The 57,671-nt window shown below is 70.2% G+C and carries 43 protein-coding genes and 2 pseudogenes (1 of these 45 running past the window's edge); 26 read left to right on the forward strand and 19 right to left on the reverse strand.

Annotation, left to right across the window (positions count from 1 at the left end; translation table 11 throughout):
* Positions 1 to 327: 327 nt before the first annotated feature.
* A complete protein-coding gene (locus tag ASF25_RS14760; RefSeq protein ID WP_156369015.1) occupies positions 328 to 1,347 on the reverse strand; it encodes an IS110 family transposase in 1,020 nt (339 codons plus the stop codon).
* Positions 1,348 to 1,545: 198 nt separating this feature from the next.
* On the opposite strand from ASF25_RS14760, the pseudogene ASF25_RS22075 reads away from it, so the two are divergent.
* A pseudogene (locus ASF25_RS22075) lies at positions 1,546 to 2,392 on the forward strand (IS3 family transposase); the annotation flags it as partial.
* Between the two features lie 236 nt (positions 2,393 to 2,628).
* Here the strand turns inward: ASF25_RS22075 and ASF25_RS14770 are convergent.
* The gene (locus tag ASF25_RS14770) at positions 2,629 to 3,015 is read right to left on the reverse strand and encodes a helix-turn-helix domain-containing protein (RefSeq protein WP_056305507.1); all 387 of its coding nucleotides are present in this window, start codon (positions 3,013 to 3,015) and stop codon (positions 2,629 to 2,631) included.
* A 105-nt stretch (positions 3,016 to 3,120) separates the two neighbouring features.
* On the opposite strand from ASF25_RS14770, the gene ASF25_RS14775 reads away from it, so the two are divergent.
* From ASF25_RS14775 to ASF25_RS14785, 4 genes and pseudogenes are all read left to right on the forward strand, one after another.
* Positions 3,121 to 3,867 (forward strand): NAD(P)-binding domain-containing protein, encoded by a 747-nt coding sequence (locus ASF25_RS14775; RefSeq protein WP_056305509.1) that lies wholly within the window; start codon positions 3,121 to 3,123, stop codon positions 3,865 to 3,867.
* Between the two features lie 36 nt (positions 3,868 to 3,903).
* A complete protein-coding gene (locus ASF25_RS14780; RefSeq protein WP_056305511.1) occupies positions 3,904 to 4,896 on the forward strand; it encodes a zinc-dependent alcohol dehydrogenase family protein in 993 nt (330 codons plus the stop codon).
* A gap of 53 nt (positions 4,897 to 4,949) precedes the next feature.
* Positions 4,950 to 5,096 (forward strand): annotated as a pseudogene (locus ASF25_RS23685) (IS5/IS1182 family transposase); the annotation flags it as partial.
* 422 nt (positions 5,097 to 5,518) lie between these two features.
* On the forward strand, positions 5,519 to 6,133 hold the full coding sequence (locus tag ASF25_RS14785) for an LpxA family transferase (RefSeq protein WP_056305512.1): 615 nt from the start codon (positions 5,519 to 5,521) through the stop codon (positions 6,131 to 6,133).
* Positions 6,134 to 6,192: 59 nt separating this feature from the next.
* Here ASF25_RS14785 and ASF25_RS14790 read toward each other — a convergent pair whose 3' ends face one another.
* From ASF25_RS14790 to ASF25_RS14800, 3 genes are all read right to left on the reverse strand, one after another.
* Positions 6,193 to 6,516, reverse strand: a complete 324-nt coding sequence (locus ASF25_RS14790; RefSeq protein WP_056176506.1) for a YnfA family protein — start codon at positions 6,514 to 6,516, stop codon at positions 6,193 to 6,195.
* 201 nt (positions 6,517 to 6,717) lie between these two features.
* On the reverse strand, positions 6,718 to 7,521 hold the full coding sequence (locus tag ASF25_RS14795; RefSeq protein WP_348271335.1) for an SDR family oxidoreductase: 804 nt from the start codon (positions 7,519 to 7,521) through the stop codon (positions 6,718 to 6,720).
* On the reverse strand, positions 7,518 to 8,753 hold the full coding sequence (locus ASF25_RS14800) for an MFS transporter (protein WP_056305514.1): 1,236 nt from the start codon (positions 8,751 to 8,753) through the stop codon (positions 7,518 to 7,520). The genes ASF25_RS14795 and ASF25_RS14800 overlap by 4 nt, the downstream gene beginning before the upstream one ends.
* 127 nt (positions 8,754 to 8,880) lie before the next feature.
* Here ASF25_RS14800 and ASF25_RS14805 point away from each other — a divergent pair, with 127 nt between their 5' ends.
* The 8 genes from ASF25_RS14805 (at position 8,881) to addA (ending at position 24,137) form a co-directional block, all read left to right on the forward strand.
* Entirely contained in the window at positions 8,881 to 9,780 is a 900-nt protein-coding gene (locus ASF25_RS14805; protein WP_056305516.1) for a LysR substrate-binding domain-containing protein, read from the forward strand.
* 447 nt (positions 9,781 to 10,227) lie between these two features.
* Positions 10,228 to 11,628: an adenosylhomocysteinase gene (ahcY, locus tag ASF25_RS14810; protein ID WP_056176521.1), complete on the forward strand. Its 1,401-nt coding sequence runs from the start codon at positions 10,228 to 10,230 to the stop codon at positions 11,626 to 11,628.
* Between the two features lie 322 nt (positions 11,629 to 11,950).
* A complete protein-coding gene (locus tag ASF25_RS14815; RefSeq protein WP_056305518.1) occupies positions 11,951 to 14,446 on the forward strand; it encodes a PAS domain-containing sensor histidine kinase in 2,496 nt (831 codons plus the stop codon).
* Between the two features lie 189 nt (positions 14,447 to 14,635).
* A complete protein-coding gene (gene tsaE / locus ASF25_RS14820; protein WP_056176965.1) occupies positions 14,636 to 16,165 on the forward strand; it encodes a tRNA (adenosine(37)-N6)-threonylcarbamoyltransferase complex ATPase subunit type 1 TsaE in 1,530 nt (509 codons plus the stop codon).
* A 4-nt stretch (positions 16,166 to 16,169) separates the two neighbouring features.
* Entirely contained in the window at positions 16,170 to 16,595 is a 426-nt protein-coding gene (locus ASF25_RS14825; RefSeq protein ID WP_056305520.1) for a VOC family protein, read from the forward strand.
* 68 nt (positions 16,596 to 16,663) lie between these two features.
* Positions 16,664 to 17,401: a nucleotidyltransferase family protein gene (locus ASF25_RS14830; RefSeq protein ID WP_056267992.1), complete on the forward strand. Its 738-nt coding sequence runs from the start codon at positions 16,664 to 16,666 to the stop codon at positions 17,399 to 17,401.
* 119 nt (positions 17,402 to 17,520) lie between these two features.
* Positions 17,521 to 20,688, forward strand: coding sequence for a double-strand break repair protein AddB (gene addB, locus ASF25_RS14835; RefSeq protein ID WP_244473038.1), 3,168 nt, complete (start codon positions 17,521 to 17,523; stop codon positions 20,686 to 20,688).
* Complete coding sequence (gene addA / locus ASF25_RS14840; RefSeq protein WP_056305522.1) at positions 20,688 to 24,137, forward strand: double-strand break repair helicase AddA; 3,450 nt, start codon at positions 20,688 to 20,690, stop codon at positions 24,135 to 24,137. Before addB ends, addA begins: the two co-directional genes overlap by 1 nt.
* Before the next feature lie 63 nt (positions 24,138 to 24,200).
* Here addA and ASF25_RS14845 read toward each other — a convergent pair whose 3' ends face one another.
* Positions 24,201 to 24,602, reverse strand: coding sequence for a hypothetical protein (locus tag ASF25_RS14845; RefSeq protein ID WP_056176534.1), 402 nt, complete (start codon positions 24,600 to 24,602; stop codon positions 24,201 to 24,203).
* 274 nt (positions 24,603 to 24,876) lie between these two features.
* On the opposite strand from ASF25_RS14845, the gene argJ reads away from it, so the two are divergent.
* The 4 genes from argJ to ASF25_RS14865 all read left to right on the forward strand — a co-directional run bounded on the left by argJ (position 24,877) and on the right by ASF25_RS14865 (position 28,884).
* The gene (gene argJ, locus ASF25_RS14850; RefSeq protein ID WP_056176541.1) at positions 24,877 to 26,127 is read left to right on the forward strand and encodes a bifunctional glutamate N-acetyltransferase/amino-acid acetyltransferase ArgJ; all 1,251 of its coding nucleotides are present in this window, start codon (positions 24,877 to 24,879) and stop codon (positions 26,125 to 26,127) included.
* Positions 26,124 to 26,861 carry an SIMPL domain-containing protein gene (locus tag ASF25_RS14855; RefSeq protein WP_244473039.1) on the forward strand — a complete coding sequence of 246 codons (738 nt, stop codon included), beginning with the start codon at positions 26,124 to 26,126 and terminating at the stop codon, positions 26,859 to 26,861. Before argJ ends, ASF25_RS14855 begins: the two co-directional genes overlap by 4 nt.
* On the forward strand, positions 26,858 to 27,286 hold the full coding sequence (locus ASF25_RS14860) for a (deoxy)nucleoside triphosphate pyrophosphohydrolase (RefSeq protein ID WP_056176544.1): 429 nt from the start codon (positions 26,858 to 26,860) through the stop codon (positions 27,284 to 27,286). Before ASF25_RS14855 ends, ASF25_RS14860 begins: the two co-directional genes overlap by 4 nt.
* A 92-nt stretch (positions 27,287 to 27,378) precedes the next feature.
* Positions 27,379 to 28,884 (forward strand): DUF6880 family protein, encoded by a 1,506-nt coding sequence (locus tag ASF25_RS14865; protein ID WP_056305524.1) that lies wholly within the window; start codon positions 27,379 to 27,381, stop codon positions 28,882 to 28,884.
* 131 nt (positions 28,885 to 29,015) lie between these two features.
* Here the strand turns inward: ASF25_RS14865 and ASF25_RS14870 are convergent, their stop codons facing one another.
* Complete coding sequence (locus ASF25_RS14870; protein WP_056305527.1) at positions 29,016 to 29,378, reverse strand: DUF427 domain-containing protein; 363 nt, start codon at positions 29,376 to 29,378, stop codon at positions 29,016 to 29,018.
* The gene (locus ASF25_RS14875) at positions 29,375 to 30,268 is read right to left on the reverse strand and encodes a methyltransferase domain-containing protein (RefSeq protein WP_056305529.1); all 894 of its coding nucleotides are present in this window, start codon (positions 30,266 to 30,268) and stop codon (positions 29,375 to 29,377) included. The genes ASF25_RS14870 and ASF25_RS14875 overlap by 4 nt, the downstream gene beginning before the upstream one ends.
* Positions 30,269 to 30,403: 135 nt before the next feature.
* Between ASF25_RS14875 and ASF25_RS14880 the strand changes: the two genes are divergently transcribed.
* The gene (locus ASF25_RS14880; protein ID WP_056176563.1) at positions 30,404 to 30,622 is read left to right on the forward strand and encodes a hypothetical protein; all 219 of its coding nucleotides are present in this window, start codon (positions 30,404 to 30,406) and stop codon (positions 30,620 to 30,622) included.
* Positions 30,623 to 30,686: 64 nt separating this feature from the next.
* Positions 30,687 to 31,451: a ComF family protein gene (locus ASF25_RS14885; protein ID WP_056305531.1), complete on the forward strand. Its 765-nt coding sequence runs from the start codon at positions 30,687 to 30,689 to the stop codon at positions 31,449 to 31,451.
* Positions 31,452 to 31,506: 55 nt separating this feature from the next.
* Here the strand turns inward: ASF25_RS14885 and ASF25_RS14890 are convergent, their stop codons facing one another.
* The 4 genes from ASF25_RS14890 to ASF25_RS14905 all read right to left on the reverse strand — a co-directional run bounded on the left by ASF25_RS14890 (position 31,507) and on the right by ASF25_RS14905 (position 41,217).
* A complete protein-coding gene (locus ASF25_RS14890) occupies positions 31,507 to 32,763 on the reverse strand; it encodes an MFS transporter (protein WP_056268009.1) in 1,257 nt (418 codons plus the stop codon).
* Between the two features lie 245 nt (positions 32,764 to 33,008).
* Complete coding sequence (locus tag ASF25_RS14895; RefSeq protein WP_056305533.1) at positions 33,009 to 36,755, reverse strand: AAA family ATPase; 3,747 nt, start codon at positions 36,753 to 36,755, stop codon at positions 33,009 to 33,011.
* Between the two features lie 113 nt (positions 36,756 to 36,868).
* A complete protein-coding gene (locus ASF25_RS14900) occupies positions 36,869 to 39,760 on the reverse strand; it encodes a PAS domain S-box protein (RefSeq protein ID WP_056305536.1) in 2,892 nt (963 codons plus the stop codon).
* Positions 39,761 to 39,951: 191 nt separating this feature from the next.
* Positions 39,952 to 41,217 carry an exonuclease SbcCD subunit D gene (locus ASF25_RS14905; protein ID WP_056176576.1) on the reverse strand — a complete coding sequence of 422 codons (1,266 nt, stop codon included), beginning with the start codon at positions 41,215 to 41,217 and terminating at the stop codon, positions 39,952 to 39,954.
* A gap of 793 nt (positions 41,218 to 42,010) precedes the next feature.
* On the opposite strand from ASF25_RS14905, the gene ASF25_RS14915 reads away from it, so the two are divergent.
* Positions 42,011 to 42,928 carry a L,D-transpeptidase gene (locus ASF25_RS14915; protein ID WP_056305538.1) on the forward strand — a complete coding sequence of 306 codons (918 nt, stop codon included), beginning with the start codon at positions 42,011 to 42,013 and terminating at the stop codon, positions 42,926 to 42,928.
* 20 nt (positions 42,929 to 42,948) lie between these two features.
* Here the strand turns inward: ASF25_RS14915 and ASF25_RS14920 are convergent, their stop codons facing one another.
* Positions 42,949 to 43,959, reverse strand: a complete 1,011-nt coding sequence (locus tag ASF25_RS14920; RefSeq protein WP_056305540.1) for an alpha/beta fold hydrolase — start codon at positions 43,957 to 43,959, stop codon at positions 42,949 to 42,951.
* Positions 43,960 to 44,065: 106 nt separating this feature from the next.
* Here ASF25_RS14920 and ASF25_RS14925 point away from each other — a divergent pair, with 106 nt between their 5' ends.
* The gene (locus tag ASF25_RS14925; protein WP_056305542.1) at positions 44,066 to 45,472 is read left to right on the forward strand and encodes an MFS transporter; all 1,407 of its coding nucleotides are present in this window, start codon (positions 44,066 to 44,068) and stop codon (positions 45,470 to 45,472) included.
* Between the two features lie 144 nt (positions 45,473 to 45,616).
* On the forward strand, positions 45,617 to 46,414 hold the full coding sequence (locus ASF25_RS14930; RefSeq protein ID WP_056305543.1) for an SDR family NAD(P)-dependent oxidoreductase: 798 nt from the start codon (positions 45,617 to 45,619) through the stop codon (positions 46,412 to 46,414).
* Between the two features lie 13 nt (positions 46,415 to 46,427).
* On the opposite strand, the gene ASF25_RS14935 is transcribed toward ASF25_RS14930, so the two are convergent.
* The 6 genes from ASF25_RS14935 to ASF25_RS14960 form a co-directional block, all read right to left on the reverse strand.
* A complete protein-coding gene (locus ASF25_RS14935) occupies positions 46,428 to 47,093 on the reverse strand; it encodes a TenA family protein (RefSeq protein ID WP_056305545.1) in 666 nt (221 codons plus the stop codon).
* A complete protein-coding gene (locus ASF25_RS14940; RefSeq protein ID WP_056305547.1) occupies positions 47,090 to 47,974 on the reverse strand; it encodes an aldose 1-epimerase family protein in 885 nt (294 codons plus the stop codon). Before ASF25_RS14940 ends, ASF25_RS14935 begins: the two co-directional genes overlap by 4 nt.
* A gap of 20 nt (positions 47,975 to 47,994) precedes the next feature.
* Complete coding sequence (gene asnB / locus ASF25_RS14945; protein WP_056305549.1) at positions 47,995 to 49,926, reverse strand: asparagine synthase (glutamine-hydrolyzing); 1,932 nt, start codon at positions 49,924 to 49,926, stop codon at positions 47,995 to 47,997.
* 21 nt (positions 49,927 to 49,947) lie between these two features.
* Positions 49,948 to 51,276, reverse strand: a complete 1,329-nt coding sequence (locus ASF25_RS14950) for a UDP-glucose/GDP-mannose dehydrogenase family protein (protein ID WP_056176613.1) — start codon at positions 51,274 to 51,276, stop codon at positions 49,948 to 49,950.
* The gene (locus ASF25_RS14955; RefSeq protein WP_056305551.1) at positions 51,273 to 54,206 is read right to left on the reverse strand and encodes a glycosyltransferase; all 2,934 of its coding nucleotides are present in this window, start codon (positions 54,204 to 54,206) and stop codon (positions 51,273 to 51,275) included. The genes ASF25_RS14950 and ASF25_RS14955 overlap by 4 nt, the downstream gene beginning before the upstream one ends.
* A gap of 82 nt (positions 54,207 to 54,288) precedes the next feature.
* On the reverse strand, positions 54,289 to 55,353 hold the full coding sequence (locus ASF25_RS14960) for an HD domain-containing phosphohydrolase (RefSeq protein WP_056268037.1): 1,065 nt from the start codon (positions 55,351 to 55,353) through the stop codon (positions 54,289 to 54,291).
* A 265-nt stretch (positions 55,354 to 55,618) separates the two neighbouring features.
* Between ASF25_RS14960 and ASF25_RS14965 the strand changes: the two genes are divergently transcribed.
* From ASF25_RS14965 to mepA, 4 genes are all read left to right on the forward strand, one after another.
* The gene (locus ASF25_RS14965; RefSeq protein ID WP_056305553.1) at positions 55,619 to 56,122 is read left to right on the forward strand and encodes a TIGR00645 family protein; all 504 of its coding nucleotides are present in this window, start codon (positions 55,619 to 55,621) and stop codon (positions 56,120 to 56,122) included.
* A gap of 40 nt (positions 56,123 to 56,162) precedes the next feature.
* Entirely contained in the window at positions 56,163 to 56,498 is a 336-nt protein-coding gene (locus tag ASF25_RS14970; protein ID WP_056305555.1) for a DUF2293 domain-containing protein, read from the forward strand.
* 188 nt (positions 56,499 to 56,686) lie between these two features.
* Positions 56,687 to 57,226, forward strand: coding sequence for a hypothetical protein (locus ASF25_RS14975; RefSeq protein ID WP_056305556.1), 540 nt, complete (start codon positions 56,687 to 56,689; stop codon positions 57,224 to 57,226).
* 180 nt (positions 57,227 to 57,406) lie between these two features.
* Positions 57,407 to 57,671 carry the 5' portion of a penicillin-insensitive murein endopeptidase gene (gene mepA / locus ASF25_RS14980; protein WP_156369016.1) on the forward strand. The gene runs 644 nt beyond the window's last position, so only the first 265 of its 909 coding nucleotides appear in the window; the start codon lies at positions 57,407 to 57,409; the stop codon falls past the right edge of the window.

Below are 57,671 nucleotides of genomic sequence, written 5' to 3' on the forward strand. Positions count from 1 at the left end.
GCGCGGTCGTCTTCGAACTCGACCGGACGCGCATGGAGCGCGACGTCCTAAAAAAACGTATGGCCCGCCCCGTCTGCAAGGTCGCCGATGAAGTTGCCTGTGACCGGTCTGCACAAACGTATCCGGCATGTCGGCACGGGGGCCGCCGCCAAGATGGAGAGCCGCACGTCCCGGGCCTCATAAGCGAATCGGCCTCGGGGGCCGCTTTTTTTGCCAGGCTTCCGGAACGCCGCTCGACCGTCAGGCCATCTTCACTGTCCTCCCGCAGACCTCGTGGACCCGCGCCGAGCGATCGCGCTCCGCCTCAGGTCAACCTCTTTTGATGCCCTATGCGAGGGCCGGCTCCGGCCGCCGCTCGAAGCTCACTCCTTTGCGCAGCGTCGCCCAGGCAATCCGCGCGAGCTTGGCGGCGAGCGCGACGACCACGACGTTATAGTGCGTCCGCGCCAGCAGACCGCGCAGCCATCGTCCGGTCGCATCCTCGACCTTGGACAGTGTGGCCAGCGCTGCGCGCGCCCCGTGGATGAAGAGCCCACGCAGATAGGCGTTGCCCCGCTTGCTGATCCCGAGCAGCTTCGGCTTGCCGCCGGTCGTATGCTGTCGGGGCACGAGGCCAAGCCAAGCCGGCAGGTCCCGGGCAGACGCGAAGGCGCTGCCATCGTCGACGGCTGCGCGCAAGGCCGTGGCCGTCATCGGCCCGACGCCCGGGATCGACACCAGGCGACGTGCTGCCTCGTCGGCGCGGGCATGCGCAACAAACTCCCGGTCGAGAGCTTCAATACGGCCGTCGAGGTTCGCCCATTCCTCGCGGATATCGACGACGAGTGACCGGATGCGCGCGCCAATCTGCGCCTCGGGATCCGTCACGAGAATGCCGACCGCCGTCTCGAACTTGCGGCGGCCCTGCGGGAAGACGAGACCCCGCTCCAGCAGGATCGCGCGGAGCTGGTTCATGAGCATGGTACGCATGCTGACCAGCCGAGACCGGACCCGGTGCAGGCTCTGCATATCGAGTTGGTCCTGCGCCTTGAGGGGCACAAAGCGCATCGTCGGACGCGTCGCGGCCTCGGCGATCGCCTCGGCATCGCGGTCGTCGTTCTTCTGAGCCTTGACGTAGGGGCGGACATACTCGGGCGACATCAGTCGGATGGTATGTCCCTGCGCGGCCAGCAGCCGCCCAAGGTGATGGGCGCCGCAGCAGGCCTCCATCGCGACGACACAAGCCGGAAGCTTGGCCGTCAGGCCGACGATCGTCTCACGCCGTGCGCGACGACGCAGAACCACCGCTCCAGCTGGGTCGAAGCCAACCAGGCTACAGCTGTTTTTGCCGAGATCGATACCCAGCACGGCGACCGAACTCTTTGCCATTCTCGATCCCTCCATTCCTCCAAAGCAGCAGCATGCCACCAACGGTTCGGTAAGGGGCGGGCCATCCCATAAGCGATCGGCATCTTCGCGGAGATGCCCAAGTGACGTTCGCCATTCCTCCAAAGCAGCAGCATGCCACCAACGGTTCGGTAAGGGGCGGGCCATCCCATAAGCGATCGGCATCTTCGCGGAGATGCCCAAGTGACGTTTGCCTTCATCGAGCAGCATGCGAGCACCTGGCCGGTGCGTCTCATGTGCCGCGTGCTCGAAGTCTCCCCCAGCGGCGACTACGGCTGGCGATTACGCCCCGAGAGCGCCCGGTCGGCGTCGAACCGTCAGCTCTTGGCCGACGTCCAGCGTATCCATGCCGGGCATCTCAGGCGCTACGGCGCGCCTCGCGTGCATGCCGCGCTGCGTGCGGAGGGCCGAACAGCCAGTCGCGGACGCGTGGAGCGCCTCATGCGCCGCCAAGGCATCCGGGCCCTGGCTAGGCGTCGGTTCCGGCCCTGCACGACCGACAGCCGTCACGATCTGCCGGTCGCACCCGACCTCCTGAAGCAGCTCTTCTCGGCTGCCCTGCCCAACACGGTCTGGCTGGCGGACTGGCCGCCATACTCGATCCCGCCACCCGCAAGAGCGTTGGTCGGTCCATGCGCGATCATATGCGGACCGAGCTGATTTCGGCCGCCTTGATGATGGCCACCCAACGGCAGCGACCGGAGCCGGCCTCATCTGTCACTCGGATCGCGGCAGCCAATACGCGGCAGAAGCCTACCGAAACCAGCTCGCCGACACGCGGGCGACACCCTCCATGAGCCGAACGGGCTGCTGTTGCGACAACGCCCCGATGGAGAGCTTCTTCCACACCCTCAAGGTCGAACTCGTCCACCAGCGCCGATGGGCGACCCGGGACGAGGCCCGACGCGACCTGTTCGCCTACATCGAAGGATACGACAATCGGCAGCGCATCCACTCGGCCCTCGGTTACAGCACACCCGAGCAGGCCGAGCGGAACGCGAGCTAAACCCACGTCCGTCGAAACGGGGGAGGATCAATTGCGAGCGCTTTGCCATCGGCAGGATCATAAGGCTTCGCCGCTGCTGATCGGTTGAGCTCACCGGAAGCTTACGACCGGACTTGGTCGCCTAGATTGCCATGGGTGTTCCCGAAAGCTGCCCTCGGGCAACTTCGGCTTGGGGGTGGGAGCCGGACCCTGGCCCTTCGCCCGGAACCGGACGTTCCGCCTCCAACCCGAATGCATCAGCCGGCGACGTCTGCGGACGCGAGGCCCATCGCCTCCCGGCGGGCGAAAGCCCAGTCGATCAGCGCCTCGATGGATGGCCCGAGCGCAACCCCCATTGCGCTGAGAGCATACTCGACCTTCGGCGGCACCTGAGGGTAGACCGTCCGGGTGACGATGCCGTCCTTCTCCAACTCCTTGAGCTGCTGGATCAGCATCTTCTGGTTCACGCCCTCGATCCGCTTCTCCAGCTCCGAGAACCGTAGCGGCACCTTTGCGGCAAAGAGCTGGACGATGATGACGATCTTCCACTTGCCCTCCAGCACCCGCAGGGTCTCGCTGGTCGCCGCCGCCCATACGAGCTGCTGCTTCGGGTCCTCGCAAAACCAATCGCGCCCCCCATTCATACTAACCTCTAGGTGAGCTACCCACCTTTTGGTAGGTTCTTGCTGATCCCTCTACCTACCCATAGTTCCCGCTGCATCGCAACCGACGCGTTCAGGGAACAGGGCATGAAGATCGGCATCATCGGTATCGGACATATCGGCAAGTCCCTGGTCACGAAGCTCAGCGCGGCCGGGCACGTTGTGAAGGTGGCCAACTCACGCGGTCCCGAGACCATCGGGGCCGACATACTTTCGTCGGGCGCCCGCGCCGTCACGGCACAGGATGCCGTCGCGGATGTCGACGTCGTCATCCTCTCCATCCCGCCGACCGGTATCCGGAAGATCACCCCTCTGATCCGGGCGATACCCGACAAGACCGTCGTCATCGACACCTCGAACTACTACCCGATGCGCGACGGGGCCATCGACGCCATAGAGGCGGGCCAGGTCGAGAGCCTGTGGGTCTCCGAGCAACTCGGACGGCCCATCGTCAAGGCCTGGAACGCCATCGGTTCGGGCTCGCTGGCCGAGAAGGGTTCACCCTCCGGAACGCCGGGACGCATCGCCATCCCGGTCGCGGCCGACCGCGAGGAAGACCGCCGCGTCGGCCTGCGTCTCGTTGAGGAGACCGGCTTCGACGCCTTCGACGCGGGGTCCCTGGCGGAGTCTTGGCGCCAGCAACCCGGGGCGCCGGGCTACTGCACGGATCTGACGCGTGACGAGATGCCGGGCGCACTCGCGGCAGCCGAAAGGGCCCGCCTGCCCAAGCGGCGCGACCTCGTGGTGGCGGTGGTCCAGGAGCGCGTCGGCGACGGCCGGACCAATCCGGACGCCGAGTTCGGCGTTCGCGTCGCGCGTGCGATCTGCCTCTGACATCTGACCGGTGCACGCAAGATAAGGAAACGACCCATGACCCGCGTTGTACGCTTTCACGAATACGGTTCCGCAGATGTGCTGCGCATCGAGGACATCGAGGTTCCCGGGCCTGCCGCCGATGAGGTGCAGATTGCGGTTCGCGCAATCGGCCTCAACCGTGCGGAGGTGATGTTCCGCAAGGGCGCCTACCTGCAGGAAGCGAACTTCCCCTCGCAGCTCGGCTACGAAGCCGCCGGTACGGTCAAGGCGACGGGCCGCGATGTGTCCGGGTTCGCCGAGGGCGATGCCGTCAGCGTCATCCCGACCCTCGATATGTCGCGTTGGCCCACCTACGGCGAGGTCATCAACATTCCCGCGCGTTCCGTCGTGAAGCATCCGGCCGCCCTGTCGTTCGAGCAGGCCGCCGCGTCCTGGATGCAGTACGTCACCGCCTGGGGCGCGCTCATCGATCAGGCGAAACTCACCGCCGGCGATGTCGTCATCGTATCCGCGGCGTCGAGCAGCGTCGGCATCGCGGCGTTCCAGATCGCCCGCAGCGTCGGGGCGACGGTGATCGCGACCACCCGCACGAACGCCAAGGCGCAGGCGCTGCTCGATGCCGGCGCGCACCATGTGATCGCCACGGACGGGGGCGACCTGGCGGCGCGCGTGAAGGACATCACCGGGGGCAAGGGGGCCCGCGTGGTGTTCGATCCGATCGGTGGCCCTGCCATCGCGCAGTTTGCCGAAGTCATGGCCGTGGGCGGCATTCTCCTGGAGTACGGTGCCCTGAGCCCGGACGAGGGTCCGTTCCCGCAGTTCTCCGTGCTCGGCAAGAGCCTGACCCTGAAGGGATACCTCTACACCGAGATCGTCGGCGACGACGCGGCGCTTGCCCGTGCGAAGGCCTTCATCCTGGAGGGACTGGAAAGCGGCAAGCTCGATCCGCTGGTGTCGCGGACCTTCCCGTTCGACCGGATCCGGGAGGCGACCCAATTCCTCGAATCCAACGAGCAGATCGGCAAGATCGTCCTCACGCTCGATTGATGGCGCGGATGCCGGGTTCCCCGGAGTTCGGCATCGCATCCCTCGCCAGCGTTCGGCTGTCCCACCGCTGCACCCCGGTGGAGAATGGCCTGACGCTGCATCGGTACTGGACGAATGCACGCGCTGCCTGCCCGAAGAAGGCGTCCTGCACGACGGGCAAGGAGCGGCGGGTGACGCGGTGGGAGCATGAAGACGTGCTATGGCGCTTCAGGTCCTGGCCTAAAATTTGACGCGCGGTCTCAACATTCTGGGAAGCCGCAAACTCTCGGCGGACGATCCCCCACCTGAGCGCGGGCTTCGATCGTCCGCCGAATAGGCCGGGAAGCCGTCCAGGGGAGCTCGAACCAAAACTGGCCGTTTCCCGACCGTAGGAACCCGTTCGACGCGATGAACACCCCCTGCTCGCCAGACCGGGACGTCACCCAACCGCAAAAGCCCTCACCTCCGGAATTTGACACGGCCTTGGACCCAACCCGGACGTTCAACAATGCCGTCGCATCGCCCGGAGCCTGCCATCCGAACTCGTGGCGAACGATTGACCGAGGCTGGCACGCCGTAGACGGTACGGCACTCTCCGAGTTGTAAGGACCACGGAGCTGTAAGGAAAACGCGTGCGTGCCGAATGAACATTGTTGATGCGCATATCGCATCCTGGCGTAGTTCGCCCCTTGGCGAGCGGGCGACGGGAGAGGCGTGGGATATCGTGGCCACCGCGGCAGGTTTGGTCACAGGAATTCTGGCGACACTCGACGCGGATTACGAGATCGAGGGCGACATCGCCGTTCATCGCACGACCACGGTCGAGACCGGTGCCGTGATGAAGGGCCCCCTGATCGTCGGGCCAAATTGCCTTGTTGCAGCGGCATGCTTGATCAGGGGCGGATGCTGGATCGACAGCGACTGCATCGTGGGGCCCGGAGCTGAACTCAAGACGACCCTCATGTTCCGAGGGTCGAAGCTCGCTCATTTCAACTTCGTTGGGGACAGCATTCTCGGCAGTGATATCAATCTCGAAGCCGGCTCGATTATCGCGAATTACCGGAACGATTTGGCCGATCCTCGCCTCCGGATCAACTATAGCGGCAAGACGATAGGATCGGACACGCTGAAGTTCGGCGCGCTCGTCGGAGATGGGTGCCGCATCGGCGCGAACGCGGTTGTCGCCCCTGGTGCCATCCTTGCTCCCAGGACGGTCGTACCCCGCCTCGGATTGATCGATCAGCGCACACGCTCATGAGCGTCCCGAAAGCCAGCCGACGACGATCCAACCTCGGCGGACTCTGGCGTACGGAACGCTCATCCCCTTGGGCCGAAGAGGATCACGGCCATGCCTGCGACGCAGATAGCCCCGCCGCTCAAGTCCCAGCGGTCGGGCTGATGCCCCTCGGCAAGCCAGAGCCACACGATCGAGGCTGCGATGTAGACGCCGCCGTAGGCGGCGTAAGTGCGCCCGGCCGCCTCGCTATCGACCAGTGTCAGCAAGTAGGCGAACAGCCCGAGCGAGACCATTCCCGGCGCGATCCACCACACCGACTTGTCGAGGCGCAGCCAAGCCCAGAAGGCGAAGCACCCGGCGATTTCAGCGAGCGCTGCGCCCGCGTAAGCGAAGAACGTGACCATACCGCCTTCTCACAGATCGTCCCGGTACGCGGTAGGTCCGCTTTTCACCCGACCCGGTCGCAGAGTGGACGGACGGGTCCCGACCCGACCCAGTCGTTCGGGTTATCTGACCCGACGCCCGGGAGCGGACGCTGAGCGAGACACCGCCTGTCCGCCATGGATCGCGGCGCTCCACAAGCGGTCGCGCTTACTTGCCGCCCGTCACGTCGAGGAAGGTACCGGTGACGAACGAGGCCTCTGGGCCAGCCAGAGGATCGCTCGCGCGACCTCCTCGGGCTCGCCACCCCCTCCCATTGGAATGCTGTCCTTCACGCGATCCACGCGCCCGGCTTCGCCGCCGCTCGCGTGCATCTTGGTGTAGATGTGGCCGGGCCGCACGCAGTTCCTCCGAATGCCATCGCGCACGACCTCCTTTGCGAAGACGATCGCCATGGTCTCGACTGCGCCCTTTGAGGACGCGTAGTCCACGGACTCGCTGGGACTGCCGAGGCGAGCGGAGGCCGAGGAGACATTGACCACCGCGCCCCCACGCCCGCCATGGCGATGCGACATGCGCTTCACGGCTTGCTGCGCGCAGAGGATCGGGCCGATTGCATTCACCGAGAAGACGCGCCGCAGGCGCTCATGGTCCAGGTCTTCGAAGCGAGATGGTCGTGCGATCATGGCGGAATTGTCGACGAGGACATCGAGCCCACCGAACCGGCGGTCGACGCGGTCGAACATCCGCGAGACCTCGGCGGGATCGGCGCTGTCGGCTCGTACGGCGATCGCGCCTCGACCCTCCATCTCGATCGCAGCGCTCAGGTCCTGAGCCGCCGCGTCGTTCGACAGGTAGCTGAAGGCGACGTCGTAGCCGCGCCGTGCCGCAAGACGCACGGTCGCGGTCCCGATGCCACGGCGGCCGCCGGTGATCGGCATCACGGGTGCAGTTCGTGCGGCGTCAGGTGCGTCAGAGGCATCCGAGCGGTCGCCATCGGTGGCATCGGGGTTTTGAACGGAGTTCATGGTTTCCGCGCGAGGTGCGGCGACAGAACGAGCATGATCGGGACGACGGCGAAGGCCGTGGCCGCGGCCGCGACGGCGGCCCAGCGCGGTCCGACCGCATCGCCCAGCGGGCCGTAGAGCAGGGGCGTCGCGACCGCGCTGCCGCCGAGCGTCCAGGTGTAGAAGACCGCGAAGGCGCGCTCGACGCGACCGTGCGGCGCGAGTTCCGGCACGGTGCCGTAGAGCACGGAGGACGTTCCGTTCAGCATCAGGCCGAGGAGGGGCAGCACCGCGAGGGTTGGGGCGAGCGGGAGCGCGACGACCAGCAGGATCGCCACCGCCGTGCCCGCCTCGGAGAGGATCACGCAGCGCGTCACCCCGAAGCGCTCCCCGAGCCGGCCGAAGATCGCCTTGCCCAGCGCACCGCCGACGGCCGCGAGGCCAAACGCGACGCCCACCGTCGCCAGGACCGCCCCCTTCTCCTGCAGCAGGAACGGCAGGTAGAGGAGAAAAGCCGGGCGGGCGGCATTGTCGAGCATGCCGACGGCGACGAGGAGCCCGAAGCCGGTCCGGTCCGTCGAGCCGGCGCCGGGCACGGCCGCGTGCGGGCGCGCCGGCGCTTCCCCGCGCGGGACGGGCTCGCGGGGCAGCAGGGTGGCGACCCCGAATGCGACGACGACCCCGAGGCCGGCGGCGAGCCAGAGCACGAGGCGCCAGTCGAGGTGGGTGAGGAGAAGCCCGGCGAGTGCGGGCAGCGCCGCCTTTCCGAGATCGCCGGCGAAGTTGTAGGTGCCGAGTGGCCCCCTCGCCCCCGTCCCATAGGTCCGGGCGATCACCGCCGAGGCGAGGGGATGCTGGGTGCTGCTGCCCGCGCCGGAGAGCGCCAGGGCGACGCAAAGGCCGGTGACACCGCCCGAGGCGCCGGCCAGCGCGTAGCCGCCCGCACCCAGCAACGTGCCAAGAACCAGAACCGCGCGCGCCCCGAGCGTCCGAGCCAGAGCCGTGGCGGGCATCTGCAGGCCGGCCAGCGCGCCGACATAGAGCGAGCGCACCAGCGCAAGGGCGACGTAGCCGAGGCCGAACTCCACCTGCCAGACCGGCAGCAGCACGTAGATCAGGTCCGTGTAGCCGTCGTGCAGGGCGTGGTTGACGCCGATCGTCGCGAGGGTGCGCGTCCGCCGGGGCGCGCGGGTGTCGCCCGCCCCATCCGTCGCGCCCGTGGCCCGCCCGTCCGGTTCCGCCGTGGTCGTCATCGCTCATCCTTCCACGGCCGCCCGCCGCCGCCGACGTAACGGCTACACCCGTGAGGATCCGGCGATGAGGACCGTTCGACTCACGCGACCCGTGCGCTAAGCTCACGGATGCGAGCCCGGAGGTCCGATGCGCCGTCTTCCACCCCTCCATGCGCTGCGCGTCTTCGAGGTCGCCGCCCGGGCCGGCAGCCACGCCGCCGCGGCGGCCGAACTCGGGCTGACCCACGGGGCCGTCAGCCGTCAGGTCGCCGTGCTCGAGGCATGGTTCGGCCAGCGTCTGTTCGTGCGGGTCGGGCGCAGAAGCGTCCCGACGCCCGCGGCCCGGGCCTTCGCGGAAGCGGTCAGCCTCACCTTCGACAGGCTCGACGCGGCGGCCGAGATCTGCGGCCGGCCCCTCGCGCCGCGGACCCTGCGGGTGAACACGCCCACGACCTTCGCCATGCGTTGGCTGATCCCGCGCCTGGACGGCTTCCACGTGGCGCGGCCGGAGGCGGAGGTGGTCGTCACGACGACCACGACCCTGCACAACGCCCTGCGCGGCGGCTTCGACCTCGCGGTCCGGCGCGAGCCGCGCCTCGGAACGGGAGCGCACCATCCCTGGGGCGCCTACCGTGCGGTCCCCTTCCTGCGGGAGGCCAACACCCTGGTGGCGAGCCCCACCCTGCTCGCGGCCCGCCCCCTGCGCACACCGCACGACCTCGAAGGCGCCACGCTGCTGACGAGCGAGACGCGTCCGGGTGACTGGAGCGACTGGCTCGCCGCCGCCGGCCTCTCCCCCGATACGGGCAGCCGCCGGACGTTCGACCATTATTTCGTCGCCCTGCAGGCGACGGCGGACGGGCTCGGCTACGGCCTCGGGCCCCTGCCCGTCCTGTCCGGCGACCTGGCGACCGGACGGCTCGTCGCCCCGTTCCCGGAGATCGTCGTCCCGCGCCCCGGCTACGTGGCCCTCGTCCCGAACGACGCGGACAAGACGTCGACCCTCACGGCATTCGTGGACTGGCTCGTCGCCACGGGCGCGCAATGAGATCGGACAACCATCGGGCCGAGCCGGAGACGGCTTCATCTCCTTGCAAAAAGGGCATCTGCGTTCGGCACACTAACCGATCGGTGCGTGAAGTAGCCCCCTCGCGTTCCCTGAGCGAACGCCCGTTCCTGCGACACAGCCTCTCGAGAGCGGACCGACAAGAATCCGCCCGAATTGGTCGTGGAGCGGACGGACAGGCCCGTCCCGAAGCTGGCGTCGGCGTCCCTGAAAGACGGCACAGACCGATCGCCGGGTGGAGCGGTGCTGGCCCGCGCCGGATCGGCGGGCGCAGCCCGGGCGGAAGGGGATGCGGCGCGCCGACCACGCGCGGCCCCGACACCGCCACCTTGGAATGCCTCGCATAAAGACATCTTTATGTCTTGATTGCCTCGCATCCCGTCCCCTGCTATAGCCCCCGCCAACACGCAGCAGAGAGACGGAACCCCCATGGCCCAGGATTACATCGTCAAGGACATCGCGCTGGCCGAGTACGGTCGCAAGGAGATCTCCATCGCCGAGACCGAGATGCCCGGCCTCATGGCGACGCGCGAGGAGTACGGCGCGAGCCAGCCCCTGAAGGGCGCCAAGATCGCCGGCTCGCTCCATATGACGATCCAGACGGCCGTGCTCATCGAGACCCTGGCGGCGCTCGGCGCCGACATCCGCTGGGTCTCGTGCAACATCTACTCGACCCAGGACCACGCCGCCGCCGCCATCGCGGCCGCCGGCATCCCGGTCTTCGCCATCAAGGGCGAGACCCTGGAGGAGTACTGGGACTACACGTCGAAGCTGTTCGACTGGCACGGCGGCGGCATGCCGAACATGATCCTCGACGACGGCGGCGACGCCACCATGTTCGTGCACCTCGGCCTGCGCGCCGAGAACGGCGACACCGCCTTCCTCGACAAGCCCGAATCGGAAGAGGAAGAGATCTTCTTCGCCCTGCTGAAGAAGAAGCTCGCCGAGAAGCCCAAGGGCTGGTTCGCCGGCCTCGCCGATTCGATCAAGGGCGTCTCGGAAGAGACCACCACGGGCGTGCACCGCCTCTACAACCTCGCCAAGGAGGGCAAGCTGCTCTTCCCGGCCATCAACGTGAACGACGCCGTCACCAAGTCGAAGTTCGACAATCTCTACGGCTGCCGCGAGTCGCTGGTGGACGGCATCCGCCGCGGCACCGACGTGATGATGGCCGGCAAGGTCGCCATGGTCGCGGGCTTCGGCGACGTCGGCAAGGGCTCGGCCTCGTCGCTCCGTCACGCCGGCTGTCGCGTGCTGGTGTCGGAGGTCGATCCGATCTGCGCCCTCCAGGCCGCCATGGAAGGCTACGAGGTCGTCACCATGGAAGACGCCGCGCCCCGCGCCGACATCTTCGTGACGGCGACGGGCAACAAGGACATCATCACCCTCGACCACATGCGGGCGATGAAGGACCGGGCCATCGTCTGCAACATCGGCCACTTCGACAACGAGATCCAGGTCGCGGGTCTCAAGAACCTCAAGTGGTCCAACATCAAGCCGCAGGTGGACGAGATCACCTTCGCGGACGGCCACCGCATCATCCTCCTGTCGGAGGGCCGCCTGGTGAACCTCGGCAACGCCACCGGCCACCCGTCCTTCGTGATGTCGGCCTCGTTCACCAACCAGACGCTCGCCCAGATCGAGCTCTGGACCAACCCGGGCAAGTACGACAAGCAGGTCTACACCCTGCCGAAAGCCCTCGACGAGAAGGTGGCGCTCCTCCACCTCGAGAAGATCGGCGTGAAGCTCTCGAAGCTCAGCCCCGAGCAGGCCGCCTATATCGGCGTCGCCGAGACCGGCCCGTTCAAGCCCGACCACTACCGCTACTGAGTCGGACGGCGCCCCCGTGCGGGGGCGCCCCCATCCCTCGCGGTTTCGTGAAAAAGCCCGGCTTTCCGCCGGGCTTTTTTCATGCCCGCCCCTCCGCGCCCGGCCGCCCGAGCTTGACCGTACTGTGACTTTTCTGCGGCCTCGGCGGCCCGCGTGCCCGAAACCGGATAAGTCCGGCTTAACCCTCTTCCGGGAGGATTCCGCCTCGCGCTAGTGTGGGGTCGATTCCTCAGGTGGGGTGATCCGCCGACGCCCTTCGGGGCCGGCGGGGAAGCGGTCGCGATGCGCGGCGCGTCAGGGATTCTTGGGGGCGGACCGGATCATGAGGGTCGATCGAACGGCGCGCGCCGTGGTGTGCGCCGGTGCTGTCGTCGTCGCAACCGCCGGTGGAACGGCGCAGGCCGCCGGTCCCGGAACGGACCCGTCCGCCTGGACGAGCGGCCTCGGACCGCATACCCACAACGCCGCCGGCCTCGCGATCCTCATCGGGCTGACGGTGTTCTCCACCATCCTCGCCCTGCTCCACATGCGCGAGCGCGCCCGCTGGAGCGCCCGGGAGGCCGAGCTCACCCACGAACTCACCCACCTGCGCGGCGCCCACGATCGCGCCGAAATGCTGCTGAATTCCGAGCGCCAGGTCATCGTCACCTGGACCGGGCGCGGCCCCGGACTCGTCGAGGGCGACACCGGCCTCGCCCTCGACGGACGGCGCGTCGCGGCCGACGATCCGGCGTACCTGCTCCAGTTCGGCACCTGGCTCCAGCCCTCCGACGCCCGCGACCTCGCCGCCGCCATCGAGGGCCTGCGCGCCCGCGGCACCGGCTTTCGCCTCAGCCTGCGCACCCAGGACGGCCGCTTCGTCGAGGCGCAGGGTCAGGCGCTCGCCGGCCGCGCCCTCCTGCGGTTGCGCGAGACCACGGAAGAACGCCGTGAACTCATAGACTTGCGCCTCACCCTCGAGGAGGCGCGGCGCGGCCTCTCGGCGCTGGGCGGCCTCCTCGACGCGATTCCCCAGCCCCTGTGGCGGCGCAACCGCGACGGGGCGCTGGCCTGGGTCAACACCGCCTACGTGGCGGCCGTGGAAGCGGACAGCCGCGAGGCGGCGCTCGGCCTCGAACTCCTCGACCGGCAGGCCCGCGACCTCATCGCCCGCGACGACGGAGCCCGGACCCCCACCGGCGCCCGCCCCGCCCTGCGCCTCTCCGCCGTGGTCGCCGGCGGCCTGCGCATCCTCGACGTGACCGAGAGCGCGGTGGAGGCCGGGCGCGTCGGCATCGCCGTCGACGTGTCCGAACTGGAGAGCGTGCGCGCCGACCTCCAGCGCCAGATGGACGCCAACGTCCGCACCCTCGACCAGCTGCCCACGGCGGTGGCGATGTTCGACGCCCGCCAGCGCCTGATCTTCCACAACGCCGCCTACCGCCAGCTCTGGGACCTCGACCAGGCCTTCCTCGAGGCCCGGCCCCTCGACGGCGAGATCCTCGACCGCCTGCGCGCGTCGCGAAAACTGCCCGAGCAGGCCGATTTCAAGTCGTGGAAGGCCGACGTGCTCGCCGCCTACCGCGCCGTGGAGGCCAGCGAGGCGTGGTGGTACCTGCCCGACGGCCGGTCCCTGCGCGTCGTCGCCGATCCCAATCCGCAGGGCGGCCTGACCTACCTGTTCGACGACGTCTCGGAGAACATGAAGCTCGAATCGCGCTACAACGCGCTCATGCGGGTCCAGGCCGAGACCCTCGACACCCTGAAGGAGCCCGTGGCGGTGTTCGGCGCCGACGGCCGCCTCACCTTCGCCAACCGCGCCTTCGCCACCCTGTGGCGCCTCGACGCCGCGACCCTGTCCGAGCGCCCCCGCGTCGATGCGGTGATCGAGGCCTGCCGCGCCCTCTCGCCCGACGAGGAGCCCTGGCTCGACATCCGCGGTGCCATCACGGGCCTGGAGAGCCGCTCCGGCCTGACCTGTCGCCTGGAAGTGGTGGACGGCACCGTCCTCGATTGCGCCGCCCAGCCCCTGCCCGAGGGCGCCACCCTGCTCACCCTCATCGACGTCACCGCGAGCGTGAACGTCGAGCGGGCGTTGACCGACAAGAACGACGCCCTGGAGCGCACCTCGCAACTGCGCGACACCTTCGTGAACCACGTCTCCTACGAGCTGCGCTCCCCGCTCACCAACATCATCGGCTTCACCCAGCTTCTCGGCGACGAGACGGTGGGCGCCCTCAACGAGCGCCAGCGCGAGTATTCCGGCCACATCATGCGCTCCTCGGGCGCGCTCCTGGTGATGATCAACGACATCCTCGATCTCGCCTCCATCGATGCCGGCTCCCTGGAGCTGTCGCGCGAGGTGGTCGATGTCCGCGCCACCGTCGAGGCGGCCGTGCGCGGTCTCGAGGATCGCCTCGCCGAGGCCGCCATCGTCCTCGACCTCGACGTACCCGAGGACATCGGCAGCTTCGTCGCCGACGGCAAGCGCGTGCGCCAGATCCTGTTCAACCTGCTGTCCAACGCGGTCGGTTTCTCCGCGCCGGGCCAGCCCGTCCGCGTCGAGGTCCGCCGCAGCGCCACAGAGCTGACCCTGGCCGTCGTCGATCACGGTCCGGGGATCCCCGAGGAGGTCGCCGCCCGGGTGTTCGACCGGTTCGAGAGCAACACCCTGGGGACGCGTCACCGCGGCGTCGGCCTCGGACTGTCCATCGTGCGCTCGTTCGTGGAGCTGCACGGCGGACGCGTCGCCCTCGAATCCGCCACGGGCGTCGGCACCCGCGTCACCTGTACCTTCCCGATCGCCACCGGCACGACCCGCCGGGCGGCCGCCGAGTAGCGGGCACATCCGATTCGTAAGCCTTCCACGGGACCCTTCGGCCGTCCCGGGGTTTTGGTTAAGGATGCGCGTCTATGATGTTGGACGTCGTGCGGCCCCGCGACGGATCGCGGCCACGGTAGGAGTTGGGTGTTGAACGAGGACGGTGCGGACACGCTTCAGCGTGAGGCGAGATCGGCCTGGGAGATCATGCTTCCCGACGAGGGCGCCACCGAGGATCTCGGCCGCTTCCTGGCCGAACTGCTGGAGCCCGGCGACCTCGTCGCCCTGTCCGGGGGGCTCGGGGGCGGCAAGACCACCCTGGCACGCGCCCTCATTCGCGAGCTCGCCGGTACGCCCGACCTCGACGTGCCGAGCCCGACCTTCACCCTGATCCAGCCCTACGAGGCTGCGGGCGGACGCCAGATCGTCCATGCCGACCTCTACCGCCTGCGCAGCCCCGACGAACTCGTCGAACTCGGTTTCGACGAGATGACCGAGACGGCCATCACCCTGGTGGAATGGCCCGAGCGTCTGGGCCACCGTGAGGGACCGATCCTCACCGTGGATCTCTCCCTGCGGGCCGAGTTCGGCGACGGCGCGCGCTTTGCCCGGATCGACGGCTCAGGCGGCATGGCCGCCCGGCTGAAGCGGGCGCGGGCCCTGCGCATCCTGCTCGTGCGCAGCGGCTGGGACGAGGCCGTGCGCACCCCGATGCAGGGAGATGCCTCGTCGCGCGCCTACGAGCGGCTGATGAAGCCCGACGGGAGCCGCGCGGTGCTGATGGTGTCGCCGCCTCGCAGCGACGGCCCCCCCGTGCGCAACGGCAAACCCTACAGCGCCATCGTCAAGCTCGCCGAGAGCGTCCACGCATTCGTGGGCGTCGATCGCGGATTGCGGGCCCTCGGTTTTTCGGCCCCGCGCATCTACGGCGAGGATCTCGCTGAGGGCCTCCTCATCATCGAGGATCTCGGCTCCGAGCCGGTCACGGATGCGAGCGGCCCACGCCCCGAGCGCTACGCCGAAGCCGTCCGGCTCCTTGCCAAACTCCATGCCACGGAACTGCCCGGCGTGCTGCCGGTGGCGGACGGGATCGACCACGTCCTGCCGCCCTACGACCTCGAAGCCCTGGTGTTCGAGACCGAATTGCTGCCCGACTGGTACTGCCCGGCGATCCGGGGCGCGGACCTGCCCGGCCCGGCCCGCTCGGAATTCGTCGCGCTCTGGGCGGAGGTCCTGGGCAGCGTCATCCCTGAGCGGCCGACCTGGACCCTGCGTGATTATCACTCCCCGAATCTGATCTGGCTGCCCCAGCGTGAAGGTCTGGAGCGCATCGGCCTCATCGATTTCCAGGATGCCGTGCTCGGTCACCCGGCCTACGATCTCGCCTCCCTGCTCCAGGACGCTCGGGTCGACGCCACCGCCGAGTTCGAACTGCGCCTGCTCGGCCTCTACGTCCGCGAGCGCCGCAATCGCGAGCCGGACTTCGATATGCAGGGCTTCGCCCGCGCCTACGCGGTGCTGGCGGCGCAGCGCGCCACCAAGATCCTCGGCATCTTCGCCCGCCTCGACCGCCGCGACGGCAAGCCGGGCTATCTCGCCCACCTGCCGCGGATCGAAGGCTACCTTACCCGCAACCTCGCCCACCCGGCCCTGACCCGCTTGCGCCTCTGGCACATCGAGCACCTGCCCGATCTCGTACCGAAGGCCGCACCGGAGCCGGCGCCCGAGGAGGCCTGAGCCGATGGATCCGCGTCTCACCCTCGTCACCCTCGGCGTCGCGGATCTCGCCCGCGCGGTGAACTTCTACGAAGCGTTGGGCTGGACGCGCTCGGCCTACGCGTCGGAGGGCGTCGCCTTCTTCCAGCTCGGCGGCCTCGTCCTGTCCCTCTACCCCCGCGCGGCCCTGGCCGAGGATGCCGGCGTACCGCCGGACGGCAGCGGCTTTCGTGGCTTTGCGCTCGCCCACAACACCGCGAGTCGGGACGACGTCGACGCGGTGCTGGCGCATGCCGTGCGTGCCGGCGCCAGGTTGGTGAAGCCGGCTCAGGACACGTTCTGGGGCGGCTATTCGGGCTATTTCGCCGATCCCGACGGGGCGCTCTGGGAGGTGGCCTGGAACCCCGGCCTGCTTCCCCTGGCCGACGGCACGGTCCGACTGCCACCTTGACCCGGGGGACCGGATCGTCCTCATCGATTCCTCCCGCGCCCAGACGCGCCATGCGAGACCCCGCTGGAATGTCCGAAACGCCTCCCATCACCCGCGCCTTCGTCCTGGCCGCAGGCCTCGGCAAGCGCATGCGCCCGATCACCGCGACGGTGCCCAAACCCCTCGTCGAAGTGGCCGGGCGCGCCCTCCTCGACCATGCCCTCGACCGCGCGGCGGAAGGCGGGATCACCCAGGCCGTGGTCAACGTCCACTACCTCGCCGACCTCATCGAGGGGCATGTCGGCAAGCGCCGGACCGCGCCCGAGATCGTCGTCTCCGACGAGCGCGACCGGTTGCTGGAAACAGGCGGCGGCGTGAAGAAGGCCCTGCCGCTGCTCGGCGGCGATCCGTTCGTGGTCTTCAACGCGGATTCATTCTGGCTCGAAGGGCCTGACTCGAACCTCGGCCGCCTCGTCGCCGCGTGGTCGCCGCAGACCATGGACATCCTTCTCCTCGTCGCCCCCACGGCCACCAGCCTCGGCTACGAAGGGGCGGGCGATTTCGCCATGGGCTCGGGCGGTCGCCTCGAGCGGCGGGCCGAGCGCGAGGTTGCGCCCTTCATCTACGCCGGCGTCGCGATCCTGAAGCCAGGCTTGTTCGCGGACACGCCCGACGGTGCCTTCTCCCTCAACCTCCTGTTCGATCGCGCCATCGCGGCTGGCCGCCTGTACGGTCTGCGCCTCGATGGCCAATGGCTCCATGTCGGCACACCCGAGGCCATCGTCGCGGCCGAAGCCCGGGTGAAGGCCAGCGCGCCGGTGCCGTAGCGGGCTTCACGCCGCCGCATTGCAAGGGCCGGCCCCGGGTCTATGGTGACCGACGGTTTGCTGAGCGTTCCAACCGCTTGGAACGCGGAGCGAACGAGCCCGCGGCGTGAAGATCGACGGTGAATGACCTGACCCCCGTGCACGACGACGAATCGGCCGCGCCGTCCCACGTCTTCACGATTCCGCCCGGTGCGCCGTTCCTGCCGACGCTTGCCGACGCCCTGCTGTCGGGGCGGCTGGTGGGCGATCTCGGCGACGACCCCTTCGCGCTCGCCGCCGTGACTCTCTACCTGCCGACGCGCCGGGCGACGAAGGCACTCTCGGCGCTTCTGGCCCAGCGCCTGGGGCAGGCCGCCCTCCTGCCCCGGTTGATCCCGCTCGGAGAGGCCGACGAGGCCGAACTCGATCTCGCCACAACGCCGCTCCTCGAGAATGGACCGGATGTGCTCGCGCCCGCCATGCCGGCCCTGGAGCGCAGGCTGATCCTCGCCCGCCTCGTTCAGCAATGGGCGGAGGCCGTGGATCGCACCCTCCTGCCCATGGACGACGACGTGCCCTTCCTGGTGCCGTCCTCGCCCTCCGACGCCGTGGCGCTCGCCGCCGACCTCGAACGGTTGATGGATGCGCTCACCGTCGAGGGGCTGCCCTGGGAGGAGATCGCCGGCGCCGTCGAGGTCGAGTACTCGCGCTATTTCGGCCTGACCCTGAATTTCGTGAAGATCGCCGCCGAGCACTGGCCGAAGATCCTGGCCGATCGGCACATGAGCGACCCGGTGGCGCGTTCGCGCAGGCTCGTCGTCGCCGAGGCCGATCGCCTGCGCCGCGACCGCCCGTCCGACCCGGTGATCATCGCCGGGTCCACCGGCTCGGTCCCGGCGACCACCCGGCTCATCGCGGCGGTGGCCGGCCTGCCTCGAGGCGCCGTGGTGCTGCCGGGCCTCGACACCGACCTCGACGCGGCCGGGTGGGACGCCATCGAGACCGGCGCGGGGTTCTCGAAGACCATCGCCCACGGCCATCCGCAAGCGATCCTGCATCGGCTCCTCGGTCCCACCGGCCTCGACATGCCCCGCACTGCGGTCGTGGTCCTGGGCGAGCCCGGCACGGCGGCGCGCGCCCGCGCGACGCTCCTCTCGCAGGCCCTGCGCCCGGCCGAGACCACGGAGGCGTGGGCCGACCTCGACGCGGACGCACGCGTGGCGCTGGGCGAGGCCGGCATGGCGGGCCTCGTCGTGATCGAGACCAACGACGAGCGCGAGGAGGCCCTGAGCATCGCCATCGCCCTGCGGGAAACCCTCGAGGCGCCCGGCGCCACCGCCGCCCTCGTCACGCCCGATCGGAACCTCGCCGTCCGGGTCGCGGCCGAGCTCGCCCGCTGGGGTATCGTCGCCGAGGATTCCGCCGGCGAAGCCCTGTCGTGCAGCCGGGCCGGGCGCCTCGCGCGCCTCGCCGCCGAGTGCGCCGCCGATCTATGCCCGCGCCGGATCATCACCCTCCTGGCCCATCCCTTCGTCCGGCTCGGCCTGCCCCGGGGCGACGTGGTGCGGGCCGCCGCCGCGTTGGAAATCGGTGCCCTGCGCGGCCCCGCCCCCGCGCCGGGCTTCGCCGGCCTGCACCGCGCGGTCGCCGATCAGCGGAGCGCCACCGGACGCCGCCCCCGGGCCAAGCGCCGCCTCGTCGATCAGGACTGGGACCTGGCGTCGGACATCCTCACCCGCCTGGAGGCCGCCTTCGCGGGCTTCCTACCGACCGACCACGACGGCGTCGGCAACCTCGTCGCCTACGCCGCCTGTCACCGTGCCACCGTCGAGGCACTGTTGGCCCAGCCGCCCGACGGGGCGCCCGAGCCCCTCGATGATGCGTCCCTCGACGTCCTGGACACCTTGTTCGACGATCTTGGAATGGCGGAGCCCGGCGACATGCCGGGCCACTTCACCGATTATCCGGCGTTCTTCACCGCACTGGCCGGCGAGCGGCCGGTGGCCTGCGGCGACGGACGTCCACACCCGCGCCTGCGCATCCTCGGCCTCCTGGAGGCCCGCCTCATGAGCGTCGACCGCATCGTGCTCGGTGGCCTCGACGAGGGTGTGTGGCCGATGAAGACGGTCACCGATGCCTTCCTCAACCGGCCCATGCGCGAGCGTGTCGGCCTCAATCCGCCCGAGCGCCGCATCGGCCAGAGCGCCCACGACTTCGTCCAGGCTTTGGGCCATCGCGACGCCGTCATCACCCGGGCGGCCAAACGCGAAGGCGCGCCGACGGTGCCGTCGCGCTTCCTCCAGCGCCTGGCAGCCTTCGTCGGGGACGCGGGCTGGGAACGGGCGGTTGCGGGCGGCAGGCGGTTCACGGCCTACGCCGCCCACCTCGACCGCGGCGGCGGTCCCGTACCGCGCCTCGGACAGCCCAAGCCACGGCCGGACCCGGCCCTCTTCCCCCGGACCCTCAGCGTCACCGAGATCGAGACCCTGGTACGCGACCCCTACGTCATCTTCGCGCGCCACGTCCTCGGCCTCGACCCCCTGGAACCCGTGGCGGCGCAGCCCGGTGCGAGCGAGCGCGGTACCCTGGTCCACGAGATCTTGGGAAAGTTCGCGCAGGCCTATCCGGAGGCCTTGCCCGAGCCCGACATCGCCCGCGATCGGCTCGGAGCGATCGCCAGGGATGAGTTCGCGACGATCTCCAAGACCTATCCGGCGCTCTATGCCGAATGGTGGCCACGCTACGAGCGGCTCTCGACGCGGTTCCTCGAATGGGAGACCGCGCGCCGGGGCGGCCTCACCCGGGTGCACGGCGAGGTCTCGGGCAAGTGGCTGATTCCGCTGGGCAACGAGACCTTCACCCTGCGCGCCCGCGCCGACCGGATCGAACTTGGCCGCGACGGCACCGCCTGCATCGTCGACTACAAGACCGGCCAGCCGCCGAGCAACAAGGAGGTCTTCGCCGGATTCTCGCCCCAGCTCACCCTGGAGGCGGCCATGCTCATGCACGGCGCCTTCGACGGGCTGCCCCGGACGCCCGTCACGCCGGACCTCCTCTACGTGTACGCGTCCGGCGGGCGCAAACCGTTCGAGCCGCTCCCCGTGAAGCCCCCGAAGGGCGAGGACCGCGAGGTCGCCGCCATCGTGGCCGAGCACGAGGGCCGCCTGCGCGGTCTCCTCGCCCGCTTCCTCACCGGCGAGGCGGCCTACACCTCGCGCCCCTACCCGAAATTCGCCAAGTCCTACGGCGATTACGACCATCTCGCTCGGGTGCTCGAATGGTCGCTCGGTGGGGAAGAGGAAGCCTGATGACGGCGCATTCGCAAAGATCCTTCGTCGTCGACGATCTCACCCAGGCGTCGCAGCGCCGTGCCGCCGATCCGCGGGCGTCGGCCTGGGTCTCGGCCAATGCGGGGGCGGGCAAGACCAAGGTGCTCACCGACCGGGTGGTGCGCCTGCTGCTCGACGGCGCTCCTCCGGCGCGCATCCTGTGCCTCACATTCACCAAGGCGGCGGCCGCCAACATGTCGATCCGGGTGTTCCGGGTGCTCGGCCGCTGGGTCACCCTCGATGCGGCCACCCTGACCCGTGAACTGACGGCGCTCACCGGCGCGCCGCCCTCGCGCGAGACGCTGCAGGTGGCACGCCGCCTGTTCGCCCGCGCCGTGGAGACGCCGGGCGGCCTCAAGATCGAAACCCTGCACGCCCTGTGCGAGCGCCTGCTGCACATGTTCCCGTTCGAGGCCAACGTACCGGCCCGCTTCGAGGTCTTGGACGACGATCACGCGGATGCGGCCTTCGCGGCGGCGGTGGATGCGGTCTACGCCGCGGCGATCTCGGCGCGCGCGGACCACGCCCTTTCGGCCGCATGGGCCATCGTCAGCGCCGAGGCGACGGGCGACACCCTCCGCCGCACCCTCCGTACCGCCATGCGTGCACGCGGCGTGCTCGCCGAACGCGGTGGGCTCGAACGGTCGTTCGCGGCGCTCGCCGGTGCCCTCGACCTGAAGGCGGGCGAGACCGTGGTGGATGTCGAAGCCCGCATTCTCGCGGGCGGCCTCGGCGATCTGACGGACTTCGCCGCCCGCCTGCGCACTGGCAAGTCCACGGACGAGGGACTGGCCGACAAGCTCCGCGAAGCCGAGGCGGCGGAGGGATCCGAGCGGCTCGGTGCGTACCGCGCCGTATTCTTCACCAAGGACGGCAGTCCGAAGGCCGACCGGAGCCTGGGCACCAAGGCGGTGCCGGAGGAGGTTCGACAGGCCCTCATCGAGGAGCGCGACCGAATCGCCCCCCTCGACGATGCCCTGCGCAGCGCGCGCGCGCTGGAGCGCACGCGCGCGCTGTTCACCCTGGCGGTCGAGATCCACCGCCGGGTCGAGGCCGAGAAGGCGCGCCTCGGGGCCCTCGATTTCGACGACCTGATCCACAAGACCCTCGACCTCCTGGCCCGGGTCGATTCCGCCTGGGTGCTGTACAAGCTCGATCGCGGTGTCGATCACGTCCTCGTCGACGAGGCCCAGGACACCAATCCGCTTCAGTGGGAGATCCTGCGCCGGATCACCGCCGAGTTCGCCGCCGGCGAAGGCGCCCGCGACGTGGTGCGGACGCGTTTCGCCGTGGGCGATCCCAAACAGTCGATCTACAGCTTCCAGGGCGCCGAGCCCCGTGAGTTCGAGACCACCCGCAAGGAATGGATCAAGGCGGCGGCGGCGGCCGACCTACCCTTCGAGGACGTGCATCTCACCCTGTCGTTCCGCTCGACGCGCGGCGTCCTCGGAGCCGTCGACGCCACCTTCAAGATCCCCGAGCATTATGACGGGCTGTCCTTCGAGGACGCGGCCGTGGGCACCGTCCACTCGACGGCACGGGCCACCGCGCCCGGCGCCCTGGAACTCTGGCCGGTCGCCGAACCACAGCCCGAGGTCGAGCCCGATGCCTGGGCCGCGCCCGTCGATGCGCCCGAAGCCAGCGCTCCGGCGGTGGTCACCGCGCGTCGCGTTGCGCGGGCGGCCGCGACATGGACCACCGCGGGCGACGAGACCGGGCGGGTTTGGCGTCCCGGCGACATCCTCATCCTCGTGCGCAAGCGCTCCGTCGCCTTCGAGGAGGTGATCCGCGCCATGAAGGCGCTGGGCGTGCCCGTGGCCGGCCAGGATCGCCTCGACATCGCCGCCCACATCGCCGTCAACGACCTCGTGGCGGTGGGCCGCGCCGGACTGCTGCCCGCCGACGACCTGACGCTGGCGGGCGCCCTCAAGACACCTCTGGTCGGCTTCGACGACGACGATCTCGTGCGGATCGCCGCGCGGCGCGCCGAATCCGAGACCCTGGAGGACGCGCTGGCCCGCCATGCCGCCGCGGGCGACCCCGCGGCGATTCGGGGGCAGGACGCCTTGCGCCTGTGGATTCGCCTGGCCGGCTGCGAAGGCCCGTTCGGCTTCTACGCCGCCATCCTCGGTGCCCATGGGGGGCGCCGCGCCCTGGTCTCGCGGCTGGGCGGCGAGGCGGGCGACGCCATCGATGTGTTCCTTACGACCGCCGCCCAGGCGGAGCAGGCCGGCGAGGCGGCGTCGCTCGGCGGGTTCCTCGCCCGCTACGCCACGGTGCCGGGGCGGGGAGAGGCCGGACACACCGTGAAGCGCGACCTCGAATCGGGACGCGACGAGGTCCGGGTGATGACCGTTCACGGCGCCAAGGGCCTTGAAGCACCCTTGGTGGTGATCATCGACGGCAGCGAGCCGCTGGGCCGCAACGATCCCCCGCTTCTCACCCTCGGGGGGGGCCTGCCGCCGGTGTGGTCGAGCGCCAAGACCTACGACAGCGAACCCATCGGCGCGGCCCGGGCAGGCCTCCAGGCCCGGGCCCGCGAAGAGCATCATCGCCTTCTCTACGTCGCCATGACCCGGGCGGCGGACCGCCTCGTCGTCGCGCCCTATCGCGGCCATGATGCCGGGACCGAGACCCCCTGGTGCGAGATGATCCGGCGGGGCGTCGAGGCGGATATCGGACCAGGCACCACACTGGAACGGCCTTACGGCCCCGTCACCGTCTGGCACGAAGGCAGCACCGCTGTATCCCCGGCGGCGGTCGCGATCGTAGGGCCCCAGGCCGAGTCCGTACCCTCCTGGCTCGAAACCCCCGTCCCCGACGAGGCCGAGGCTCCTCCCCCCGTGAGCCCGTCCGGAGCCCTTGCGGCAGCCGATCCGAGGCGTGAGCCCGGACGGCGTCTCGGCGATGCGCAAGCGCGGCGCCGGGGCGTACTCATCCACTCGCTGATCGAGCATCTGCCGCGTCTCGATCCACGCAAACGCCGGGCCGCCGCGACCCGGTTCGTACATGCGCGTGCGCCGACCCTCGACGATGCGACGCGCAAAGCGATCGTCACCGCCACGATGCGGCTCTTCGATCATCCCGATCTGGAACCGCTCTTCGGCCACGGTGCGCGGGCGGAGGTGACCCTGTCCGGGCGCGTCGTGGTGCACGGGGTCGAGCGCCCGGTCTTCGGCCGGGTCGACCGCCTCGCCATTGGTCCCGATGCGGTGGTGGTGGCCGATTTCAAGACCGGTCGTGCCCCGGCCGAGGATGCACCCTTGCCGGAGGCCGAAACACGCCAGATCGCCCTCTATGCCGCGCTTCTCGCCCAGATCTTTCCGGGGCGGCGCATTGTGCCGATGCTGGTCTGGACTTCGGGACCGACCCTGCGTCACCTGTCCGCGGATGAACAGGCCATGGCCCTCGGCAAGATCGCGGCTTGAAGACGAGGCCGCTTGGACGCGACCGTCGATCGTCACGAGATCGTGGAGGTGGGGCCGACCGACTCAGGTCCGGGCCGCCAGGGCCTCGCGCACGGTGATGGCGACCGCATCGGTGCGTTCGGCAGCGACCACGTAGAGATCATCCGTATCGAGACCGGTCGTTTCCACATCAACATGCGGGGCATCGCTGGCGAAGACGATGCGCAGGTCGGGGCGCAGGGCGCGCGCCTCCAGGGCGAGCTGCACGCAGCCGAGTTCACCCGTGAGGCTGAGATCCGTGACGAGGACATCCACCGGCAGGCCGAGTGCCAGAACGGTCATGGCGTCCACACCGCAATCCACCGTCGTGGTTGCGTAGCCGGCACGGCGGATCTGAGCAGCAACGTCATCGCGCCAATGCTTCTGGCGCCCCGCTATCAGGACTTGGACGCCGTAGGCGCCACCGGACGAGGCGGCCTGTTCCATGGTCGAGACTCCCCATGCGCGCCTGGCCATACCGTGATCGACACCTCGAATGGGTTGCATTGCAACATGCTAAGCCACGCCGGGTCGGCGACACAAGCCCAACTCGCGCTTTCCAGCTGGTCACCGATGAGGCAATCCGCCAGCCGGTCGACTCGTTCCCCGAGGCACGCCCGTTGACGGCGAGAGCCCCGTCGGGGCAACACCGCCCGGCCGCTCGATTCGACGCCCGGGATCACCCGCGCTCGAAGCGGCCGACAGCCGGAGACCGACCCCGATGGCATCCGCCAAGACCGTTCCCGTCTCGCCGCTGGCGCCCAAGCATCAGCCGGATCTCCCGGCCATCGCGGGCGTCGGTCTCGCCACGGCGCAGGCCGGCATCCGCTATTCCGGACGCACGGACGTGCTCTACGTCGCTCTTTCCGAGGGGACTGAGGCCGCCGGCGTGTTCACCCGCTCGCGCTGCCCCTCCGCTCCCGTGGATTGGTGCCGGCACGCCCTGGACAGCCGGGGCGCACGCGCCCTCGTGGTGAATTCGGGCAACGCCAACGCCTTCACGGGCGCACGGGGCCGCGAGGCCGTGGAGCTGACCGCCGCCATCGCGGCGCGGGCGGCGGCGTGTGCGCCGGAGGCGGTGTTCATCGCCTCGACGGGCGTCATCGGCGAGCCCCTCGACGCCACGAAGTTCGAGGGCGTGCTCGCCGATTGCGCCACCCGCACGGAGGGCGGTGCCGCCGCCTGGAGCGCGGCGGCCCAGGCGATCATGACCACCGATACGTTCCCGAAGCTCGCCACGCGCCAGGCCAGCATCGACGGCACGACGGTGACCCTCAACGGCATCGCCAAGGGCGCCGGCATGATCGCCCCCGACATGGCGACGATGCTGAGCTTCGCCTTCACCGACGCCGCCCTGCCGCAAGTGGTGCTGCAGGCGCTGCTCACCGCTGGAACCGTGAAAAGCTTCAACTGCGTGACGGTGGACGGCGACACCTCCACCTCCGACACCCTGATGCTGTTCGCGACGGGTGCTGCGGGCAACGCTGCGATCACCGACGCGGCCGACCCGCGCCTCGCCGACTTCCGGGACAAGCTCGACGATCTCCTGGTGGAACTGGCCCAGCTCGTGGCCAAGGACGGCGAGGGCGCGCGCAAGTTCGTCACCGTGCGGGTGGAAGGCGCCACCAGCGACGCCTCGGCCCATCGCATCGCCCTATCCATCGCCAACTCGCCCCTGGTGAAGACGGCGGTGGCCGGCGAGGACGCCAATTGGGGCCGGGTCGTGATGGCGGTGGGCAAGGCCGGCGAGCCCGCCGACCGCGATCGCCTCGCCATCTGGTTCGGCGATGTCCGGGTCGCCCGCGAGGGCGCCCGCGACCCGGATTACAGCGAGGATGCAGCGAGCGCCGTGATGCGCGAATCCGACATCGAGATCCGGGTCGAACTCGGCCTCGGCGACGGTACGGCCCGTGTGTGGACCTGCGATCTGACGCAGGGCTACATCGCCATCAACGGAGATTACCGCTCGTGAGCGCCCGCGTCGGCACCTTGGCGCTCGCCGCCCTCGCCGTTGCCTGGATCGCCCCTGCGGGCGCCGAGGAGGCGCCCACCCTGAAGGACGGTCGCATCCATGTCGTCGGGCGGGCCAGGGCCGAGACCGCCCCGGACTTCGCCTCCGTGGAGATCGGCGTCGAGGCCAAGGGCGCGACGCCAGCCGTCGCCCTCGATGCAGCGAGTTCCGCCGCCAAGGGGCTCATCGCGCTCGCCGAAACCTTCAAGGTGCCGGAGGCCGATATCGGCACCACGGCGGTGACCCTCCAGCCCGTGACCCGGAGCGTGCCCCAGCCCGACGGCAGCGTCAGCGAGCGGGCCGACGGCTACCGCGCCGCCAACACCATCCGCCTGCGGCTCGCCGACATGGGCCGCCTCGGCGATCTCATGCGCCGCGCCCTCGAGATCGGGGCCAACCGGATCGAGGGCGTCAGCTTTGGCCTGCGCGATCCCGACGCCGCCGAGGCGGCCGTGCGGGTCGCCGCCATGAAGGACGCGACCATGCAGGCGACGCGTCTGGCCGAAGCCGCCGGTGTCACCCTCGGGCGCGTCGTCGCCATCCGCTCGCCGGCCGAGGCCGGTTCGTCCCCCTATGCCCCGATGCCCGCCCCGATGGCGGTGCGCTCCAAAGGCCGGGGCGCCCCCGTGCCCCTCGTCGTCGGCACCATCGAGACGGCGGCCGACGTGTCGGCCACCTTCGCCATCGCGCCATGAGCGCCCCCGCACCCACGCCGTTGCGCATCCTCCTCGTCGTCGCCGTGGCCCTCGTCGATACGGACGGCCGGGTGCTCCTGGCCCAGCGCCCGCCGGGCAAGCAGCTCGCCGGCCTGTGGGAGTTCCCCGGCGGCAAAGTCGATCCCGGCGAACGTCCGGAGGAGACCCTGATCCGCGAACTGCACGAGGAACTCGGCATCGCCGTGAAGGAGGCCTGCCTCGCGCCGCTCACCTTCGCCAGCCACGCCTATCCCGACTTCCACCTCCTCATGCCCCTCTACGTCTGCCGGCGCTGGGACGGGATCCCGCGCTCCATGGAGGGGCAGGCCCTGAAATGGGTGCGCCCGCGCGACCTGAAGGACCAGCCGATGCCGCCCGCCGACGCGCCGCTGATCCCGTTCCTCGTCGATCTCCTGGGCCCCTGAAAGGGACCCCGGGACCCTGAAGGGTCCCGGGGCCTTGATGTCACAGGCATCCCGCGACATCGTGCGGGCCTGACCGGGAGGGCGATGCGAGTATGGCGCGCAAGGCGGCGACGAAGCAGGCGGCGCCGGAGTCGGCCGTAAAGCCGGCGGCCAAACCCAAGCGCGCCGCGCGAAAGACCGCGCCCAGTCCCGAGACCCTGACCGAGCTCGGCCTGGACCGGCTGATCCGCTTGGTCCTCGACGAGACCGGGCGCAACCCGGCCTTCAAGAAGCTGGTCACGGCGGCCGTGGCCGCGCTCCAGGGACCCGAAGCGGTGGCGGCCCTCATCGACCGGCGCCTCACCGCCCTGGAGCGGGCCGCCGGCTATATCGACTGGCAGAAGCGCCGCGCCTTCGCGGCCGACCTCGACGCCACGCTGACCACCATGGTGACCGAACTCGCCCCCCTCGACGCGCGGGCCGGCCTCGACCGGCTGCTGCGCTTCCTCGCCGCCGCGCCCGGCGTGCTGGAGCGGGTCGACGATTCGAACGGGCAGGTCCACGGCGTCTTCGACCGCGCAGCCGAGGCGGCGGCCGCCCTGGGCAAGAGCCTCGATCCCGCCGAAGCGGCGGCCTTCGCCCTGCGCCTCGTGCCGATGCTGGAGGCGGACGGCTACGGCCTTGTCGAGGATCTGCTCCATGGCCTGATCCCGGGGCTGCCCGAGACCGCCTGCGCCCGGCTCGACGCGGGTCTGGCCGAAGCCGTGCCGCCGCGCCCGGCCAAGGCGAAAGGCGCCCAGGCCTGGGGACAGCAGGTGGCGCGCGGCCGGACCTTACGCCTGCGCCAGATGCTGGCCGACCGGCGCAGCGACGTCGATGCCTTCGTCGCTCTGGAACGCGAAGTCGCGCCCGAGCGCCCTGATCGGACGGAGATCGCCGAACGCCTCCTCGGGGCCGGGCGCCTCGACGAGGCCCTCGACTGGGTGCGCCGCCCACAGAAGCGCGGTCTCGTCGTCGTCACCCGCGAGCAGATCGTCACCGGCCAATTCGACCCGGAAGCGCCCGACCGCGCCCGGATCGAACTCGAAATCCGCATCCTCGACGCCCTCGGGCGGGGCGCGGAGGCGCAAGGCCTGCGCTGGGGGCAGTTCGAGCGCAGTTTGGATGCCGGGATGCTCAGGGCGCACCTCGCCAAGCTGCCGGATTTCGAGGACGAGGAGGCCCTGGAGCGCGCCTTCGCCCACGCCGCCGCCCATCCCGACCCCTACCGCGCCCTGCACTTCTTCACCCATTGGCCCAAACCCGACCGGGCTGCGCGCCTCGTGGCCGCGCACACCTGGGACGGGGGCCGCTACGAAATCCTGGTGCCGGCGGCCGAGGCCCTGGAGGCCAGCGAGCCCCTGGCCGCCGCTCGGCTCTACCGCCTCCTCGTCGGCGATATCCTGGAGCGCGGGCGCTCGGCCGCCTACGGGCACGGCGCGCGCCACCTCGCGACCCTGGACGCCCTCGACGCCCGCCTCGACCCCGGCGCCCTGGTGCCGGACCACGCGGCGTATCGCGCCGCCCTGCGCAAGACCCATGGCCGCAAGGCCGCGTTCTGGTCGCAGGTGCACGAGTGATGGTGCGCGAGTGATCCTGCGGCCGCTTGATCGAAGCGGCCGCAGGATCACGAAGCCCGCGCGGCGCTTGAGCGAAGCCCGAATCCGCAATCCCGAAGGGATCACCCGGATTTGCTCGGAGCCGCCGGCCCTTACGGCACGACTTCGATGGCATCGACCCGGTCGGGATAGAAGGCGAGGTGATCGCGGATTGCCGCGACCGCCGGATACGGGGCCTCGTAGCTCCACACGGCGTCGGGCCGTTCGGTGCCATCGACGGACAGGCCGAAATAGCTGGCGTCGCCCTTGTACGGGCAATGGCTCCGGCGAGAACTCGGCACGAAATGGCTCCAGATCGCGTCGCCGCGCGGGATGTACAGCACAGGCGGATAGGAGGCCTCGGTCAGGACCAGGGCGGCCCCGGTCTCGGCCACGGTCACGCCGGCGACCCGCACGCGGACCCGTCCGGCATGGGGCGCGAGGGTGATGGGATGCTCGGGGCTCGGCTGCTTCATGATGGACTTCCCATGGGATCGTGTTCCGTGGTGCCGAGCGCCTCGGCCAGCCGGGTGCGCGCACTGCCGGGCTTGAGCGGCACCTGCTGGCTCGCATGCGGTGCCCAGCCGGAGAGCCACAGGATCTCGAAGGTGGCGCGCACGCGCCCGTCCGGATCCGAGAAGCGCTCGGCGTAGAGTGCCGCCGCCCGCATCAGGGTGGCCCGACGCAGGGGGGTACGACGGCGCTCGGTGAGCACGTTGGTCAGCCCCATGGCACGCAGGTCCCGCATGAGGGCGAAGGGATCACTGTAGCGCACCGTGAGCGTCTCGACGTCGGTCACCGGCAGGGCGAAGCCCGCCCGTTGCAGGAGGCTGCCCATCTCGCGCACCTCGGCGAAGGGCGCGACCCGGGGGCTGACCCCACCTTCGATCTCGCTCTCCGCTTGCCCGAAGGCTTGGCGCAGTTCCGTGAGGCTGCGCCCACCGAGGAGGCAGCCGACGAACAGCCCGTCCGGCTTCAAGGTCCGGCGCAACTGCGCCAGGGCGCCCGGCAAGTCGTTGACGTGCTGGAAGGCGAGCAGCGACACGGCGAGATCGAACGAGCCCGGCGCGAACGGCAAAGCCTCGGGATCACCCATCGAGAGCCCGACGCCCGGCACCGTCTCCGGACCGGGTGCGAGACGCAGAACCGTTTGACATCGTCCGCCCGTCCGCAAGCGCAGGGCGGCGTCCGGTGTCGGGGATCCGAGATCGAGAGCCCGGTCGAACCGGCGCAGCACCGCGCCCAGGCGGTCGTCCAAGTCGTCGATGGTTCGGGCAAGGAGGAAATCGGCGTAGCCGGCCCGTCGCGCGCGGGCGAGGCGCGTCCGGGCGAGGGCGGTGTCGAACAGGGGCGGCGGTCGCGTCATCGTATCCCGAGCATCAGGGTGATGTGCCCGAACATGGCGCTTCCCCCGCCCGGGGACCAGCGCTTGCGGCGACGGAACGCCGAGGCTGCCCCGGATGTTCTCAGTCTCACACGTTCACCGGAAGGCAGTATCGCCATGAGATCCATTCTGTTCGGGACAGTTCTGACCGTCGCTGCCCTGGTCGGCACCTCCGGCGCCGAGGCGAAGGGCTGCCTCAAGGGCGCCGTCGTCGGTGGTGTCGCCGGTCATGTCGCAGGCCACGGCGTCCTTGGTGCAGCCGCCGGTTGCGCCGTCGGTCGCCATCAGGCGAACAAGCGCGACCGTCAGCAGCAGACCCCGCCGCCCGCCCGCTGAAGACCGGCCGCGACCGCCCACAAGGCGGTCGCCCTGGAAGTGAGGACGGCGTAGGCTGCACGGCATGGTTGCCGTCCTCCGCCGCGTCCTCGCTGGCCTGCGTGCCGCTCGGGGCATCGCCCTGGGCCTCGTCTATCCACCGATCTGCCCGGGTTGCGGAGCCGCCACAGCCCAGCCTCACGCCCTTTGCCCCGCTTGCTGGTCGCAGCTGAGGCTCATCGAACGGCCCTATTGCCAGCGTCTCGGCACACCTTTCGCCGTCGATCACGGGGCAGGGCCGCTGCTCTCGCCCCGCGCCATGGCGGACCCACCGGTCTTCGGCCGGGTCCGGGCGGCGGTGCTCTACGATGGTATCGCCCGCGATCTCGTCCATCGCCTCAAGTACGACGACCGCCTCGATCTTGCTCCGACGCTCGCCCGGATGATGGCAGGTGCCGGCGCCGAACTCGTCCGAGAGGCCGATTGCCTCGTGCCGGTGCCGCTGCACCGCTGGCGCCTCTGGCGCCGCCGCTTCAATCAGGCGGCTCTTCTCGCCCAGGGGCTCTCCACGCTCACGGGGCTACCCGTCGAAGTGCAGGCCCTCGCCCGCGTGAAGGCGACGCGCTCTCAGGTCGGTCTCTCCCGGGCCGCCCGGGCGCGCAATCTCCAGGGTGCCTTCCGGGTGCCGGAGGCCGCCCGGCCGAGGCTTCAGGGCCGGCGCGTGCTTCTCATCGACGATGTCACCACCACCGGAGCCACGGCCAACGCCGCCTCGCGCGTGCTCCTGCGCGCCGGAGCGGACAAGGTCGACGTGCTCACCTTCGCCCTGGTGGCGGGCGAGGCCCTCTGATCGTGAGACGAAAACGGAGGCCCGAAGGCCCCCGAATCGTGCTTCCGCCTTTGCTTCAGGCGGTGACGGGATCGAGACGCCCCGCCTTGGCGGCCTCGGGCGACGCCGGCTCCAGCACCTTGCCGCGCGGACCGACCCAGGCGCCGACCCACTTGCGCTGCCACAGGAGCAGGCAGCCGAGCACCACCGCGGCGAAGGCGGCGTAGCCGACGAAGCCGTAGGCGAACGAGCCGGTATACTGCTTCGACAGGCCCATGACGTTGGGCAGGATCGCGCCGCCGAGAGCGCCCACTTCGCCGATCATCGAGCCGGCCACGGCGGTGTTGGCCGGCCAGCGCAGGGGCACGAGCTGGAACAGGGCGCCGTTGCCGGCCCCGAGGGCGGCAAAGCACAGCATGAACAGGAGCGTGGTGACGACGAGGGACGGCGTCGCGGTCAGCAGCAGGAACGACGCGACGGCGGCGAGCAGCACCACGGACAGGACGAGGATGCCGCCCATGCGATCGGCGTAGTAGCCGCCCACCACCCGGATACCCGAGCCCATCAGGGCGGCCAGCATGGTCAGGCGCCCGGCCTCGACCTTGGTGACGCCGAACTGCTCGTAGAAGAACGTCGGTAGGAAGTTCGACAGGCCGATGAAGCCGCCGAAGGTGATGATGTAGATGAGGTTGAACGACCAGCCGTCCTTTTGGAACAGGCAGGCGATGTGCTCCTTGAACGACTGGTGCTCGGCATCCGGCGGCTCCTTGGCGAAAAGGATCATCACCACGAGGGGGATCGCCATCACGCAGCCGGCAAAGCCGTAGACCGTCTGCCAGCCATAGGCCTGGGCCAGCGGCGGCGCGAACAGCACGGCGAGCACGGTGCCGGAATTGCCGGCCCCCGCGATGCCCATGGCCAAGCCCTTGTGTTCCTTGGGGAACCAGCCCGACCCCAGCGACAGGGCGACACCGAACGAGGCGCCGGCGATGCCGAGGAGCACGCCCATGGCGAGCACGTCGTTGTAGGTGTGGACGAAGAAGAACCCGTAGGCCATCGCCGCCATGATGATCGACATCTCGGTCACCGCGGCGTTCTTGCGGCCGATATACTGGGCGAGGATGCCCAGCGGAAAACGCATGATCGCGCCGGCCAGGATCGGCAGCGAGATCATGAACCCGGTCTGGGCCGGGCTGAGCCCGTAGGTTTCGGTGATGAACGGCCCCATGGCGCCGTTCAGGACCCAGATCGCGAAGCAGAAATCGAAGTATAGGAACGCGGCGAACAGGGTCGGGGGGTGACCGGATTTCATCACGGTCTTGAAACTGGCCATGGAGTGCTCGTCTCGAGGTTCGCGGGTCCGCGCGGCGCGCGGTCGCTGATGCCAAGGGATTCGGACTCGCGCCGTCCGCCTCGCGGGGCGCCGTTGCCCTGCCTGCCGCCGTGACGGCAACGGGAACGAGAAAGCATCGGCCGTGCCAGACTTGAGACGAGCGGTCGAGCGTCCACGGCGAGGCACGTGGGCGCGCCGACCACCGGCCGCGAAGCGTTGGCGATGCGGTCCAACCCGCAGGCTGCCTAGTTCGTGGGCATCCCGCCATCCACGATCCGCACGACACTGCGGCCGTTGCCCCGCTTCTCGACCCGCACCTGCACGGCGATGCGCTCGATCATCGCCGCCACGTGGGTGATGACGCCGACCTTGCGGCCCCGTCCCTGCAGCGTTTCGAGGGCATCGACGGCGAGATCCAGGGTCTCGGCATCGAGGGAGCCGAAGCCTTCGTCGATGAACAGGGTGTCGACGAACGAATCCCGACCCTCCAGGCCCGACAGGGCGAGCGCCAGGGCGAGGGAGACGAGGAAGCGCTCGCCGCCCGACAGGCTGCGGGTGGCCCGCAAGTGGTCGCCCATGTCGCGGTCGAGGACATGGAGCGCCAGATCCGTCGTGGTGCCGCGCGCGAGGCGGTAGCGTGGACTCAAGGCCGCGAGCTGCGCGTTGGCGAGGTGGACGAGGTGCTCCAGGGTCACGCCCTGAGCGAAACGCCGGAACTTGTCGCCGCCCGCGGAGCCGACGGCGTCGTTCACCGCGTCCCAGGTCTCGAAGACGGCCCGCGCCGCGCCGATCTCCTCGCCCAGGCCGGCGGCCTGGGCGCGCGCCGCGTCGTCGCGGGCGAGATCCGCCGCGATGGCGCCGAGGCGCTGCTGGTGCTGCGCGATGGCTTCCGCGCCCGCTTCCGCTTCGGCCTGGGTCGCGGCGACATCGATCTCCGGGGTCGCGCCATGCGCGTCGCGGTCGGCGCGGCGGGTGGCGAGGGCGGTGGTGGCGGCCTCGACGTCTCGGTCGCGTTGATCCGCGTCCCGCCGCAAGCCAGCTCGAATCGCAGGGTCCTGCGTGAGCAGGGCGACGACTGCCTCGGGCATTCGCGTCCCGCATGCCGTGGCGAAGGCGGCGCGGGCCGCCGTGTGGCGGGCGATGGCGGTCTCCCTCCGGGCGGTCGCGTGTTCGGCGGAGCTGCGCGCGCCGGCAAGGTCCGCCAGGGCCGACGCATGGGCCTCCGCCGCGGCCTTGAGGGTATTCTGCGCCGCGAGCCGGTCGTTGTTGATCCGGCTGCGATGGACGCTCGTGTCCTCGCCATCGAGGAGAGGCGCGCGCCGTGCCCGGGCCTCGGCGAGGGCTGCCATCCGGCCGGTGAGGGCGGCTCGCGCGGTCTCGCGGATCGACTGGGCGCCGACGAGGGCCGATACGGCGCTGGCTTTCTTTTCCGAGAGGGTGCGGACTTCGGCCTCGAGCGCGAGGCGGCGTTCGCCGAGAGCCCGGTGCTGCGCGACCGCCGCCGCCACCCGGCGCACGGCCGCCGCGCCGTCGCGGTCGAGATCGGCCAGGGTCAAGTCGGCCGCTGCGAGGGCCGAGGCGGCCTCGCGCCCGAGAGATTCGATGCGTTCCGCCAAGCCCTCGGCACGGGTCCGCGCCCCCTCGGCGGCGAGTTCGGCCGCCTGGACGGTGGTGCGCGCCTCGGTGACCGACGTCCCCGCCGTTTCCATCGACGCTCCGGCCGCCTCGGCGGCCCGGCCTAGAGTCTCGATGTCGCCGCGCAGGCTTTCCGCCGCATCCAACGTCCCCCTCGACGCCTCGCGGGCTTGGCGCGCCGCCGCCGCCAGGGCCGTGAGGTCATCCGTGGCGAGCCGCACCGGAACCGGTAGGGCGATTCCGGCGCCGGTGCTGCCTGCCACCAGGGCCGGACGCAGCACCTCGTAGGCGCTGGCGATGCCGTCGAGGTTGGTCCGCGCGGTCGCCCCCGCCCGGAGGGCTTCAGCGTGGCGGGCCGCCGCCGCCGCCGCGGCCCCGGCCGCACGCGCACGCGCGGCGCCGGCTCGCGCGAGGGCTTCCTCGAGTTCGGCACGGCGGGCGCGCAATGTTTCCGCATGTCGGCTCAAGGCATCGTCCGAATGGGCGTGCGGATGGTCGATGCCGCCGCAGACCGGGCAGGGTTCGCCCGCGGCGAGGAGACTGCGCAGCTGGGCCGCCCGCTCCGACACGCTGGCCTCGGCGCGCTCGGCCATGGCGGCGACTTCGCGGCGCCCGCCCATGGCTTCGGCCTCGTCCCGTTGGGCCGAGGCTCCCTCGGTCTCCGCCATCAGCGCCGCCTGCCGGGCCGCCTCGGCCTCGGCCTCCGCCGCCGCCGCCTCTCGGACCGCTTCGGCATGGCGTCGGGCCAGGGGCAGCGCCTCGCGCAGGGCGTCCGAAACCTCGTCGAGCACGGCCGACCGCCGGCGGGCGGCCGGCTCATCGAGGGCCGCGAGACCGGCCAAACGCTCCGCGCGCTGCGCCAGGGTCCGGGTGCGCGCCTCCCGAGCGTCGCGGATCTGCGCTTCGGCTTCGGCGATCACGCGGGCTCCGCGTTCCGCCTCGGCTTTCGCCCGCTCCCGCTCCGAGATCGTCGTGGCGAGCTGTGACCGCAGGGCGGCGCGCTTCGCGAACAGGCCCGTGACCTCCTCGGCCCGGCCAGCGAGATACGCACCACCCCGATCCGCGTCGTGCCGGGCCGCCACCTCGGCGCGGGCGGCCTCCGCCGCATCGTGGCGCTGACGCAGATCGGACAGTTCGGCCTCGACGGCCTCCGCCCTACCGGTGGCGGCCTCGGCCCCGGTCTCGGCCTGCGCGGCCTCGCGGGTCGATTCGACGATCACGACGTCGAGCTGTGCCGCCTCGGTCCAGACGGGTGCGAACGCCTTGAACAAAGTCTCGGCCGCTTCGTCCGCCATCCGCGCCCGGCCGCGGACCTCCGTCGCCGCCGCGGCACGGGTCTCGGCTTCGGCGAGCCGCGCGCGCGTCATCGTCAGGTCGATGTCGGCGGCCTCCACCTCGGCCCGCGTGGTGGCGACGGCATCGGAGACCGTGCGCAAGGGCTCGACGGCATCGAGCTCCGTCAGCCGCCGCCTGTCGGCCACCGCCGCCGCCTCGCCGGCCTGGGCCTCGCTGAGCCGGGTTTCCGCGGCGGCGACCTGAAGCCGGGCCTCGGCGAGGCGGGCGGCGCCGTCGAGGGCGGCCCGGAGCGCGGCTTGGTGGTCCGACAGGTTCGCGAGGGTTTTCGCGATGGCGGCACGCTCTGTGCCGATCCGTTCCCGCGCTTCGGTGTCGAGGAGCCCGACGGCGTCGCGGCGGGTCTCAAGGATCTTCAGGGCGGCGCGCTCGGCCTCGGCGCCTGCGTGAACCCGCTTCGAGATCTCCGTGTAAATGCCCGTGCCGGTGATCTTTTCGAGGAGTTCGCCACGCTCGCCCTCGGCCGCCAGCAGGAAGGCGTCGAACTCGCCCTGCGCCAGGAGCACGGTCCGGCGGAACTGGTCGAAGGTGAGGTCCGTCAACGCCTCGACGGCGGCCGTCACGGCGGTCTTCTTGCCCCCCTCCACGGCACTGCCGTCGGCGAGGCGGTGCAGGGTGCGCCGGTCGGCCTGGAGGCGCCCGTCCGCCTTGCCCCGGGCGCGGATCGTTTCCCAGCGCACCCGATAGGCGACGCCGTCCTGGCCGACGAAATCCACTTCCGCCCAGCCCTGCGCCGCCCCGCGCCGCAGGATGGCGCGTCCGTCGCTCGAACTGACGGCTTCGCCGCTGGGGTCCGGTGTATCCTCCCGCCGTCCCGAGGCGACCCGCGGATAGCGCCCGTAGAGCGCGAGGCACAGGGCGTCGAGGATGGTCGACTTGCCCGCGCCGGTCTCGCCCGTGATGGCGAAGATACCTGTGGCGGCGATGGGGCCGCTCGCGAGATCGATGTCGAAGGGAGCCGCGAGGCTCGCGAGGTTCTCGCCCCGGATCGCGAGGATACGCAAACGCTGTCACCTGAAGCGGGGGATGGACGGCCCCTGTTCTAGGCCGCCGCGTGCGGCGTGTCCCCCCGGCGGGTCCTGCGGGCTGAGGATAACCGGGCCCGGCGGCCCCGCGTTCAGCCGTCGGCCTGGAACGCCGCCAGGGGGGCGGTGATGCCGCAGGTCACGCCGGTGGGCGGGTAGGCCAGGGCGATGGTGCCGCCGACCTGCCCGGCCAGACCCCGCTCGATGAAGCGCGAGCCGAAGCCCTTGCGGGCCGGTGGCGTCACGGCCGGTCCGCCGATCTCCTGCCAGGAAAAGGTGAGCTGGTCCGCGTCGTCCGCATACTCCACCGACCAGCGGATCGCGACATGGCCGGTCTCGCGGGAGAGGGCACCGTACTTGGCCGCGTTGGTGGCGAGTTCGTGCAGCATCAGGGCCAGCGACAGGGCGGGCTTCGCCCCGATATCGAGGTCGGGACCGTCGAGCCGGAAGCGTCCCGGCCGGTCCTCGTGCAGTTTGAGGGCGCCGCGGACCACGGGGCCGATGAGGGTCGAGCCTAGGGCTCCGCCCATGAGCAGGTCGTGGGCCTGTCCGAGGGCGATGAGGCGGCCGGCCAGCACCTCCTTGGCCGTGTCCACGTCGACGGCCGAGCGCATGGTCTGGGTGGCGATGGACTGCACCATCGCGAGCAGGTTCTTCATCCGGTGGCTGAGTTCGCGGTTGAGGAGTTCCTGCTCCTCCTCCGCCCGCAGGCGCGCCAGTGCCACGCGGGTCCGGTCGACGATGTTGCGGGCGAAATCGACGAGATCCGCGGTCCACGCCCGGACCCGGTCGTCCTGCAGGCAGAACACCGCCACCATGCGCCCGCGCTCCATCAGCGGGATGTTGATCATGCTTCGGACGCCGAGGCTGGCCAACACGTCCGTGTGCCCCGCCGTGCGCGGGTCCGTCGTCACGTCCGTGATGACGACGTCCTGCCCGCCCTGCAGCTCCGCGAGATAGGTGCCGTAATCGGAAAAGCGATACCGGCCCTCGCGTCCGACGACGCCCGGCCGGCTCCAGTCCCGGGCGATGTCGAGGTGTTCCTGGGTCGGATCGATGGACGCGTAGGCTGCCCGGGCAAGGCCCAGGGTCCGCCCGGCGATCTCGGCGGCCGTGTACGCGATGGCGACGGGATCCTGCACGTCGCGGAGGCGGTCGCCGAGTTCGACGAAGGCGGATTGGCGCTCCTCGGCGCGCTTGCGCTCGGTGATGTCGATGGAGGCGCCCGGCAGCCGCAGGGGCGTGCCGTCGGTGTCGCGCACGAGGCGCCCGCGCGCCAGCAGCCAGCGATGCCCGCCATCGGCTTGGACGATACGATACTCGCAGGCGAAGTCGTCTCCCTGCGCGCCGGCTCCTTCGGTCGCGGATCCCCCAGCCGCGAGTCCCCCAGTCGTGAGTGCCTCACTCCCACTCGCAAGTCCCTCACGCTGAAGTCCCGCCGTATCGAGCCGCCCGGTTCCCGTGCCGGCGAGCATCCGGTCCAGTTCCGCCTGGAACGCCGGCAGGTCGTCGGGGTGAAAATTGCGTACGTAATCCTCGATCGGCGCGCCCCGGGCGGCCCGTTCCTCGTCGACGGCGTAGATGCGTGCGAAATTCGCGTCGGCGTAGACCGTGTCGGTGGCGAGATCCCAGTCCCAGGTGCCGATCAGGCCGGCGGCGTCGAGGGCGAGTGCGAGGCGCTCCTCGCTGCGGCGCAGGCGCAGGCCGGTGGCCTTGTGCTCGGTGATGTCGGTGACGGTGAGGACGGCGCCACCGACCACGCCGTCCTCGACGATCGGTGCGTTGGAGGTGATCACGTCGAGGGGCGTACCGTCGCGGCGGAAGAACACCGTCTCGCGGTGGCGCAGGGCCACGCCGGCCTCCAGGGCCTGCACCACGGCGCAATCCCCGCGGGGAAAAGGGCGGCCGTCGGCGTGGTGGTGATGGGCGGTCGCGTGGAGGTTGCGCCCGATCAGGGTGCCGGCCGGCCAGCCGAGCATCGCCTCGGCGGCCGGGTTGGCGAAGGTGATGGTGTCGTCGGCCGAGAGGCGGAACACCGCTTCGCTGAGATGATCGGTCACGGTCTGGAGCAGGGCGGTCTGCTGGCGCAGGGCCTCGTCGGCCCGGCGCTGCGCGGTGCGGTCCCGCAGGATCTTGACGTAGCCCTCGTGGGCACCGTCCTCGCCCTTGAGCGGCATCATCTCGCCCATGGCCCAGAAGCGCGAACCGTCCTTGCGCAGGTGCCAGCGCTCGTCGCTGGCCCGGCCCATCTCTCGGGCCAGACGCATCTCGCGCGCCGGCGTGTCCCTGGCCCGATCCTCGGGCACGAAGATGCGATCGGCGGCCACGCCCCGCATCTCGGCCTCGCTCCAGCCGAGGATGCGCTGCGCTCCGATGTTCCAGCTCGTGACGCGGCCGTCGAGGTCCGTGGCGAGGATGCCGTAATCGACGGCGCTCTCGATGATCGCCGCGTTGAGACGCTCCCGCGCGCGGCGTTCCTTGAGGGCCCGGCGCAATTCGAGCTGCGCCATCACCTGGCGCGCCAGGGTGGTGAGGAGGAAGCCTTGGGCCTCCGTGAGGCTGCGCGGTTGCGTATCGAGGACGCACAGGGTGCCGATGGCGACGCCCTCCGCCGTGATGAGCGGCATCCCGGCATAGAACCGCACGAAGGGCGCGCCGGTCACGAGGGGGTTTCCCGCCGTTCGCGGATCGCGCGCGGTGTCGGGAACGACGAAGAGGTCGCGCTGGCGTACGGCGTGGGCGCAGATGGATTGGGCCAGGGGCGGCTCTGGACCGTCGAAGCCGACGGCGGCCTTGAACCATTGCCGATCGGCCTCGAGCAAGACGATCAGCGAGACCGGCATGCCGAGGGCCAGGGAAGCGGCCTTGACGAGGTCGTCGAAGGCCTCCTCGGTGGGAGTGTCGAGGATGTCGTATTGAGCGAGGGCGTTGCGGCGGGCCTCGACCTCGTGCTGCTGTGCGGCCTCGTCGTTGGGCGAACTCATCGGGCTCTCATTCGCGGGCGGCAGACCGAATCAGGCATTGCCCGCATCACTCGGCGCTGGCCGATGGCGCCTTGTGCTGTCTTCCTACGCGAAAACGGTCGGTGCATGCTACCGCGCGGGGCGTGCCGCGAAAGACAATTCGGCGGCCCCTCGTCTCCTGCGAGCGCCGATGAAGCGCTCATACTCCCGTCTCAGCCGGCCGTCGCCATGCCTTCCGCCTCGGCCCGGGCGCGGTGGAACACGGCGAGATGTTCCGGGCCGGGTGCTTCGCCCCGGGTGCGGGCGAAGGCGAGGCGGAACAGTTCCTCCGGGTCGCGTTCGGCGAGACGCACAAGGTTCGGGCCCGCCGTCGCTTGAGTCTCGAGGCCCTCGGGCAGGGGCGCCACCCGCACGTCGACCACGCGAACGGGGAAGCCGTCGGCGATGCGGTCGATCTCGGCGCGGTAGCCGGCGCCGAGGCCGTGCCGCGCAAGGCGAACTTGAACGAAGGGCCGTTCATCCAAGGGGTGATCCGCCGGGAGACCGAGGTCCCGCACGAGGATGGTGAGGTGGTCGCTGAGGTCCCCGAGGCGCATGTCTCCCGAGGCCGGCACGCGTAGGAAGGGCAGGGGGCGCGGGATCGGGATGAGTTCGATGTGGGCCGGCCCGTCGCCCAAGGTCACAAGGGTGACCGCGTGGGCATAGGGCTGCTCGGCGGCCGAGAGCGGGATCAGGGAACCGGAATAGCGAACGCTGTCGCGCCCGATCCGCTGCGCCTTGTGCAGGTGCCCGAGGGCGACGTAGCGCGCGTCCTCCGGGAATACGTCGGCCGGCACGGCATGCTCGCCGCCCACGAGGATGCGCCGCTCGGCCCCTTCCGATTCGAGGCCGCCGGCCACGTGCAGATGCCCGGTGACCACGAGCGGCAGACCCGACAGGTGGGGGCGGGCCGCCGAGAACAGGTGTTCGTAGAGGGTCCGAACGGCCCCGACGATGGGCGAGCCGCCACCCTCCGTCGCCCTCTGGAGCGGGGGCAGGCAGGCCGCCGTGGGATAGGAGACCGCGAGCACCTGCGCGGCGATCTCGCCGCCGCGCCGCAGGGGTACGAGATGGTGCTGCAGGTCGACCACGCCGTCGCGGCGGCGCACGTTGCCGACCACGTGGACCCCGATGGCCTCCAGGAGCGGACGCGGCGCCTCCAAACGGCCGGCGGCATCGTGGTTGCCCGCCGTGATCACGATGGTCATCCCTGGCCGCGCCCGGTTCAGGCGCATGAGGACCTCGTAGAACAGGCGTTGGGATTCGCCCGACGGATTCTGGCTGTCGAACACGTCGCCGGCCACCACGAGGGCATCGACTTCGCGTTCGGCGACGATCCGTTCGAGATGGGCGAACGCGAGGGTATGCTCGCGCATGCGGCCGTAGCCGCGCAGGGTCTGCCCGATATGCCAGTCGCCCGTATGCAGGACGCGGATCACGCGCGAACTCCGGGGCGGGTCAGCCCACCCGATCGAGGATGGCGAGCCTACGCCCGCCGAACCGAAGGGAGGCTTGTAGCGGCACGCGCGCCCGGTTTCGAGGGGTGGGCCCGGCGTCGTCCCCACCTCGCCGCTGTTCGATGAACCCGGCGTAGCCTCAGGGGCTTCGGTGCACGCTCACCGGCACGTGGTGACGGTCCGCACCGTCCAGCCTTCGCCCGCCCGCCACAGCTTACGCCGGGCCTGGGTGCAGGCCAGGGGTTCCGGCTCGGCCGAGGTCCATGCGGTGCTCGGCCCATCCGGGCGGGCGGGGCCTGCCGGGGGATCATTTCGGCCCGGCCCAGCCGCCTCGGCCGGCAAGGTGCCGAGGAGGACGCCAAAGAGAGCGAGGAAGGAGAGCAGAAGGCGCGCAAAGGCCGGCACGGGGAGTGATCCATCATGGGAGACGGCCCGTCGCGCGAGGGTCCGGAGGGACCGCGTCGGGGATGGCCTCCCACGTCTATGTCGCAACGGCCAAGCTCGTGGCAATGGCAAAGCTCTGGGCAATCGCCGGATCCGGCGATTTGCATCGATATGGTGAAGACTGCGCTCAGAACGGTATTCGTCCGCCGGTCGAAACTTGCCCGAACGCGGGACGCAGAGCTGATAAGTCATCTGCACGGCGTGACGTGGGCGTCCGGTCTTGCTAGGCCCACGCCCAAGCCTTTCGAAGTCAGGCCTGACCCCGGGGCGAGCCAAAGCCTCGCGGTCGGCCGGCCTCCCCCAAACCCAAGAAGACGGCCCGAGCGACCCGATGTCCCGTACAGTTCCTCCGACCCGCCGCATCCTTCTCACGGGTGCCGCCACGAGCCTCGCCCTCCTCGCGGGGCCGGGCGGTGCCCTCGCGCAGGGACGTGGGCGGTTCTTCGACGACGGAATCGATGGGGATCTCCCCTTCGACGACGAGCGCCTCTACCGCGACGAGGACGGACGTCTCTACCGGCGCCGCGGCGGACGATACGAGCCCTATTCGGAGCGCGGGGTGGACCCGCGCGCCGCGCGCCGCGAGCCCGTCGATCCGGCTTACGAGGAGCCCGACCTGCGCCGTCGTCCGGCGCCGGGCCAGCCGACGCAGCCGACCCAGGCCAGCCGCCCCGTGGATGACGGTCCCATCGACTACGCCCGCGCCTACGCGGCGATCACCGACGAGCCGTTCCCGGTCAACGCCTTCAACTGGCGCAAGGCCAACCCGGCCTTCCTGCGCCAGGAGATCGCCTATACGGGCCGCGAGCCCGCCGGCACCATCGTGGTCGATCCGCGCGCCCATCACCTCACCCTGGTCCAGGCCAACGGCCGCGCCCGACGCTACGGCGTCGGTGTGGGCAAGCAGGGCTTCTCGTGGTCGGGCGTCTCGACGGTGAACTCCAAGCAGATGTGGCCGGACTGGTATCCCCCGAAGGAGATGATCGCCCGCACGCCCAAGCTCGCCCGGCAGGTGAGCCAGCTCCAGAGCGGGCTCGGCGTTCCCGGTGGCTCGCGCAATCCCTTGGGCGCCCGGGCGCATTACCTGTGGCAGGACAACAAGGACACGCTCTACCGCATCCACGGCACCCTCGAGCCGGAATCCATCGGTCGCAGCGTGTCGTCGGGCTGCATCCGCATGATCAACCAGGACGTGATCGACCTCTACGGCCGCGTCGAGATCGGCAGCCGCGTGGTGGTGCTGACCTGAGGGTCGGCACCCGGCGAGGCTCAGTGCCCGTCAAGGAAGTCCAGCACCGTCGCGTTGAAGCGCGACGGGGCTTCCATGTGGACGAGATGCCCGATGCCCGGAAAGACTTCGGCCCGGCCGTCGGGCATCCGCACCGCGAGAGCCTGAGCGTGCGCGGCGTTGTCGCCCATGCTGGCGCGCAGGGGCTCCGGTGCGAAGGCGCGGCCCGGCGCGTTTCGGTCCCGCTCGCCCATCACGAACAGGGTCGGCGCCCGCACCAATGGAATCTCGTGGACCACGGGTTGGCCCCAGATCATCTGGTAGGAATTCACGAACGACCGCAGCCAGCGCGGATATTCGCCCGAGCCCTTCACCCGCTCGCGTAGGGAGACGAACGGCTCGATGGCCGCCTCCGGCAGGGACAGGCTGTAGCTCGTCATGAGTTGGCGGCGATAGACATCAGCGGTCACATCGGCCTCGATGCGCAGGAGGCGCTCGGTCGGCACCGGCGGAACGGTGAAGCGATAATCTTCCAGGCCGATGGGCGCCTCCAGCACGAGGCTGTTGACGCGTTCGGGCGCGGTGCGGGCGAGACGCACGGCGAGCATTCCGCCCATGGAGTGGGCCACCACATCGACACGGGGCAGGCCGAGGGCATCGAGGAGCGCCGTCGTGTCGGCCGCCAGGGTATCGAACGTGAACGGGCCGACCGGCTTCGACGACTTGCCGAATCCGAGCTGGTCCGGTGCCACCACGCGGTAGCCCGCCGCCGTCAGGGCCGCGATCACGGTCTGCCAATAGCTCGACGGAAAGTTGCGCCCGTGCAGCAACAGGACCGTGCGCCCGTTGGGCGTGCCGCCCGCCGGCACGTCCATGTAGGCGAGACGCTGCGCTTCGCCGTCCCGAGTCAGGGCGAGGTAGAAGACCGGGTAGGGATAGGCGAAGCCTTCCAGGGCGATCCCGAGGGGCTCGTCGGCGGCAAGCGCAGGCAGGGGCGTACCCGCGAGGCCGAGGGCGAGTCCGCAGGCGACGAGGAACGTGGACGCGCGCATTCGGCTGACCTCTGAGGCGACCGGGACGAATGTCATCCGCGGCGGGATCGTTGCGAGGTGACATAGAGCACTTGTCACCGGATGGGGAACCGTCACGGGTGCGCACATGACCGAGCCGGCTCCGAATCCCGTCCTCGGGGCGCTTCCCCCGGATCCGACCCAGGACGGTTTGCCCGTGCGCGCGCGCATGCTGGCACTCCTCGCCATCGGGCTCGCCATGACCATGGCGGTGCTCGACGGCGCCATCGTCAACGTCGCGCTGCCGGTGATGGCCCGGGATCTCAGGGTCGACCCTTCGGCGGCGATCTTCGTGGTGAACGCCTTCCAGATCGCGGTCACGGCCGCGCTGCTGCCCCTGGCGTCCCTCGGCGACATCCTCGGGTATCGCCGGGTCTACCTGTCGGGGCTGGTGGTGTTCACCCTCGCATCCGTGGCCTGCGCCTTCGCGCCATCCCTGCCCCTGCTGGTCGCCGCCCGAATCGCCCAAGGACTGGGTGCCGCCGGGATCATGAGCGTCAACATCGCGCTGGTCCGGTTCATCTATCCGCACAAGCTCATCGGGCGCGGCGTCGGCAACGTCGCCCTCGTGGTGGCGATGGCGTCCGCCGCCGGGCCGACGGTCGGCGCCGCCATCCTGTCCGTGGCGAACTGGCCGTGGCTGTTCCTCGTCAACCTGCCGGTGGGCCTCGTTGCCCTGGCGGTGGGCGCCCGTACCCTGCCGGTGACGCCGCGCAGCGGCGCGCGGTTCGATTATCGCAGCGCGGTACTCAACGCGCTCACCTTCGGCCTCCTGATCATCGGCGTCGACGGGCTCGGTGAGCCGGGCGGGCATTGGCTCGCCCTGGCCGAGATCGCCGCCGCCCTGGCGATTGGAGCCGTGTTCGTCCGCCACCAGCTGCGTCTCCCGGCACCGCTCCTGCCCGTCGACCTCCTGCGCATTCCGGCCTTTGCCCTGTCGATGGCGACCTCCATCGCGGCGTTCGGAGCGCAGATGATGGCCTACGTCGCCCTGCCGTTCTACTTTCAGGATGTGATGCGCTTCTCGGAAACCACGACGGGCTTCCTGATGACGCCCTGGCCCATTGCGATCGCGATCGTGGCGCCGCTGTCGGGCCGCCTGTCCGATCGCTACGCGCCCGGCCTGTTGGGAGGGATCGGTCTCGCGATCCTGGCCGCCGGCCTCGTCGCCGTCGCCCTGTTGCCGGCCGATCCCAGCGCCCTCGATATCGGTTGGCGCCTCACCCTGTGCGGTCTCGGTTTTGGTCTGTTCCAGTCACCCAACAACCGCATCATCATCACCAGCGCTCCACGCGATCGCAGCGGAGGCGCCAGCGGCATGCAATCGACGGCGCGCTTGACCGGGCAATCCCTGGGCGCGGCCGGTGTCGCTGTGGTCTTCGGCGTGTTTCATGGTGGAGCCGCGGATGCCGTGACGACGGCCCTCTGGTGTGCGGCCGGACTGGCTGCCTTCGGGGCCATCGCGAGCGTTCTGAGGCGCCAACGCAGCGAGTGAAGCCCGTATGGTCAACAGAGTGTTTCATGTGAAACACTCCGGTCCCCGATCCGTGCATGGCCGCCGTGCCGATGACGCCCACTCCCGCACACACCACCACCTTCGTGCGTTGACCCGGCATCCTCCTAAGCAAGGACACCTGCCATGAACTTGGATCTGACCGGAAAGCGCGCACTCGTCACTGGCTCGACCGGTGGCATCGGCTACGCCATCGCCAAGGCCCTCGCGGAACTCGGTGCCACCGTCGCCATCAACGGGCGGGCCCAGGACCGCGTCGCTGCCGCGATCACGCGTCTGAAGGCCGAGACCGGAACCCACGCCTTCATCGCGGCCCCGGGCGACATTTCGACGGCGGATGGAGCCAACCGCCTCGTCGCGGGCCTCCCGGATGTGGACATCCTCGTCAACAACACCGGCATCTTCGAGCCGAAGCCGTTCTTCGAGATACCGGACGAGGATTGGCAGCGCTTCTTCGACACCAACGTGATGAGTGGCGCTCGCCTGTCGCGCGCCTATACCCCCCGCATGGTGACCCGCGGCTGGGGGCGGGTGGTGTTCATCGCCTCCGAATCCGCTCTGAACATCCCGGTGGAAATGGTCCACTACGGGATGACGAAGACGGCCCAGCTCGCGATTTCGCGAGGCTTGGCCGAGACCGTCTCCGGCACCGGTGTCACGGTGAACAGCGTCCTGCCCGGCCCGACCCTGTCGGAAGGCGTCGCCGACTTCATGAAGGCGATGGCGCCGGGCTCAGGCGAAGCAGACCTCGATGCGCTGGGCCGTGCTTTCGTCAAGGAGCATCGCCCGACCTCCCTCATCGGCCGCCTCGCCACGGTGGACGAAGTCGCCAACATGGTTGCCTACGTCTGCAGCCCGGCGGCGAGCGCCACGAGCGGTGCCGCCCTGCGGGTCGATGGCGGCGTGCTGCGCTCCATCGCCTGAGATACGAGGCGGTTCAGACCGGCCAGACCGCCTCGCGGTAGGCCCCGTCCCAGAACAGCCATTCGAGGCGGGTCGCCTGGGCGTAGGCGTGGTGCATGCGGGCCAGGATCTTCGGCGAGGCGTCGACCGCCGCCTCGTCGGTGGCGGCGATCATCGCGGCCACCGCCTCGCCGAACTCCTCGCCCGCATAAGTATCGATCCAGGCCCGATACGGGTTGTCGGCCCCGGCCCGGGAAAAGATATCCTTGCCGACCTCGGCATAGATCCAGAAGCACGGCAGGAGCGCACCGAGCACCACTTCGTAGGGTTCGGCGTAAGCGGTGGCGAGCAGGTAGGAGACGTAGTGATCGCAGGGCGGCGACAGGGGCGTCGCCGCGAAGGTCTCGGGTTGGATGCCGTAATCGCGAAAGAACCCGCCATGCAGGGCACGCTCGACCACGATGGCGGTCTCGGCGGCGCGGGCGAACTGGACGATGCGGTCGGGATGCGGCGCCTTGGCGGCGGCGAGGGCGAGAGCCCGACCGAAACCCGTGAGATAATGCGCGTCCTGGACGATGTAATGGGCGAACCGGGCCCGGCTCAAGGTTCCGGCGGCGAGCTCGGCGTTGAACGGCGCGGTGCGGATCGTCTCGTAGGCCGCCGCGTTGGCGGCCCAGGCCGCTGTGGAGAACGGGGTCATGCGGTGGCCTCGCGGGTCAGGGTGACGCCGTGCCGGGCCCGGCCCTTCGGTGCCAGGAGGCGCTGGGAGTCGCGGCGCGCCAGTTCTCCGGCATAGCCGGCCCAATCGGCATGACCGGTCCAGCATTCGAGGGACAGGAACGGCGCGGTCGGTTTCGTCCACACGGCGAGATGCGGGAAATCCGAGACTTCCATACGGATTGCGCTGCCGTCGGGCGCGCTGAACCGCATCCATTCGCTGGCGGCGTCGCGCAGCACCAGGGCCTCGGTGAACAGGTCAGGGGCGAGGGGCAGGGTCGCGCCCTGGAGGGGGATCGCCCGCTCCTTGCGCAGGAGCAGGCCGCCCGCGCCGACCTCCGGCACCAGGGGGCGCTCGGGATTCTGGAAATCGACGCGGTAGCCACCGTCCGCCGCCCGCTCGCCGCCGGCGAAGGGCCACGGAAAGGCCGGGTGGAAGCCGAGTGCGTAGGGCATCGGTGCCGGGCCGGTGTTCTCGATCCAGATCTCGAAGTCGAGGATGCCGGGGCCGACCCGGGCGGTGATGTCCAGGCGAAACGGGAACGGATAATGCGTGAGCGTCGCCGCGTTCTCCTCGAGGCGCAGGGTCACGCTGTCGTCCGTGCGCTCCAGAACCGTGAAGGGCAGATCGCGGGCAAAGCCGTGCTGGGCCATGGGGTAGGATTGGCCCGCCACCGTCACCGCCCCGTTGGTCGAGGCGCCGACCACGGGAAAGAGCCAGGGGGCGTGGCGATCCCAGTGGGCCGGGTCGCCGCTCCAGAGGTACTCGGTGCCGCCGACATGCCAGGAGACCGGCTCGGCGCCGTGTGTGGCGATGACCGCCTGCGTGCCGTCCCCGGCCGTGATGGTGATCCGTTCGCCCATGGCGATCCCCGCTCGTTCCGCTATCCGTCCTTGTGGGCCGGGCGCGCGCCCGACGCCAGCCGCCATGCCTCGAAGGCGAGGATCGGCCAGAGGCCGACGGCATGGTTGCGGGTGCCCGTCTGATGCTCCGTGAACAGGGTGCGCACCCGTGCTCGGTCGAGAAGTCCGCCGCCGAGGTCGGGACTCAGCAGAAGGTCTCCGGCATAGGCCCGCAAGGGGCCGCGCAGCCAGGAGGCCAGCGGCGGGGCGAAACCCTGCTTGCGCCGCTCGAAAAGGATGCGGGGCACGTGCCGGGCGAGCACCTCGCGCAAGAGCCATTTGCGGCGGCCATCGCGCACGAGGAGGTGCGGCGGCAGGCGCCACGCGAATTCGACCACCGAACGGTCGAGGAGGGGCACCCGGGCCTCGAGCCCCGCCGCCATGCTGGCGCGGTCGACCTTGGTCAGCACATCGTCGGGCAGGTAGGCGAGGGTGTCGAGGCGGCGCATCCGGTCGAGGAGCGAGCCCTCTCCGGGCCAGTCCATCGGACTCGGGACACCGGACACGCCATTCGCCAGAGTGCGGGCGTCCGGATTGAGGGTGAGAAGCCGGCTATAGAAGGCGAAGCCGTCGCCGGGCAGCTGTGCGGCGGCCTTGCGCAGGCGGTCGGGGGCGTCGGGGCCGCCCCACGGAGGGGGAAGGGCGCGCGCGGCGAGGGCCAGGGCGGCCTGCGGCATCCGCCCGGCGGCCCCGGCCGCCGCTCGCCGCAGGAACCCCGGAATTGGTTCGATGCGATCGGCGAAGCGGGTGGCCAGGGCGTAGCGGTCATAGCCGGCGAACAGCTCGTCGCCGCCATCCCCCGATAGGGCGACGGTGAGGCCCGCTCGCCGGGTCGCGGCGCAGAGGAGGGCGGTGGGCAGGCCCGAGGGATCGGCCAGGGGCTCGTCGTAGATCTCCGGCAGGCGGGTGACGAGGGCGAGGGCGTCGGCCTCGCGCACCGGGATGGTGGTGTGGTCCGTACCGAGATGGCGGGCGACGGCCGCCGCGTGGCCGCTCTCGTCGAAACGGGGATCGTCGGTGAAGCCCGCCGCGAAGGTTCTGGGCGCCCCTCCGGCGCCGACCATGAGGGCGGCGACGAGGGAGGAATCGATGCCCCCCGACAGGAAGGCACCGAGCGGCACTTCGCTGGCCATCTGGCGACGCACGGCACCGGTGAGGAGGCCTTCGAGTGTCTCGATGGCGTCGGCGTCCGAGCCCGCGAACGGATCGGCGCGACCGGCCGCGATGATCGCGTCGAGGCTCCAATAGGGAGCGACGGAGGGCCCCTCGCCGGGACGCCATGAGAGCAGGTGACCGGGTTCCAGCTTCCTGATGCCGAGATAGATCGACCCTGGTGCCGGCACGTAGCCGTGGCGCAGCAGGCTCGACACGGCCGCTGGATCGATCGTGAAATCGGCAGCCTCGCAGGCCGTCAGGGCCGCCAGAGTCGAGCCGAACAGCAGGCGCTCGCCCGTGGCCGCGTAGAACAGCGGCTTCACCCCCATCCGGTCGCGGGCGAGCCAGAGGCGGCCCTCCGCCCGGTCGTAGGCCGCGAAGGCGAAGATGCCCTCGACCCCGGCGAGGGCTCCGGCGACGCCGTGCCGGGCGATGAGTTCGACGAGGATCTCGGTGTCGGATTGCCCGGCGAAGGCATGTCCGGCCGAGGCCAGCGCGGCACGCGCGTCGTGCGTTCCGTAGAGTTCGCCATTGTAGGTCAGCACCCAGCGACCGTCGCGCGAGGGCATGGGCTGGGCCCCGGCGGGGCTGAGATCGCGGATGGCGAGGCGCCGATGGCCGAGCGCGACGCCACCCTCGCCCCACACGCCCCGTCCGTCCGGCCCACGATGGCTGAGCGCATCGGCCATGCGGCCGGCTTCATCCGCGAGGCGGCCGGGCGAGAGGCGTGGATCGGCGATCCCGGCGATGCCGCACATGGGGTATTGTCCGAAAGACCGTCAGGGACCGGTGGCGGCCTCGGCGCCGGGCACGCCAATCCCGACGTAGCGGAAACCGTGCCGAGCGACATCGTCCGGTCGGTAGACGTTGCGCAGATCGACCACCGTGCGGCCGGGCATGCGCTCGGAGAGCAGGGCCCAGTCGAGGGCGCGAAACGCGTTCCACTCCGTCACGATGACGAGGGCGTCCGCTCCGGCCGCGCAAGCGTAGGGATCCTCGGCGTAGGCGATGTCGGGCATCAGCGCGCGGGCGCCCGCCATGCCTTCCGGATCGTAGGCCCTGACCCTGGCGCCGCCATCCTGCAACCCGGCGACGATGGCGAGGGAGGGCGCGTCGCGCATGTCGTCGGTATTGGGCTTGAAGGTCAGCCCGAGGAGCGCGATGGTCTTGCCGCGCACGGAACCGCCGCAGGCGGTCGCGATCTTACGGGCCATGGCGCGCTTGCGCTGGTCGTTGACGGACACGACGGCTTCGACGAGGCGCAGGGGGGTGCCGCAATCCTGCGCGGTCTTGACCAGCGCCAGGGTATCCTTCGGGAAGCACGAGCCGCCGTAGCCCGGCCCGGCATGTAGGAATTTGCCGCCGATGCGGTTGTCGAGACCGATGCCGCGCGCGACCTCCTGCACATTGGCACCCACCTGCTCGCAGAGATCCGCGATCTCGTTGATGAAGGTGATCTTGGTGGCGAGGAACGCGTTGGCGGCGTATTTCGTCAGCTCGGCTGTCCGCCGGCCGGTGACGAGGATCGGGGCCTGGTTGAGGTAGAGCGGCCGGTAGACTTCACGCATCACCGATGCCGCGCGTTCGTCCTCGGCGCCGATGACGATGCGGTCGGGCCGCTTGAAATCCGAGATCGCCGCGCCCTCGCGGAGGAATTCCGGGTTGGAGACAACGGCGAACGCGGCGTCGGGCCGAGCTTCGCGGATGATGCGTTCGACCTCGTCGCCGGTTCCCACTGGCACCGTCGATTTCGTCACCACCACGGTGTAGCCGGAGAGCGAGCCGGCGATGTCGCGGGCGGCGGCGTGAACGTAGGACAGGTCGGCGAAACCGTCGCCGCGCCGGGACGGCGTGCCGACGGCGATGAACACCACCTCTGCCTGGGCCACGGCCTGCGCGACATCCGTTGCGAAGGTCAGCCGGTTGTGGCGGACGTTGTCGGCCACGAGGGCGTCGAGGCCCGGCTCGAAGATCGGGATGCGCCCGGCCTCGAGGGCGAGGATCTTGGCCGGATCGGTGTCGACGCAGCACACGGTATGGCCGAAATCGGCAAAACAGGCCCCGGAGACGAGCCCGACATATCCGGCGCCGATCATGGCGATCTTCATGCGGTGATGTCCTTCGCCCTCGGCGGTGGCGCAGCCTTATCGTCCCCGGTGACCGAATAATAGTCCCGCAGCAGGGACCGATAGCTGGCAAATCTGATGTTGGTCGGCACTTTTGCCGGCGAAGTATAGGAGAGATCGAGGGACAGCAGGCAATCGTTGAGCCGGCCTGGATCGTTGGCGAGGGCGGGATCGAGGCAATGGCCGGCGCCCGCGGCGCGCAGGCGGTCGGCCGGCGCACCAAGGTCGAACACCGCTACGGGAAGTCCCGAGACCAAGGCGATGGACAGGGTGTAGCAGTAGGTTTCCGGCCAGATCGATGGGATCAGGATCAGGTCGATCTCGTGCTGGGCGAGAAGGGCCAGGGCTTCCTCGCTGCCCGCGTAGCGCCCCGTCTCGGCGATGCCGATGGCGTCCATCTTCTGCGGAATGTCGGAATAGCCGACGATGGTGAAGTCGATGGCGAGACCTCGCCGTCTGGCGTCGCGGGCCAGGGCATGGATCACGTTCGATCCCTTGTGCGCGCCGATGGCGCCGAGCACCCCGATCCGGCGGACGGAACCACCGCGCGGTGCCGCGCGCGGGGCAGGCGTGGGCAGATCTTCCTCGTGGGGGGCGACCGTGATGGCGAGCGGCCCGAAGATCGCTTCGATGCGGGTCGCGACATCCTGCGACGGGGCGAGGAGACGGTCGGCCGCTCGGTAGAACGCGCCGTAGCGTGCCATCCGGTCCTGGCCCGGTCTGGCTTCGGCGCAATCGCAATCGGCGCAGGGGCGCCCGCCCGGCAATCCGCAATACAGCCCCTCGCGGGTCACGAGATGGTTGCGCAGGCAGACGCTGGAGTAATCGTGCAGGGTGACGACGGTCTGCCCGGGGGCGGCCTCGATCAGGTCCATCAGGACGGGTACGGCCGTCCCGTCGAGGCCGTAGAACGAGTGAACGTGAATGAAGAGCGGGCCAAGCCAGGAAAGGAATCGCGCAAGGATGCGGTAGTCGTCGTGCACCGACAAGGCGCGCAGGGATGGGGTGTAGGGGCCTTCCGCGCCGAAAAGCCCGACCTCGACGTAGGCTCCCTCGGTCACCGTGAGGGTGACGACGCGGACCCCCTCGTCGGCGAGGCGCCCGGCGAGGTGATCGGCATGGACCGAGGCGCCCCCACCCTTGGCGTGGACGACGAACACCGCGGCGCGCGGTCCCGCCGCCCGCGCCAGACGGTAGAGATCCAGGTTGAGACGCACGTCGGCGGCCGGATCGGTGGCGACGAAGCGCTCGATGCGCAGGGTATAATCGGGGTGCTTGGCAAGCAGCGCGGCCTGGCCCTGCGTATACTCGGAATCGTAGACCTCCGAGAACGACACCTTGCCCGAATGGTAGACGAACACGTCCGCCGCGAGGATGTTGCGTCCGCCCGCCTTGAGGACGCGCATGCAGTAATCGTTCTCTTCGCCGTAGCCCTTGCCGAAGGCGTCCGCGTCGAGGGGGCCGAGCTGCGCGATGAGCGATCCGCGCATGTAGAAGCAGAAGCCGACACCCGTCGGCACCTCGACCCAGCGGCCCGCATTGGCGGCCGCCGCCCCTGCGTCGAGGGCCCGGGGCGAGAGTTCGAGGGCAACCGTGTTGTTGCGGTCGGAATCGGGATAGCTGCAGATCGTCGCGTTGTTGGAAAACGGCGTGATCGTGCCGACCCGTGGATCGCGCGCCGCATGGGCGAGCAGGCGGTCGATCCAGTCGCCGAACACGATGGTGTCGCTGTTGAGCAGGATCACGTCCCGCGCGCCCGTCATGTCGAGGGCGCAGTTGATGGTGCCGACGAAGCCGAGGTTGGTTGGGTTCTCGTAGTAGGTGAACAGGCCCCGCGCGGCGAGCGCCCGCAAGGCATCCGTCAGGGGCGCATCGGGACTGCGGTCGTTGAGCACGAGAAGAGCGAAGGGCGCCGCCTGCGGCTCCGCCAGCACCGCGTGGAGCGCGCGCAAGGTCTCGTCGTAGCCCTTGTAGACCGGCACCACCACGACGACCCGGGCGGCGTCGAGGGCGGCGGCGGCCGGGACCGCATCCCATTCGGCGGCACTGGGTGCCCGGGTCGGTGGCCACTTGGTGTTGCCGAGGGGGTTGGGCTTGCGCCCCTCCGCCCGGCCGAAGCGCAGGTAGTGGAAGAACGGATTGGTGCCGCTGAGGATCAGATCGGGATTGGTCCTGACGTAGTACGATGTCCAGAACAGCTCCGTCGGATCGCGGCCCTCCTTCCAGCCGTGGCTGGCATAGTGGGTCGCGGGGTCCATCCCCGAGGCCGCCACGTCGGCGTAGCTCGCCCGGTAATGGGCGGCATCGAACTCCGGTCGAATGGCCGCGACGATGTCGGAGAGGGGGGTCCGGTCGCCGTGGGCCTGCCCGAAGGCCGGTGCCGTATTCGTCGAGACGTAATGATAGAAGGGACTGACGTTCAGCAGGCGGACCTGCGGGTGGGCGTGGAGATAGGCGGTCCCGTCGAAATCCGGGCGCGGGTCGAGGCCCCGCCGCCACCCCACCGCCAGATAATCGAGGAGGGCCGTTTCGGGATCGACGATACCCGTGAGCGAGCCGTAGTACCGCGCGTCGAAATAGGGGCGGACCACATCGGCCTGTACGGCGTGGAACGCCTCGGGCGTTGCCGGCCAGGTCTGTCGTCCGGCACGGGCCGCCCCCGCCTCGACATGGGCTTCGAGGGGGTTCCGCTCGATCCCGGCGGTCTTGAGGTACCTGTCCTTGTAGTACAGGGTCGAGAAGTTCGGCGCCGGGTCGCGGCCCTCGCGGAATCCGTGCCGGAGATAATGATCCAGCGGACCGCCGCCGTAATCGCTGACATCAGGGTACTGGGCAGTATAATAACCGGGATCGAACAGCTTTTGAATACGTCGCGAGCGTATCGAGAAGAATGAATACGCTTTCTGCCTCATGACTTACTGTGATCCTCCCCCGGCAGCGTGTTCCGTACGCGCTCGCGGTCCGATCGGTCAACCCGCGCGAGGGCGCGGCCCCTCACGTGGCCGGCACTTTCGCGAGGGGCGCGACGACGGCGCTGCGGAAGGCGCGCAGGAGGTCGACGTCGAGTTTCGGACCCATGTCCCGCATGATCTCGTGCGCCTCCTCGTGAGGCAGCGGATCGCGGTAGGCCCGCCGCTCCGTCAGGGCGGAATGGATGTCGCAGATGGTGACGAGGCGCACGAGGTCGGGAATCTCGTGCGCCGACAGGCCGTCCGGATACCCGCTGCCGTCGAGCATCTCGTGGTGGTGTCGCACCACGGCGAGCATGTTCGCGTCGAACCCCCCCTGCGCTTCCAGGAGATTGGCGCCGACGGAGGGATGGGTGCGCATCACCGCCATCTCGTCGGGGCTGAGCCGGCCGGGCTTGTTGAGGATCGCCAGGGGGATCCGTGATTTTCCGATATCGTGCAGCAGGGCGGCGCGGGCCAGACGCATCTGGTCGGCCCGGGCGAGCTTCAACCCGCCCGCGAAGGCGGCGGCATAGCCGGCCACGCTCAGGGAGTGCTGGTAGAGTTGCTGGTCGTAACTGCCGATGACCTCGAGCCAGGTCCGGATGCCGCATTCGGAGATCGTTTCGAGGATCACCTCGGTGCCGGCATCGACGGCGGCAGGGGAGACGGCTTCACCGCGGCGTGCCGCATCGAAGGCCTCGCCCACGGCGCGATTGGCCAGATCGGCCTTGGCGGTAAAGCGGGCCGTGCGGTCGAAAGCCCGTGTCCGGGCGGTCTGGACGACATCCATGAGACTGAAGACCGCCGCGAGCACGGTCTTGCGCGGCGTGTCGGTGGGCAGGAACCGCGTCGGGGCCGGGCGCGTCGTCATGGGCTGGAGGGCGAGTTGCAGGCTCGGGATACGCAGGCCATGCAGGCGGGCGACCCAGGCCTCGGCCGCCGCCTCATCGCGGCTGACGTCCACCACCGCGAGCAGGGGGCGCTGCGCCGGCATTCCCGCCCCGGCCGCGATCTGCCGGCAGGCGACGACGGTGTCGATCGCCTGCACGAGGAGACCCGCCTGCTCCGGGCGGTCCGAGATGACGAGAACGGAGGATTCCTGTGTCACGCGTGCGTCCGCTCGCAATGGCGCACGTTCCAGTCCCGAAACGGGCGAACTGTCACCTCTATCAATATCATTATCGAACACTTCACTACAAAATGTTTCACACGCCCGGGTTTTCGCGTTGGGGCAAGCGAAGGCCGGGCCAGGGCTTGTGCTGGCCCGGTCCGCTTCCCACGGCCCCCGGCGATCCGCTGCCGGCGCGGCAGGCTTGCCGGGTCCTTACCCCCATGCCACATGCCCGGCTCGATCGCGGCGGGGACGAGCACGGATGGTGGAGCGGATCTTCGAGCGGGTGCGGTTCGCGAGCCGGTGGCTTCTCGCCCCGTTCTACGCGGCCCTCGGCATCGGCATCGTGGTGTTGCTGGTCAAGCTCCTCCGGGAGCTGGCCCATTTCGTCCTGCACATGTGGGACGCCACCGAATCGCAGGTGGTGCTCGGCGTCCCGACCATGGTCGACCTCTCGCTGACGGCCTCGCTGCTCATCATCGTCATGTTCTCCGGCTACGAGAACTTCGTCTCGAAGATCGACCATGCGGACCACAAGGACTGGCCCGCCTGGATGGGCACCATCGACTTCACCGGGCTCAAGCTGAAGCTCGTCTCCTCCATCGTGGCCATCTCGGCGATCTCGCTGCTGAAGGCGTTCATGGACCTGAAGGCGATGAGCGATCGCGACTTGTACTGGCGGGTGGGCGTTCACATGGTCTTCGTGGTCTCGGGTCTGCTCATGGCCCTCACCGACCGAACCATCGCCGGGCACCACGAGTGGTGAACCGGGCGAGCGCCCCACGGACTGGTTCCTGGAGTGCTTCATGGACCGGCACTTGAACCGGCGCGAGGCGGTGGCGGCCGCCCTGCTGCGCCTCGCGCCCCGCCTGCCCGAATTCGAGGCCGGCGCGATCCTCGACCGGGCACTGGCGAGTCCCGGTCTGCGCGGGGCGGCTCCGGAGACGGCCGCTTGGCTCTGCCTCGTGGCCTATGGCCGGCACGTCTTCACCGACTACGATGCCCTCCTGGACGACGGCTACGATCGCGACAGCGCGCGCCACTTCGTGCTCGACGATCTCAATGCGGCCCTGGGAGCCTGGGGCGTGCGCCGGCTGATCTCCGAGGAGGAAACCGACCGGGAAACGGACGGCGAGGGCTGACGTCGGTCGCGGGCTTGTGCCGTGCCGGCCCTCGCGGCAGTCTCGCGTGGGCAGGCGGTCTCGCGTGGGAAACGTCGGACCTGGGCCGGCGGGCGGAGGCCGGGATTCATGGGGCTTGGTGAATGCGATATTCCGGAGAACCAGATCGGCACCCGGACGGATCTATCCGTGGCGTCGGTTTGAGGCGGATGCGCATCGCCGCCGCCGTCCTGCTCCTCGCAGCGGGCACCGCCGAGGCACAGGAGCCGGCCCGGTCCGCCGAAGTACCACCCGGCGCCTCGGCCGATTCGGCGGCCTGCACGGGCTTCGACTGGGCGCTCCTGCGCGAGCAGGCGTGGTTCGCGGCGCCCGGCCTGCCGCAGGTGGCGAGCGGCGGCACCCTGCCGGTGGGGATGCCGGGCGCCCTGCTCGGTCTGAAGCCGCAGGCGGAGGTCGCACCGCCGTTTCCGCCCTCCCGCGAAGCGAAGCCCGGGACCTATGGCGGCGTGCTGACCGTTCCGGCTCCGGTCACGCCGGGCCTGTATCAGGTCACCTTGTCCGACCGCGCCTGGATCGATGTCAGCCAGGATGGCAAGACCCCGCGGTCCCCGGTGGCCCACACCATGCGACCGGGTTGCGCGGTCCTCGCCAAGAGCGTTCGCTTCCAGCTCGGCGCCGTGCCCATCACCATCGTGGTGAGCGGGGCCGAGGCCGATACGATCCGCATCGCCGTCGCGCCCGCCGAGTGAACGTCCCGCGCCGCCCCTCGATCGGATGTCGGTTTCCGGCCCGCGTGCCGCGGCGCGCCGAAGGTTTTGTCGCGCACACGCGGTCGCGCCGCCGCCGCCGATGGGCTAGCCTCGCGAACCCACCCTTCATTCCCGTGCCTGGAGCGTAAGCCCCTGTCCCTTCGCCGGTCCCTTCGTCCGATCCGCCTCGCGACCCTCGCGATCCTCGCCCTCGGCACGGCCGCGCAGGCTCAGGATCGGGGAACCCTCGACCCGAAGCCCCTGCCGCCCCTCGCCGATCCCGACGCGCCCGGCACCCCCGCCAAGGCCCTGTTCGGCCGGGCGACATCGCCGGCGCCCGGCCCCGCGCATGCGTACGGCTCCTATGCCAAGGGCTGTTTCTCGGGTGGCGAAGCCCTGGCGGTGGACGGGCCGACCTGGCAGGTGATGCGCCTGTCGCGCAATC

The sequence above is a fragment of the Methylobacterium sp. Leaf100 genome (assembly GCF_001422845.1).
Lineage (GTDB): Bacteria > Pseudomonadota > Alphaproteobacteria > Rhizobiales > Beijerinckiaceae > Methylobacterium.

Coding starts and splice junctions, on each gene's coding strand:
- ASF25_RS14770 (WP_056305507.1), bottom strand. CDS start 3,015: ATGAATGGGGGGCGCGATTGGTTTTGCGAGGACCCGAAGCAGCAGCTC.
- ASF25_RS14775 (WP_056305509.1), top strand. CDS start 3,121: ATGAAGATCGGCATCATCGGTATCGGACATATCGGCAAGTCCCTGGTC.
- ASF25_RS14780 (WP_056305511.1), top strand. CDS start 3,904: ATGACCCGCGTTGTACGCTTTCACGAATACGGTTCCGCAGATGTGCTG.
- ASF25_RS14785 (WP_056305512.1), top strand. CDS start 5,519: ATGAACATTGTTGATGCGCATATCGCATCCTGGCGTAGTTCGCCCCTT.
- ASF25_RS14790 (WP_056176506.1), bottom strand. CDS start 6,516: ATGGTCACGTTCTTCGCTTACGCGGGCGCAGCGCTCGCTGAAATCGCC.
- ASF25_RS14795 (WP_348271335.1), bottom strand. CDS start 7,521: ATGAACTCCGTTCAAAACCCCGATGCCACCGATGGCGACCGCTCGGAT.
- ASF25_RS14800 (WP_056305514.1), bottom strand. CDS start 8,753: ATGACGACCACGGCGGAACCGGACGGGCGGGCCACGGGCGCGACGGAT.
- ASF25_RS14805 (WP_056305516.1), top strand. CDS start 8,881: ATGCGCCGTCTTCCACCCCTCCATGCGCTGCGCGTCTTCGAGGTCGCC.
- ahcY (WP_056176521.1), top strand. CDS start 10,228: ATGGCCCAGGATTACATCGTCAAGGACATCGCGCTGGCCGAGTACGGT.
- ASF25_RS14815 (WP_056305518.1), top strand. CDS start 11,951: ATGAGGGTCGATCGAACGGCGCGCGCCGTGGTGTGCGCCGGTGCTGTC.
- tsaE (WP_056176965.1), top strand. CDS start 14,636: ATGCTTCCCGACGAGGGCGCCACCGAGGATCTCGGCCGCTTCCTGGCC.
- ASF25_RS14825 (WP_056305520.1), top strand. CDS start 16,170: ATGGATCCGCGTCTCACCCTCGTCACCCTCGGCGTCGCGGATCTCGCC.
- ASF25_RS14830 (WP_056267992.1), top strand. CDS start 16,664: ATGTCCGAAACGCCTCCCATCACCCGCGCCTTCGTCCTGGCCGCAGGC.
- addA (WP_056305522.1), top strand. CDS start 20,688: ATGACGGCGCATTCGCAAAGATCCTTCGTCGTCGACGATCTCACCCAG.
- ASF25_RS14845 (WP_056176534.1), bottom strand. CDS start 24,602: ATGGAACAGGCCGCCTCGTCCGGTGGCGCCTACGGCGTCCAAGTCCTG.
- argJ (WP_056176541.1), top strand. CDS start 24,877: ATGGCATCCGCCAAGACCGTTCCCGTCTCGCCGCTGGCGCCCAAGCAT.
- ASF25_RS14860 (WP_056176544.1), top strand. CDS start 26,858: ATGAGCGCCCCCGCACCCACGCCGTTGCGCATCCTCCTCGTCGTCGCC.
- ASF25_RS14865 (WP_056305524.1), top strand. CDS start 27,379: ATGGCGCGCAAGGCGGCGACGAAGCAGGCGGCGCCGGAGTCGGCCGTA.
- ASF25_RS14870 (WP_056305527.1), bottom strand. CDS start 29,378: ATGAAGCAGCCGAGCCCCGAGCATCCCATCACCCTCGCGCCCCATGCC.
- ASF25_RS14875 (WP_056305529.1), bottom strand. CDS start 30,268: ATGACGCGACCGCCGCCCCTGTTCGACACCGCCCTCGCCCGGACGCGC.
- ASF25_RS14880 (WP_056176563.1), top strand. CDS start 30,404: ATGAGATCCATTCTGTTCGGGACAGTTCTGACCGTCGCTGCCCTGGTC.
- ASF25_RS14885 (WP_056305531.1), top strand. CDS start 30,687: ATGGTTGCCGTCCTCCGCCGCGTCCTCGCTGGCCTGCGTGCCGCTCGG.
- ASF25_RS14890 (WP_056268009.1), bottom strand. CDS start 32,763: ATGGCCAGTTTCAAGACCGTGATGAAATCCGGTCACCCCCCGACCCTG.
- ASF25_RS14900 (WP_056305536.1), bottom strand. CDS start 39,760: ATGAGTTCGCCCAACGACGAGGCCGCACAGCAGCACGAGGTCGAGGCC.
- ASF25_RS14915 (WP_056305538.1), top strand. CDS start 42,011: ATGTCCCGTACAGTTCCTCCGACCCGCCGCATCCTTCTCACGGGTGCC.
- ASF25_RS14920 (WP_056305540.1), bottom strand. CDS start 43,959: ATGCGCGCGTCCACGTTCCTCGTCGCCTGCGGACTCGCCCTCGGCCTC.
- ASF25_RS14925 (WP_056305542.1), top strand. CDS start 44,066: ATGACCGAGCCGGCTCCGAATCCCGTCCTCGGGGCGCTTCCCCCGGAT.
- ASF25_RS14930 (WP_056305543.1), top strand. CDS start 45,617: ATGAACTTGGATCTGACCGGAAAGCGCGCACTCGTCACTGGCTCGACC.
- ASF25_RS14935 (WP_056305545.1), bottom strand. CDS start 47,093: ATGACCCCGTTCTCCACAGCGGCCTGGGCCGCCAACGCGGCGGCCTAC.
- ASF25_RS14940 (WP_056305547.1), bottom strand. CDS start 47,974: ATGGGCGAACGGATCACCATCACGGCCGGGGACGGCACGCAGGCGGTC.
- asnB (WP_056305549.1), bottom strand. CDS start 49,926: ATGTGCGGCATCGCCGGGATCGCCGATCCACGCCTCTCGCCCGGCCGC.
- ASF25_RS14950 (WP_056176613.1), bottom strand. CDS start 51,276: ATGAAGATCGCCATGATCGGCGCCGGATATGTCGGGCTCGTCTCCGGG.
- ASF25_RS14955 (WP_056305551.1), bottom strand. CDS start 54,206: ATGAGGCAGAAAGCGTATTCATTCTTCTCGATACGCTCGCGACGTATT.
- ASF25_RS14965 (WP_056305553.1), top strand. CDS start 55,619: ATGGTGGAGCGGATCTTCGAGCGGGTGCGGTTCGCGAGCCGGTGGCTT.
- ASF25_RS14970 (WP_056305555.1), top strand. CDS start 56,163: ATGGACCGGCACTTGAACCGGCGCGAGGCGGTGGCGGCCGCCCTGCTG.
- ASF25_RS14975 (WP_056305556.1), top strand. CDS start 56,687: ATGCGCATCGCCGCCGCCGTCCTGCTCCTCGCAGCGGGCACCGCCGAG.